Origin of the sequence: Nocardia sp. NPDC005366 (assembly GCF_040606855.1) — a bacterium.
Taxonomy (GTDB): Bacteria; Actinomycetota; Actinomycetes; order Mycobacteriales; family Mycobacteriaceae; genus Nocardia.
Window position 1 is genome coordinate 1 of sequence record NZ_JBEXFQ010000008.1, and the last position, 57,005, is coordinate 57,005.

The following is a 57,005-nucleotide window of genomic DNA, read 5'->3' on the forward strand; positions in this document are numbered from 1 at the left end:
CGAGCGTGCTCGAGCACGCTCGCGACGCTCCGGGCGATCTGTACGGCCTGGTCAATGTCGCGGGCGGCGCCGCACCCGCGACGTGGATGCCCGCCACACGGGTGACCAGGCAGGACTGGCGCGCACTGTTCGCCCAGAACCTGGAGACCATGTTCTTCATGAGCCAGGCGGTGGCCGCGGAGCTGAAAGCTCAGGGCCGCCCCGGTTCCATCGTCTCCATCTCCTCGATCAGCGGTATGAATACCGCACCGTTCCACATCGCCTACGGGACCGCGAAGGCCGCGCTCGTCGCGGCCACCCGGACCCTGGCCGTGGAACTGGCCCAGGACGGCATCCGGGTCAACGCGGTGGCGCCCGGCGTGACCGAGACACCGGCCTCCGGGGCCTACGTCGACGAGGATCCCGAGCGGGACCGCCGCGCCATCGCCATGGGCAGACGCGGCCGTCCCGAGGAGCAGGCCGGACCCATCCTGTTCCTGCTGTCGGATCTGTCCACCTACGTCACCGGCCAGACCCTGCTCGTGGACGGGGGCCTGAACCTGAGGTGGACCCACCTGGGCGAGGACCACACCTCGCTGTTCCTCAAAGACGAAAACTTCCGCGCCGCCATCACCCGCTGACACCACGGTTTCCACCAGGAGGATGTCATGACCGAAACCGCTGAAAACATCACCGAGAACGCCACGACGGAACCACTGTCGACTCCGATGTCGATCGGTGTCGAGGCATACATATCCCCGGAATACGCCAAAGCCGAAGGCGACAAGCTGTGGGCCAAGGTCTGGCAGCAGGTCGGGCGAGTGGAGGAGATCCCCAAGGTCGGCGACTACCTGACCTATGAGATCGTCGACGATTCGATCATCGTCGCGCGCACCGCCGCCGACACCATTCGCGCCTACCACAATGTGTGCGCGCACCGGGGCCGTCGCCTCGTCGACACCCCGCCCGGCGCGCACGACGCCCGCGGCACCGCGCGGCAGTTCGTCTGTGGTTTCCACGGGTGGCGCTACGACCTCGAGGGCAAGAACACCTTCGTCGCCGAACGCGAGGACTGGCCCTGCGGGCTCACCGAACGCAACGATGGGCTCAACCACGTCAAGGTCGACACCTGGGGCGGCTGGATCTGGATCAATATGGATCCCGACTCCGGATCCCTGCGCGACTACCTCGAACCCGCCGCGAGCCTGCTCGAGCATTTCGAACTCGAGAAGATGCGGTACCGGTGGCGCAAGTGGCTGACCTTCGACTGCAATTGGAAGGTCGCCTTCGAGGCATTCATGGAGACCTACCATGTGCCCTACACCCACCCCGAATTCACCAATTTCGGCAGCTTCCTCGGATGGTCGCGGCAGCAGGGTATACACAGCAATATCGGCTACGACGCGCCGAAGGGCATGGAGGAGAACCAGGCCAAGCTGCGCGTCGGCGGCGGCGCTGACGCGCGCATCTCGACGGCGACCCTGCAGAATTTCACCTGGGAGAACGCCAACACCAACACCACGCGCACCCTCGTCGACGTCGCCAACCGGCTGGTCGACGAACTGCCCGAGGGCACTCCGAGCGATCAGGTGCTGCGGTACTGGCTCGACACCGCCCGCGCCGAGGATCAGGCGCGCGGGGTCGACTGGCCGAAGGTCGAACCCGATATCGTCGCCAAGAGCGGCACCGCGTGGCAGATCTTCCCGAACTTCCAGATCGGGCACGCGGTCAACAACATGCTGTGCTACCGGTTCCGGCCCTACGGCGCCGATCCGGACAAATGCATTTTCGAGGCCGCCGTCTTCGAACTCTTCCCCGAGGGGCAGGAGCCGCAGACCGAGTGGGAGTACACACCGGTCGGCGATCCTGGTTGGCGAACCGTCCTTCCCCAGGACTTCGACAATATGGCCGCGGTCCAGCAGGGCATGAAATCCCGGGGTTTCTCCGGCATCAAACCCAATCCCTATCGCGAACGCAGCGTGGTCAACCTGCACCACAACCTCGCCCGGTACATGGGTACCGGCGAACCACGCGATCTCGTCTGATCACCACACCAGCAAGGAAACCCGCATGACTGACTGCGCACCCACGCAGACCCCCGAAGTCGATATCGACGCACTCCGGGAGAAGTACCTCGCCGAACGCGACAAGCGAATCCGCACCGAAGGCCAGGACCAGTACCTGGTGACCGAGGAGGGGTTCAACGAGTTCTACGAGGGCGATCCGTACACCACGGTCGTGCCCCGCGAACCGATCACCGAAGAGATCGGCGTGGCGATTCTCGGCGGCGGGTGGGCGGGCCTGATCGCGGCGGCCCGGCTGGAAGCGGCGGGCGTCACCGATTTCCGGATCATCGAGCTGGCAGGCGATTTCGGCGGCGCGTGGTACTGGAACCGCTACCCCGGCATCCAGTGCGACACCGACAGCTACGCCTATCTGCCGCTGCTCGAGGAAACCGGCTACATGCCGAAGGAGAAGTACGCTCGCGGCGACGAGTGCTTCGAGCACGCGCAGCGCATCGGCAAGCATTACAACCTCTACGAGCGCGCCATCTTCAGCACGCTGACGACCTCCCTCGAATGGGATGAGGCGAGCAAGCACTGGCGTCTCGGCACCAACCGCGGCGACGATATCCGCGCCAAGTACGTCATCATGGCGCAGGGCCCGTTCAACAAGCCCAAACTGCCCGGCATTCCGGGGATCTCGGAATTCCAGGGGCATACCTTCCACAGCGCCCGCTGGGATTACGACTACACCGGCGGCACCTTGAACGGCGGCCTCGACAAACTGGCCGACAAGAAGGTCGCCGTGATCGGCACCGGAGCCAGTGGCATCCAGGTGATTCCGCATATCGCGAAATCCGCCGAGCACCTGTACGTCTTCCAGCGCACGCCGTCCTACATCTACGAGCGCGGCGATGTGCCCACCGATCCGGCGTGGGCCGCCACGCTGCAGCCGGGCTGGACCCGTGAGCGCAAGCGCAACTTCCACACCGCGGCCTTCGAGGCCTTCGCCCCCGGCCAGGAAGATCTGATCTGCGACGGCTGGACCGAGGTCAGCCGCAACCTGGAGGCGCACCTGACCGCCACGGGCGGCTGGGCGACGCTGACTCCGGAAAAGTTCATGGAGCTGCGCGAAATCGAGGACTACAGGGCGATGGAGCGGGTCCGCCAGCGGGTCGACGCCATCGTCAAGGACCCCGTGACCGCGGAGGCGCTCAAGCCGTACTACCGGTTCCTGTGCAAGCGGCCGTGCTTCAACGACGAGTACCTGCCGACCTTCAACCGCGATAACGTCACCCTCGTCGACGTGGCCGCGACCAAGGGCGTGGAACGCATCACCGCCAAGGGCATCATCGCCAACGGCGTCGAGCACGAGGTCGACTGCATCATCTTCGCCAGCGGCTTCGAGATCACCACCGATCTCGACCGTCGCCTCGGCATCGCGCCGTTCACCGGCCGTGACGGACTCTCGCTCTACGAGCATTGGGCGGGCGGGTACAAGACCCTGCACGGGCTCACCACCCGTGGTTTCCCGAACGTGTTCTTCACCGGGTTCATCCAGGGCGGCGTCACCGCGAGCACGACCGATATGTTCGACCAGCAGGCGAATCAGATCTCTTACATCCTCGCCAAGGCTTTCGAATCCGGGGCGAGCACGGTCGAACCCACCGAGGAAGCCGTCGAGCAATGGTGCACAACCATCCGGGAATCCGCGGTCGACAACACCGCCTTCCAGCGCGAGTGCACGCCCGGCTACTACAACAACGAGGGCGAGAAGAACATCCGCTCGCATCTCGGTGACCCCTACTGGCCGGGTTTCTACGCGCTCGAGGATCTGTTCCAGGCCTGGCGCGACGCGGGAGACCTCCAGGGTCTCGTCCTGGACAAGTGACTATCGCAGAAGGAGGAGATCCGTTGCCGGAACTCAGATTCGATGATCGCGTCGCCGTGATCACCGGAGCGGGACGCGGACTCGGGCGTGCGTACGCCCTGCTGCTCGCCTCCCGCGGTGCGAAGGTGATCGTCAACGACCCCGGCAGCAGCGTGCGCGGCGACACCGTCGAGGTGGATGCCGCGGCCGAGGTGGTCGCGGAAATCGAAGCCGCCGGCGGCACCGCGGTCGCGTGCACGGAGTCGGTGGCGACCGCCGAGGGCGGGCAGGCGATCATCGCGTCGGCACTCGACAACTTCGGCCGCGTCGACATCCTCGTGCACAATGCGGGCAATGTCCGCTACGGCTCGCTGCGCGAGCTGAGCTACGAGGATTTCGACGCCGTACTCGACGTGCACCTGCGCGGGGCGTTTCACGTTGTGCGCCCGGCGTTTCCGGTGATGGCCGACGCGGGCTACGGCCGCGTCGTGCTCACCTCGTCGATCGGCGGGCTCTACGGCAACAAGGGCGTCGCGAATTACGCGGTGTCCAAGGCGGGCATGATCGGTCTGTCCAATGTGATCGCGCTGGAGGGCGCCGAATCCGGTGTGCGCAGCAATATCATCGTGCCCGCCGCGGTGACCCGGCTGGCCGATGGACTCGACACCTCGGCCTACCCGCCGATGGGCCCGGAGTTGATCGCGCCCGCCGTCGGCTGGCTCGCCCACGAAACATGTTCGGTCACCGGCGAAATGCTGGTGGCCGTCGGGGGCCGGGTGGCACGCGCGTACATCGCGGAGACCCCGGGGGTCTATCGACCCTCGTGGTCCATCGAACAGGTCGGCGAGCAGATCGACGCGATCCGCGATACGGCGGATTCGTGGATTCTCCCCGCGACCACGGGACACGTAGAACACCTCACGAAGAGTTTCGCGCTAGCCACGGAGGCAGGCCAGCATGTCGGTTAAGGTTTACGAACGCATCCTCGCGCTTTTCGAAGCGGAGGGCATCAACACGATCTTCGGGATCCCCGATCCCAATTTCGTGCACATGTTCCATCTCGCGGAGGAGCGAGGCTGGAACGTGATCGCACCCCACCACGAGGAATCCGCCGGTTTCATGGCCGAGGCCGTGTCCAGGATGACCGGCAAGGCCGCGGTCTGCATCGGCACCCTCGGCCCCGGTGTGGCCAATCTCGCGGGCGCGATGATGTGCGCCAAGGTGGAGAATTCGCCGGTGATCTTCCTCGGCGGCCAGCGCGCCAGGATCACCGAACAGCGCGTACGCCGCGGACGGATCCAATTCGTCAAGCAGGCCGCGTTGTTCGAGCCGTCGGTGAAGTACTCGGCCAGCATCGAGTACGCGGACCAGACCGACGAGATCATCCGCGAGGGCCTGCGCAAGGCCCTGGGCGGAACCCCGGGTCCGGTCTATATCGAATACCCCTCGCACGTCATCCTCGAAGAGCTGGACGTGCCGGAGCCGCTGCCGCCGTCGCGCTACCGCCTGGTCGGCCAGACCGCGGGCACGGACCTGATCGCGGAGGCGGCGGAGCTGATCCGCGCCGCGAAGCAGCCGGTCCTGCTGGTCGGGCACGGCGTGCACACCACCCGTTCGGGCGCGTCGGTGCGCGCGCTCGCCGAGGCGATGGCCTGCCCGGTCATCCAGACCTCCGGCGGCACCTCCTACATCGAGGGACTGGAGGACCGCACCTTCCCGTACGGCTTCTCCCCCTCCGCGGTCGAAGCGGTCGTGGCGTCGGATCTGTGCCTGGCCATCGGCACCGAACTCGGTGAGCCGGTGCACTACGGTCGCGGCAGGCACTGGGTCGCGAACGAGGCGAACCGGAAATGGATTCTGATCGAACAGGATCCGTACGCGATCGGCGTCAACCGCCCGATCGACGTTCCGCTGGTCGGCGATCTGCGCGCGGTGGTTCCGCAGTTGGTCGAGGCGCTGAAGGACACCCCGCGCACCGCGACGCCGGAGCTGGCGGGCTGGATCGAACAGGACGCGGCACGTCTGGCGGAACTGGCCGAGACCGCGCCGTCGGGGCAGACCCCGGTGCATCCGGCGCGACTGATCGTCGAGGCCACCAAGGCATTCCCGGCCGACGGCATCATGGTCCGCGATGGCGGCGCCACCACGATCTTCGGCTGGACCTATTCGCAGGCCAAGCCGCACGACGTGATCTGGAACCAGAACTTCGGTCATCTCGGCACCGGCCTGCCCTACGCCGTCGGCGCCTCGGTCGCCGAGGGCCGTCAGCGTCCGGTGATGCTCGTCACCGGCGACTCGTCGTTCCAGTTCCAGATCGCGGAACTGGAAACCGCTGTCCGGCTGAATCTTCCGCTGGTCGTCGTGGTCGCCGTCGACTACGCGTGGGGCCTGGAGGTCGGCGTCTACAAGCGCACCTTCGGCCAGGGCTCGCTGGAGACCGGCGTGCACTGGAGCACCGGGACGCGACTGGACAAGGTCGCCGAGGGCTTCGGCTGCTACGGCGAATACGTCGAGCGCGACGAGGACATCGCGCCCGCGATCAAGCGGGCCTACGCCAGCGGCAAGCCCGGCGTCATCCACGTCGCGATCGATCCGAAGGCGAATTCCGAGGAAATGCCCAGTTACGACGAGTTCCGCACGTGGTACGCGGAAGGGACACAGTAGTCATGCGCGAATATTCAACGTTCTACATCGGCGGTAAATGGGTCGAGCCCGCCACCTCGGAATTCTTCGACGTGGTGAATCCGGCCACCGAAGAGGTCACCGGCCGGGTCGCGAAGGGCTCGGCCGAGGACGTCGACCGGGCCGTGGCAGCCGCCCGCGCGGCGTTCCCCACCTGGTCGGCGACCTCGGTGGCGGAGCGGCTCGAGGTGCTGCGCGCCATCAGCGCGGAATTCGGCAAACGCATGGGCGACCTCGGCGCGGCGCTGACCGAGGAGATGGGCGCACCGGCCGCGCTGGCCAACGGATTCCAGCTCAATCTCCTTGCCGGACACCTCGATACCGCGATCGGGACCCTGGAGAATTTCGCCTTCGACGAGCAGCGCGGCGCCACCCTGGTGACCAAGGAGCCGATCGGTGTCTGCGGGCTCATCACCCCGTGGAACTGGCCGTTGAGCCTGATCGCGGTGAAGGTCTTCCCCGCGCTCGCGGTCGGCTGCACCGTGGTGCTCAAACCCTCGGAGCAATCGCCGTTCTCCGGGCAGATCTTCGCCGAAATCCTCGATGCCGCAGGCGTTCCCGCCGGAGTGTTCAACCTGGTGCAGGGTGACGGACCGAGCGTCGGTGTGCCGCTGTCGGCACATCCGGATGTCGACATGATCTCGTTCACCGGCTCCACCCGCGCGGGTATCGAGGTCGCCAAGAACGCGGCGCCGAGCGTCAAACGGGTCACCCAGGAACTGGGCGGCAAGAGCGCCAATATCGTGCTCGACGACGCGGACCTGGCGGCCAACGTCAGTGCCGCGATCGGCCCGCTCATGATGAATTCCGGCCAGACCTGCAGTGCGCTCTCACGCATGCTGGTTCCCGCGGCCCGGATGGACGAGGCGATCGCCGCGGCGAAGGAGGCGACCGAGCAGTTGACGGTCGGCGACCCGACCGGTGATGTCGGCCTCGGCCCCGTGGTCTCGGGCGCGCAGTTCGAGAAGGTCCAGTCGCTGATCCAGAAGGGTATCGACGAGGGTGCCACGCTGGTGACCGGCGGCGTCGGCCGTCCGGATGGGCTGAGCACCGGCTTCTACGTGAAGCCGACCGTCTTCGCGAACGTCACCAACGATATGACGATCGCGCGCGAAGAGGTCTTCGGCCCGGTGCTCACCATCCTCGGATACGACAGCATCGATCACGCCGTCGAGATCGCCAACGACTCCGAATACGGTCTCGCGGGCAATGTCGCCGGCGCCGATCTGGAACAGGCGCGCGCGGTCGCACGCCGCATCCGCGCGGGCTACGTCACGATCAACGACGCCTTCGATTTCCAGGCTCCCTTCGGCGGCTACCGCAAGAGCGGAAACGGTCGCGAATGGGGCGAATTCGGATTCGACGACTATCTGGAGATCAAGGGCATTCTCGGGTACGCCGCCCCGGACGAGTCGGCGTCCCAGGCCACCTGAGATGAGTGTCGAACCCGAAGAATTGCGGGCCCTGCTCGATAAAGCGAGTATCCGCGAACAGATCGTGCGCTTGGCCAGAGGGGAAGACCGCAGGGACGCGGCGGCGATCGCCGCGTCCTTCTGGCCGGACGCCTCGACCGATTTCGGTATTTTCGCCGGGTCGTTCGATGACTACCTGAACTGGGTGGTGCCGGGATCGCCCGCGGTGATCCTCACCCAGCATCTGCTCGGACAGACTCTGATCGAGCTGAACGGCGAAATCGGGCTCGCCGAAACGTATGTCGACGCCTATCACCGCGTCGACATGGGCGCCGACGAGCGCGATATCGCCCTGGGCGGGCGCTACCTCGACCGCTTCGAACGACGCGACGGCCGGTGGCGCATCGCCAAGCGCACCATGCTCTACGACTGGGTGCGTGAAGGCGGCGTCGCGGCCGATTGGTCGCAGGGTGTGCTGGGAGCGGAACTGTCCGGCCGCCGCTATATCGGCCGGACGTCGGGCGATCACAGCACCGTGTTCTTCGGGACGAAGAATTCGTCGTGACCGCGTTATCGGGCAAGGTCGCCGTCGTCACCGGAGCCAGCCGAGGGATCGGCAAGGGTATCGCGCTGGCTCTGGCCGAGCAGGGCGCCACGGTCTATGTCAGCGGCCGGACCACGACGGCGGGCGAGCATCCGCTGCCCGGCAGCCTGGCCGAGACGGCGCGGGAATGTGATCGTCGCGGCGGCACCGGGATCGCGGTCCGGGTCGACCACGGCGACGACGACGACGTGGCCGCCCTGTTCGACCGGGTCGAACGCGAACAGGGCACGCTCGACATCCTCGTCAACAACGCGTTCGCGCTCCCCGATGACCTGACAGCCCCGGAACCGTTCTGGGAGAAACCACTGTCGAACTGGGAGATGGTCGACGTCGGGGTTCGCTCGAATTTCGTCGCCGCCCGTCATGCCGCGCGGCTCATGGTGCCGCACGGCAGTGGTCTCATCGTCGCGATCTCCGGTTACACCGGGGTGGCCTACACCTACGGCGTCGTCTTCGGCACCGCGAAATCCGCGGTCGACCGGATGGCGCGGGATATGGCCGTCGAGCTGAAACCCTATGGCGTGACCTCGATCTCGCTGTGGCAGGGCCTGACGCTGACCGAACGCGCGCAACGCAATCTCGCCGCGATCCCCGGGCTGAGCGGGCAGTCCGCCACCCGTCCGCAGGACAGTTGCACGCCCGAATTCCCCGGGCGCGTCATCGCGGCCATGGCGTCGGATCCGGATGTTCTCGCCCGCACCGGCGGCACCTTCATCACCGCCGAGCTCGCGCGGGAGTACGGGGTCACCGACGTCGACGGGGCCGAGGTCCCGTCCCTGCGCGCCACTCGCGGCGCACCGATCTGGTCACCGGTATGACCAGGTCCACACCCCCGCCACAGATTCAGTTTCGGAGAAGATCATGACCAGCTCGACGACAACGGACCGGCTCGCATCGCTGCTCGACCGCCAGGACATTCTCGACTGCCTGACTCGATTCAGTCGCGGTATGGACCGGTTCGACCGCGAGCTGTTCCTGTCCGCTTTCCATTCCGATGCCACCATCGCCGCGGGCGATTTCGTCGGAGGTCCCGCGGACCTGTACGACTGGGCCTCGGCCATGCACGAGGCGGGCCAGGTCGCCACCCATCACAATCTGCTGAACCACACCTGCGATGTGGACGGCGACACCGCGCATACCGAGACCTACTACCTGTTCGTCGGGCGCAATCGCGACGAGAGCAACTGGATAGCGGGCGGACGCTACCTGGACCGGCTGGAACGTCGTGCGGGCGAGTGGCGAATCGCGCTGCGCACCAACGCGATCGAGTGGTCCGGACTGGTGCCGACGATGCCGCTGCCCTTCGCCGACGTCCCCGGCGTCTACGACAACGGCACCCCATCGCGCAGTAGCGACGACCCGTCCTACCGACGTCCCCTGGAAAATACGCGCGCGCCGCATATCCCCGCGTGAGCGAACAACGGCGAGGAGAGCGGGCAGCCATGTCACCCATCACCACCGAGAGATTGAGCGATGACGTCGGCATCGAGATACGCGACGTCGACGTGGACCGTCTGCTGCACGACGACGAGATACCCGCGTGGTGCCTCGACGCGCTCGAGGCACACGGGGTGCTGCTGTTTCGCGAGCTGCACGCCGACGACGACGCCCAAGTCGCGTTCGGTCGACGGCTCGGCGAGCTGGTCAAATTCCCGCACTACGCGAACCCCGAGGTCATGGAGATCAGCTTCGACCCGGGCAACCCGAGCGCGAAATACTTCGCCGCCAACGATCATTGGCATCTCGACGGGTCCCTGGACCCGATCCCGGCCAAGGCATCGATCATGAGCGCGCGGGTCACGGCCTCGGTCGGCGGTGAGACCGAATTCGCCAGCACCTACGCGGCCTACGACGCGCTCACCGAGACGGAGAAGCAGCAGTACGCCGAACTCCGGGTCGTCCACAGCATGTCGGGAGTCCAGCGCCGGGCGAACCCGAATCCGACACCGAAGCAGGAAGCCGACTGGGCACGCTGGCCGGTGCGCGAGCACCCGCTGGTGTGGAAGCACGAAACCGGCAGGCGTTCCCTGGTATTCGGCGCGACGGCGGCGCAGGTGGTGGGGATGGACCCCGACGAGAGCCGGGCGCTGCTGCTCGGTCTGGAGGAGCGCGCGACCGCGCCGGATCGGGTGTACCGGCACAGCTGGACGGTCGGCGACATGGTCATCTGGGACAACCGTGGCCTGGTGCACCGCGCCTGCGCCTTCGACCGTTCGGAGCCGCGCCGCATGCACCGTTCCACCCTCGCCGGTGACGAGGCCATCGGATGAGTTCACGGACCGCGATAGTCACCGGAGGGGCATCCGGTATCGGCGCGGCCGTCGCCTCCCGCCTCGCCGCCGACGGCAATCTCGTCGCGATCTTCGATCTGGACGGCGAGGCTGCCGTTGCCCTGGCCTCCGAACTCGAGCAGGCGGGCGGCAAAGCCATCGGCTTGGCCGTCGACGTCACCGACCGGGCGGCCATCGACGCGGGCATCGACGAGACGCGAGCCAGGCTCGGCAGACCGACCATCCTGGTGACCAGCGCAGGACTGAGTATCGAACGCAACTTCCTCGATGTCACCGCCGAGATGTGGAATCAGTCGCTCGCGGTGAATCTCACCGGGACGTTCGACTGTTGCCAGGCGGTGCTGCCCGACATGATCGCGGAGGGCTGGGGGCGTATCGTCACCATCTCCTCGTCGAGTGTGCACAGCGGCTCGGCGTGGCTGGCCGGGTACGTCGCGGCCAAATCCGGCGTCGTCGGCCTCACCAAATCGCTCGCACTGGAATTCGCCAGGAACGGGATCACCGTCAATACCATCCCGCCCGGTTTCGTGGATACCCCCATGCTGCGTCAAGCGGTAGAGCGCGGTTTCTTCGACGTCGAAGGCCAGACCGAGCGCACCCCGGTCGGTCGTATCGGCAGGCCGGAGGATATCGCCGCGGCCTGCGCCTACCTGGTGAGCGAGGAAGCCAGTTACGTCACCGGGCAGATCATCGGCGTCAACGGAGGCCGCAACACCTGAATCACACGTCCTCCACGGCGGAAGTGGGCGACGACAGTCGAGGCCGGGACGCCGGACTCGACAGCTGGGGCCGGTCCCACCGGGCGGGTGGGACCGGCCCCGAACTCCAGACTTCGGGAATGTTCAGGACACGCCGAGATCGCGGGCGATGATCATCTTCATGACCTCGCTGGTACCCGCGTAGATCCGCGCCACCCTGGCGTCGGTGTAGAGCCGGGCGATCGGATATTCCATCATGTAGCCGTATCCGCCGAATAATTGCAGGCAACGGTCGACCACCTTGGCCTGCACTTCGGTGCAGAACAATTTGGTCCGCGCCGCGTCCGCACCGGAGAGGACTCCGTCGACCAGATCCGCGACCGCCCGATCGATCATCGTCTGGGCCGCCTCGACCTCAGCCGACATGGCGGCCAATTCGAATTTGGTGTTCTGGAACGAGGACACCGTATTGCCGAAAGCCTTGCGCTCCCTCGTGTATTCGATGGTCGCGCCGATCGCCGCGCGGGCCTGGGCCACCGAGCCGACCGCGACCGTCATGCGTTCCTGGGGCAGATTGTGCCCGAGGTAGCCGAAGGCCGCGCCCTCCTCGCCGAGCCGGTTCTCCACCGGCACCCGGACATCGGAGAAAGACAGCTCCATGGTGTCCTGCACCTTGCAGCCCATCTTCTCCAGCATGCGCCCTCGGGTGAAGCCTGGCATACCGTCCTCCACCACGAGCAGGGTGAGTCCGGCGCGGCGGTTGTCCGGATCGGTGGAGGTGCGCGCCACCACGATCACCAGATCGGCGAGCAGTCCGCCGGTGATGAAGGTCTTGGCGCCGTTGAGGATGTAGTGGTCGCCGTCGCGGACCGCGCTGGTGCGCATACCCGCCAGATCCGAGCCGGTACCCGGTTCGGTCATGGCGATCGCGGTGAGCAGTTCTCCGTTCACCATGCCCGGGAACCAGCGTTCCCGCTGCGCGGCGTCGGCGTACTCCAGGAAATACGGCAGGATGACGTCGAGCTGGGTGCGCACGGTGCCGAGGGTGACCAGGGCCCGCGCGGCCTCCTCCTGCAGGATCACGTTGTAGCGGTAGTCACGCAGTCCCGCTCCCCCGTACTCCTCCGGCAGCGCGACGCCGAGGATGCCGAGACCGCCCATCTCGCGGAAGATCTCGCGCGGCATCTGCCCGTCCTTCTCCCACTGGGCGTAATTCGGGGCGATCTGCTTGTCGATGAAGTCCCGGACAAGTTGCCGGAACGCCTCGTGGTCTTCGGTGAAAAGGTCGCGGCGCACGCCGGTACCTCCGTTCGGGAAGCAGGGTCAGGAAATCAGTTCCAAGACGGTGGCATTGGCCGTGCCGCCGCCCTCGCACATGGTTTGCAGTCCGTACCTGATCCCGTTGTCGCGCATGTGGTGGATCATCCTGGTCATCAGCACCGCGCCGGAACCACCGAGCGGGTGGCCGAGGGCGATGGCGCCGCCCAGCGGATTCATCAGCGCGGGGTCTGCGCCGGTTTCGGCCAGCCAGGCCATCGGAACGGGCGCGAACGCCTCGTTCACTTCGAAGACACCGATATCGCCGAGCGCGAGACCGGCCTTCGCCAGCGCCTTCTCGGTCGCGGGGATGGGAGCGGTGAGCATGAGCACCGGATCCGAACCCGCCACCGCGCCCGCGGTGTAGCGCGCCAACGGCGTCATACCGAGTTCGCGCGCCTTCTCCGGGGTGGTGAGCAGCAGGGCGGCCGCACCGTCGGAGATCTGCGAGGAGTTGCCCGCGTGGATCACGCCGTCTTCCTGGAAGGCGGGCTTGAGACCGGCGAGTTTCTCTGTCGTCGTGCCGCGGCGGATGCCCTCGTCGAGATTCACCACACCGGATTCGGTGTCCACCGCGACGATCTGGTCGGCGAACGCGCCCGCGTCCTGCGCGGCGGCGGCCAGCTCGTGCGACCGCGCCGAGTAGTCGTCGACCTGCGTGCGATCGAAACCCCATTTCTTGGCGATCATCTCGGCGCCGAGCCCCTGATTGAAGACGAACCCGTCATAGCGCCCCAACGCTTTCGGGCCGTAGGGCATACCGGTTCCCCGCGCCGCGCCCAGCGGCACGCGGCTCATCACCTCCACACCGCCCGCGACGACCACGTCCTGCTGTCCCGACATCACGGCCTGGGCCGCGAAATCCACGGCCTGCTGGCTCGATCCGCACGCGCGGTTCACGGTGGTGCCGGGAATGCTCTCCGGCCAGCCCGCGGCCAGCACGGAATACCTGCCGATATTGCTGGACTGGTCGCCCACCTGGGAGACGCAGCCCCAGATCACGTCGTCGACCACCACCGGGTCGAGCCCGGTGCGTTCGGCCAGCGCGTTGAGCACGAGGGCGGACAGATCCGCCGGATGCACCCCGGCCAGTCCGCCGTTACGTTTGCCGACAGCGGTGCGAACCGCCCCGGCGATGACTACTTCACGCATCAGTTCTCCCGTTCTCGGATTTCTTGGCGCCGCCCGCGGCCCGGATCGGCGGACGTTCGATCATCCAGCGCCCGGTGTAGCTGGGTTCGCGTCGCTCGGCGAAGGCCGCGAAGGCCTCCGGGGCGTCGGCGGTCGCGAAATTCAGTCCCTGCGCCCTGGCCTCGGCCGCGAGCGCCTCCCTGTGTGTCGACACCGCGCCCTCGTTGAGCAGCGCCTTGATCTGCGCCAGCGCGACGGGGGGTCCTGCCGCCAGCCGCGCGCCGAGATCATCGACGTAGGCGTCGATTTCGGCGGCGGGTACCACCCACGTCACCAGGCCCAGATCGTGGGCCTGTTCGGCGTCGATATTCTCGGCGAGCAGCGCCAGTCGCTTCGCCTGCTGCAGGCCGACCAGTTTCGGCAGCAACCACGATCCGCCGAGATCCATCGACAGTCCACGGCGCGCGAAGATCTGCGAGAACGTCGACTCGGGGGTGGCGACCACCAGATCGCAGCCGAGGGCGAGATTCCAGCCCGCGCCCACCGCGACGCCGGTGACCTTGGCGACGGTCGGCAGCGGCAGTTCGTGCAGGAGCGCGGCCACATCGGTGAGCGCGCGCATCCGGTAGATCGGATGCGCGTTATCCGGCACGGAAATATCCGCGCCGGAACAGAATGCGCCGCCCGCCCCGGTGATGACCAACGCGCGCACCGAGCGATCGGCGGCGACCGCGCGCAGCGCGTCGGCCAGCGCCGCCCAGAGTTCGGCGTCGATGGCGTTCTTGCGGTGCGGGCGGTTCAGGGTGAGGGTACGGACCCCGTCGTGGTCGGCGGTCAGTAGGACGGGTTCGGCGGTCATCGCCGCACCCCGGCGGCACCGATCACGCCAGATTCCCGTAACCGGGCGATATCGCCCGCACCGCAACCGATTTCGGCGAGTATCGCGTCGGTATGCGCGCCGAGGCCGGGTACCGCGCCCATCGGCGGTTCGAAACCGTCGATGACCGCGGGCGGCAGCAGCGAAGGGATCGGCCCGTTCGGGGTCTCGATCGTGCGCCACCGATCGCGTTCGACCAACTGCGGGTGGTCGATGACCTCGCTCGGCTTGTTGTAGCAGGAATTGCCGATCCCCGCGTCGTCGGCGATCTTCTGGATCTGGGCCAGATCGTGGCGCAGGCACCAGGCCGCGATCGCCTCATCGATTTCGGCGCGATGGCGGACCCGGTCGGGATTGGTGCGGAATCGCTCGTCGGCGGCCAGATCGGGCCTGCCGATGATATCTGTCGCCAACCGCCGCCATTCCCGGTCATTGGTGGTCCCGAGGACGACGGTTCGGCCGTCGGCGGTGGCGTACGCGCCGTAGGGGGCGACCGCGGGAGAACTCATCCCCAACGGCAACAGATCGACTCCCGAATGCCGGGCGTAGGTCAGGTGATACCCCATCATCTCGGCCATGGTGTCGAACAGGCTGACCGCGATGCTGTTCCCCGAGGTGACCGCGCCGCGTCCCCGCCCGCACAGCTGCGCCAGAATCGACAGCGCCGCGTACAGTCCGGTGGTGACATCGGCTACCGGCGGCCCCGGCTTGGCCGGTGCGTCGGCGGTGCCGGTCACCGCGCAGACCCCCGATTCGGCTTGGACGAGCAGATCGTAGGCACGTTTGTGCGACAGCGGACCGCCCGCGCCGAAGCCGTCGATCTCCACCGAGATCAGATCCGGATGCCGCTCGGCGAGTTCGGCGGGCGACAGGCCGAGCCTGGCCACCGCTCCCGGTGCGAGATTGGAGACCAGCACATCGGCGCGACTCAGCAGCCGGTGCAGAATTTCCACTCCCGCTGCGGATTTCAGGTCGAGAGTGATCGATTCCTTACCCCGGTTCACCCAGACGAAATGGGCGGCCTGGCCGTTGACGACATCGTCGTAGTACCGCGCGAAATCGCCCCCGTCCGGATTCTCCACCTTGATCACCCGCGCGCCGAAATCGGCGAGGGTCCTGGTGCACATCGGCGCCGACACCGCCTGCTCCAGCGCGACGACGGTGATCCCGGCCAGCGGGCCCGGGTTGCCGGGTCCGCTCGACGCGGTGTCCTGCGGGGAGGCCGCCATCAGATGACCGTGCCACCGTCCACCGGCAGCACCTGGCCGGTGATGAAGGAGGCGGCGTCGGAGGCGAGGAATACGAACGCGCCCGCGACCTCTTCGGGTTCGGCCCAGCGGCGCAACAGGATTCGGTTGAGCATCTGCTCGGAGAACCGCTCGTTGGTCCGGATGGTCTCGGTCATCGGCGTGGCGGCGAGCGGCGCGAGCGCGTTGACGAGGATGTTCTTGCGCGCCAGTTCTTTGGCGAGCGATTTGGTGATGCCGATGATCGCGGCCTTGGCGGCCGAGTAGTTCACCTGTCCCAGGGTGCCGACGATGCCCGCGGCCGAGGTCACGTTGATGACGCGCCCGGTGCCGTCGGTCGGCAGGTAGTCCAGCGCGGCCTGCGTGCAGTTGATGGTGCCCATCACGTGGATGTCCATCATCTTCTTCACCGATTCGGCGGTGGTGTCGCGGAACATGGCGGGGGCGGTGACGCCCGCGTTGTTCACCACGATGTGCAGGGTGCCGCCGCCCAGCTTCGAGGCCGCTTCGGCGGCGGCTCCGGCCGCCTCGCGATCGGAGACGTCGAGGGCGAAACTCGACGCGATGCCGCCGTTGGCGGTGATCTTCTCCGCGACCGCGGCGGCCGCGTCACCGTTGAGATCGGTGACGAGCACCGCGGCGCCCGCGTTGGCCAGCGCCTGGGCGACGGCCGAGCCGATGCCGCCCGCGGCTCCGGTGACCAGGGCGGTACGCCCGGTGAGGTCGAACAACGTCTGCTGCGCCATCAGTAGCTCCTCGGCAATCCCAAAACGTGCGAACCCAGGAAGTTCAAGATCATTTCCTGGCTGACGGGGGCGATCTTCATGACGCGCGCCTCCCGGAAGTAGCGAGATACGTGATACTCCTCGGAGTACCCCATACCGCCGTGTGTCTGAAGTGCCCGGTCGGCGGCGGTGAAGCCGGCGTCGGCGCACAGGTATTTTGCCGTATTCGCCTCGCGCCCACAGGATTTCCCGTTGTCGTAGCGCCAGGTCGCCTTGCGCAGCATCAACTCGGCGGCGTCGAGCCTGGCCAGCGAATCGGCCAGCGGGAACTGGATGCCCTGGTTCATGCCGATCGGGCGGTCGAACACGACGCGCTCGTTGGCGTAGCGCACCGCGCGATCCAGCGCGACCCGGCCGAGCCCGAGCGCCTCGGCGGCGATGAGCATCCGCTCGGGATTGAGTCCGTCGAGCAGGTAGCGGAAACCCTGCCCCTCCTCGCCGACCCTGTCCTCCACCGGAATACGCAGATCATCGATGAACAATTCGTTCGAGCTGACGGCGTTGCGGCCCATCTTGCGGATCGGCCGGATATCGACGTGCGCCCGATCCAGATCGGTCAGGAACAGCGTCATGCCGTCGGTCTTCTTGGTGACGTCGTCGTAGGCGGTGGTGCGTGTCAGCAGCAGAATCTTCTCCGATTCCAGTGCCTTCGAGATCCACACCTTGCGCCCGTTCACGACGTAGTGGTCACCGTCGCGGCGCGCGAATGTCGTGATGCGCGGGGTGTCGAGACCCGCCGTCGGCTCGGTGACGCCGAAACAGACGTGCAGATCACCGGTCGCGATACGCGGCAGCGTGCGCTGTTTCAATTCCTCGGAACCGTGCACGACCACCGGATGCATTCCGAAGATCGACATGTGGATCGAACTCGCGGCATTCATGCCGCCGCCGGAGCGCGAAACTTCTTCGGCCAAAATCGTGGCTTCGGTGATGCCGAGGCCGTGTCCGCCGTATTCTTCTGGAATGGTGATGCCGAGCCAACCGCCACTGGCGATCGTGTTGTAGAACTCCGTGGGGAATTCGTGCGCCAGGTCTTTTTCCATCCAGTACTGGTCGTCGAATTTGCGGCACAACTCCGCCACCGATTTGCGGATCAGCTCCTGATCCTCGGACAGCTCGAAGTTCATGCCCTCGCTATTGGTCTCGCCGGACACATCCGCACCTCCACTTTCCTCTGATCCGGTCCCGCCGGTCGGCTGATCCAGTCACGATCACCACGGCGCACACGGGTGCGTGCGGTCGATGGACCGCACGCACCGTGTCCACCCGGCGTCTGTTCGGTATCCAGCGCGTAGCCCATCCGTCTCCCCAGTCGAGACGGATTTTCCCGAACGTCTGCCGCCACTGGTGCGGCTCCGCACCGGGGGCTTGTACCGTATCCGGCGAAACGTGTTCGCCGGATACGACATCCACGGCCCGCCGCAGGGCGGGCACTGTCGATTACCGGGGAGCGGCGGCGACGCCGTCGTACCGGTTGTTGTCGTTTCCGACGACCCTGTTGCCGAGCGCGTCGAGATCGTAGGACTGACGCGCCAGCCAGAATCGCAGGAAGTTGGTGAGCGAATACCGCAGGAACAGCGCGGATCCCACCACGGTCGCCGCGACCCCGCCGAGGGCGAGGGTGATGGCGTCGCGCTGAGCCAGCGGATCGGTGGTGCCGTGCGACATGAAGTACGCCAGCACCGCCACCACCAGACCCACCACCATGAGGGTCACGCCGGTACGCAGCCACAATCCGGAGCGGCCCGCCGCGGGGTCCGGGATCTTGAGCGCGTTCAGTTCTTGGACGAACCGGTCGGCACGTGTTTCGGTCATGTAGAACTTCCTAAATAGAGGGCTGCCAATTCATTTCGGATTCCGTCTTCGGGATGACCCTGCCGCACGACACGACCGCGCACCAGCACGGCCGCGTGATGGCAGATGTCGAGCACCGAGGCCGCGAACTGTTCGACCACGAGTACCGCGACACCCTGCCTGGCGATTTCGGCGACCTCGTCGTAGAGCCGCCCGACCACCAGTGGCGCGAGGCCCATGGAGAGTTCGTCGAGCAGCAGCACGGCCGGATCGGTGGCCAGACCGCGCGCCAGCGCCAGCATCTGCTGTTCGCCGCCGGACATGGTGCCCGCGATCTGGTCGGCGCGCTTGCCGAGAATCGGGAAGCGACTGAACGCGATCTCCTCGATCTCGGCCTTCGACCGTCCCGTGAAGGTCATCATCAACAGGTTGTCGCGCACGGTGAGGTTCGGGAAGACCCCGCGCCCCTCCGGGATCAGGCAGACCCCGGCGCGAGCCAGATCGCGCGGATCGACGCCGGTGACATCGCGACCGCCGAGCACGAGCCGTCCGGAGACGACGGGATGGTTACCCGCGATCACCTGCAACGTCGTGGTCTTGCCCGCGCCGTTGGGACCGAGCAGGGCCACGACCTGCCCTGGCGCGACGGCCAGATCGACACCGTGCAACACCGAGATCGCCCCGTAGGCGGCACGGATCTCCTGTAGTTCCAGCAGGTTTCCCACGCCGGCCGAGGATCCCGAGGAACCCCCTGCCACCGCCTGTCCCGCGTTCGGGCTCTGAACTGTCATACGTCCCCCAGATAGGCGGCGAGTACGGTTTCGTCGTTGCGGATGACCTCCGGCGGACCCGAGGCGATCATCTTGCCCAGATCCAGTACGAACACCTGGTCACAGACGTTCATCACCAGACCCATGTCGTGTTCGACGAGCAGCACCGCGGCGCCCTCGTCGGCCAGCGAGCGCAGCAGTTCCCCGAAACGTTCGGTCTCGGTGTGGTCTTGGCCCGCCGCGGGTTCGTCGAGCAGGATCAGGCTCGGCCGTGCCGCGATGGCACGGCCCACCTCCACCAGTCGTCCGGTGCCGGTCGGCAGCGCGTCCGCGGAGGCATCGGCGATGTGGTGCAGGTCGAGCCGGTCGATGATCTCGTCGGCGATCCGGCTCGCGTGCCTGCGCTCGGGACCGAGTTCCGCGGCGACCAGCAGGTTGTCGCGGACGCTGAGCCGCCCGAACAGTTCCAGTCGCTGGAATGTCCTGGCCAGCCCGTGCTTGGCGCGCCGCGCGGGCCCGTGCTTGGTGACATCGACGCCGCCGATCGCCACCCGCCCCGTCGTCGGTTTACGCAGACCACCGATCACGTCGAACAATGTGGACTTACCCGCGCCGTTCGGACCGATCAGACCCGTCACGTGACCACGTTCGGCCCGCAGGCCCGCACCGTCGAGCGCCCGGTTGCCGCCGAACACGACGGTCACATCGTCAACTTCCAGCAGTGACGCCACGATCGAGCACCTCCTCGTCTTCCGATGTCCACGGTCGCTTGACCCCAAGCCATTCCACCGGGATCTCCAGCGTCTCCGGGGCGGGCTTGGTCCGCTCCGCGTGCCAGATACGTCCGGCCACCGCCGCCGCGACCACGCCGAAGAAGAAGCCCCAGCCGTCGATCACCTCGATCAGGCGCAGGCCCCACAGGCCGAGGATCACCGCGACCAGCAGCGGCGCGACGAGCTTGTCGCGCAGCATCGGGAACCAGTCCCGACGCATCGGACCGATGGCGCCCTCCTTCAGCACACCGCCGCCCGCGGCGATACCGCCGAGAGCGGGCAGTACCTGCGCGAGGTTCGACAATCCCGGCCACAGCACGGGGATCACCTTCAGCGGACCCGCGAGAGCGAGACCGGTGAACATGCCGGCGCCGATCGCGCCGAGACCCGCGATGGTGACGACCAGGAAGACCGGCAGACCGGAAACCAGACCGAACTGCTCGGGCGCGACGGCCTGGGACTGCATGCCGTAGAGCGCACCGCCCAGTCCCGCGATGCCCGCCGAGAGGGCGAACACCAGCACCCGCGCGATGAGCAGACTGCCGCCGAGAGTGGCGTAGGCCGCTTCGCTGTCACGCAACGCGATGAGCCTGCGACCGTATTTGCTGCGGCGCAGCAACGCGATACCGAATCCGATCACCGCGACGCAGACCGCGGCGAAGACGGTGATCTCCTCGATGCTCTCCAGTTTCCATCCGAACAGATCCGGGCCGACCAGCGAGACCGAGCCCTGATCGAACAACGCGATCTTGATACCGAGGATCTCGAAGGACGGCAGCGTGAAGATCCACCGGTCCAGGATGACCGCGAACGCCGCCGTGGCCAATGCCATGTAGACGCCGGACAAGCGCAACGCCGGGATCGCGATCACCGCACCGACCACCGCGGTGATTCCCATCGCCGCCGGTATCGCCCACCACTGGCCGTCCGGCCCGAGGTGTGAGTACGCGACAGCGCCGATACCGGCCAGACTCAGCTGACACAGTGATATCTGTCCGGCGAATCCGAGAAGCGGCACATAGGACAGCGCGATCATGGCCCAGGCGAACATGGCGCCGTAGGTGATCAGATCCGACTCGGTGAGCATGGTCGCCAGCATCAGGCCGAGCACGACGACCGTCGCCGCGAATGCCACCGAACCGGTCATCGTCGGCAACGGCACCGGATTGAGTTTGCGATCACGCCCGCGCAACCTGCCGTGCGGGAACACCAGCAATGCCACGAACAGCAGCAATGCCGGCGCCGCCAGGCGCAGGCCGGGCAGGTACTCGTTCTGCGGAAGATATCCGGTCAGATAACTTTCCATAAGCCCGACCACCACCGCGCCGAGGAACGTCATCGGCAGACTCTTCAGCCTGCCGAAAATGGCCGCGGTGTACGCGCTGACGATCAGCAGCGAGAGCTGCGCGGCATCCAGCGCCACGGTCGGCGCGATGAGGATGCCGCCGATCGCGGCCAGTTCGATGCCGAGGATCCAGGCGACCCGATTGGCCCGCTTGGGATCGGCGCCGGTCAGACCCACCAGCGCGCGATCATCGACCGTCGCCCGCATCTCGGCGCCGGTCCTGGTGCGGAACAACAGGACTCGCAGCGCGATCGCCACCACGACGGCGACGACCATGGTGAGAGCCTGATGCCAGGTGATCGTCACCACGCCGAGGTCGATCGACTTCTTGTCCGCGAAGAATCGCGACAGCGAACGCGACTCGTTCGGATTCCAAATCCACCGCGCGAGCACGATCAGGCCGGACAGCAGCGCGATCGTCATCACGAGTTTTTCCGCGTCGCCGAGCCCTTGAGTCGGCGCGAGCGCCTTGCCGAATGCCAGGCCGAACAGGGGCGCGAACACCAAGAGCACGACGACGATCGCCGTCGGGGTCGGCCAGCCCCAGCCGATCGTGAGCTGCCAGTACACGAATGCCGAGATCATGCCGGCGGCACCGTGCGCGAAATTGAATACACCGGTTGTGGTGTAGGTCAGCACCAGCCCGCTGCCGATGATGGCGTATATCGCAGCGGTACTGAGGCCGACGATCCCGAAGGCGATGAATTGCTCCATCAGTGCGATCGCTCCGTCACTTCAGATCGTTCATGCTCTTGCCGACGTCGGCGAGCGTCATCGGCTTACCGAAATCCTGGGTGTACTTGTACGGGGTGAAACCGCAACGGAACTGGCCGTTGTTGGGCTTGAAATCGGCGGCCTTCCACCCATTCGGGGTGGCCTGCTGCACATTGAAGCAGCGGGGCTGCTCCGCCATCGGCTTCGAGAGATCCACCGGCGCGAGCAGTCCTCCCGCGGTCCAGGAGGTTTCCTTCGCCGCGGCGTTGAACACGCACGACCGAGTCAGGTTGTCACCACAGCCGGCGGCCGACTTGGCGAACAGCAGCCACGTATGGAACGCCCGCAGTCCCTGGAAGGTGATGGCCGCGCCCGGCGCGTACTTCTGGTACAGATCCTTCAAGTCCTGGATCGCCGGAACCAACGCGGCGGCGTCCAGCGGAGCAGTACCGCTCAGATCGGAGAAGTTGTTCTGGGTTCCGAGCGAACTCTTCGCGCCGTCCAGGAAGGTCTGGTTGTAGGCGTTGGCGTTGGCGTCGATCCAGTCCAGCTTGTAGTTCATGCTGGTGAGGATGTCTTCGAGTTTGGCAAGGTAGCGGAAATCGCCGAGGAAGATCAGGCCCTTCACATTATTGGACTTGATCGCCTGCGCGTACGGGGTCCAGTCCGAGACGCCCGCGACCGGGTACAGATCGCTGTAGACGACCTTCGCTCCGATCGAGTTGAAGAACTCGGCGTGCTTCTCGCCCATGGACTTCGTGATCGGCGAGTCGCCGTTGATCATCCCGATGGCACCCAGCGAATCCGGGTGAGCCTCTTTGGTCAGCCACTCGTACAGACCCGTATACGGTTCGACGTTCTCCGACACCGACGAGCCGCTGGCGAGCTGGAGATCCGAGCCGGTGTTGGCGACCTGCGAGACCTGCGCCGGGAATTCGGGGAGCAGGCAGTTCAGCCGATCCTTCACGCCGAGTCCGTCCAGCGCCGCGCTACCGCCCACGAGGAAGAAATCCTCGCGGCACGCCTCGAGCATCCGCTGGCGCACCTCCATCAGGTTGGTGTCGCGCAGGTTCGCGCTGATCTTGCGGCCGTTGATACCGCCAGCGGCGTTGCACCAGGAGGTGAAGACCTTCGCGGCGTCGACGTAGTCCGGGTTCTTGGTGAACCCGATGTCGGAGAACATGCCGACTTCGATCGCGCTGGCCGTGACGCCCTGCGCCGAAGCGCTTTTCGCATTGCCGGGCTGACAGACGCTGGACAGGTTTCCGAAGTTGCCCGAGGCGGCAGGACCCGACGAACCACCTTCGGCAGCCTCGGTTCCACCCCCCTCGCGACCACAACCCGCTGCTACCAGCGCGATCGCGATCAGGGCAACGACTATTCGCTGCGGTTTCACCGTAGATCCTCCTCTGTGGGCTCGGCGACCGAATGCGAAGCCGATTCGTCGTCGACGTGTTACCCGTGCTCGTCGATGAGCTGCGGGTGCCTGACATGGCACCGTCCGCTCCAGGGAAACTATCTTCTCAGATTTGGATAATCAATATCTGACTTTCGGAGAGTGGCACCTTCAGCCCGGGTCGACCCTCGGTGCGCTCGGCCCATCCGCCGCCCACACGAGCAAGCCTCTCATGTCGTGATTGACAGCAGGGCAGCATCATGAAAATCTGATAGTAGTTTTTGAGAATGCTATTCTCCTAGCGGAGAGCAGCAGTGCGCAGGACTACACGGAGTGCGGGCCGGATTCGGGCTGTTCACCACGTGGCTCCCCAAGGTCTTGACCGGAACCGCCCACCGGTCACGGCAGTCAACCCTTCGGCGTTCCGCCGGACCACGAAAGGTAATCCCTTGGCAAAATTCAGCAAGCCAGCTGCGGGAAGCTGGACGCAGAACTATCCCGAGCTCGGTACCGGGCCGGTGGACTACACCGACTCGGTCGATCCCGCCTTCTACGAGGACGAGCGCAACGCGATCTTCCGCCGGACCTGGCTGAACGTGGGCCGGGTCGAGAAGCTCCCGCGGGTCGGCAGCTACTTCACCAAGGAACTGCCCTGCATCGGCTCCTCGGTCGTCATCAACAAGGACAAGGACGGCGAGATCCACGCCTTCCACAACATCTGCCGCCACCGCGGCAACAAGTTGGTGTGGGACGACTTCCCCGGCGAGGAGACCGAAGGCTCATGCCGCCAGTTCACCTGCAAGTACCACGCGTGGCGCTACGACCTCAAGGGTGATCTGACCTTCGTCCAGCAGGAGAAGGAATTCTTCGACCTGGACAAGAGCAAGTACGGCCTGAAGACGATCCGCTGCGAGGTCTGGGAAGGGTTCATCTTCATCAACCTCGACCCCAACGCCAAGCCGCTGACCGAACACCTCGGTCCGATGATCAAGGGCCTCGAGGGCTACCCGTTCCACGAGATGAGCGAGGTCTTCAGCTACCGCGCCGAGATCGGCAGCAACTGGAAGCTGTTCATCGACGCCTTCGCCGAGTTCTACCACGCGCCGATCCTGCACCAGAAGCAGGCGGTCAAGGACGAGGCCGAGAAGCTCGTCGACGTCGGCTTCGAGGCACTGCACTACCAGATCGAAGCGCCGCACTCGATGGTCTCCTCGTGGGGCGGCATGGCCCCGCCGAAAGACCCGAGCATGGTCAAGCCGATCGAGCGCAAACTGCGCAGCGGCCTGTTCGGTCCGTGGGACCGTCCCGACATCGAGGGCCTCGATCCGCTGCCCGCCGGCATCAACCCGGCCCGCCACCGCGCGTGGGGCGTCGACGAGTTCGAGATCTTCCCGAACATGTCGCTGCTGTTCTGGGCGCCGGGCTGGTTCCTGACCTACCACTACTGGCCGACCGCGGTGAACAAGCACATCTTCGAGGCCAACCTCTACTTCGTGCCGGCCAAGACCGCGCGCCAGCGGCTGGCCCAGGAACTGGCCGCCGTGACCTTCAAGGAGTACGCGCTGCAGGACGCGAACACCCTCGAGGCGACCCAGACCATGCTCGCCACCCGCGAGATCAGCGACTTCCCGCTCAACGACCAGGAAGTGCTGCTGCGCCACCTGCACACCACCGTCCAGCGAATCGTGGAGGAATACCGCAATGACAACGCCAACTGAGGCCGCGACCGTGACCAAGCAGCTGCCCGAAGAGTTCGCCGACCTCGCCCGGTTCTCCGCCTGGATCCTGCCGACCGAGCCCGAGCGCTACGCCAAGCGCCTGAATTCGAGCATGGAGGAGATGCAGGATCTCTACGACGTCGGCATGGAGCGGCTCGACGCCGCGCTCGACTACTGCGACAAGTACGACATCAACGATCTGCCCGAGGAGGTGCGCAACCTGTTCAACCTGCTGCAGTCGGTCGTGATGGTGTCGTTCCCGATCGAGTGCTGGAAGCAGCCGCGGGTGCCGGACTCCGGTGCGGCCTACCTCGGTATGGTCCACGAGCCGCTGGTCTGACCCATGGCGGCGCTGACACTGAAAGCCGCCGGGCTGCTCGACGTCGACACCGGCACGATCACGCGCCCCGGCATCCTGCGAATCGAGGACGATCGGATCGTCGGTGTCGGCGGCGCCGAGGCGGGCGAGGTCATCGACCTGGGTGATGTCGTCCTGCTGCCGGGTCTGATGGATATGGAGGTCAACCTCCTGATGGGCGGGCGCGGGGAAACCGGCCTCGCCTCCAGCGTGAAAGACGATCCGGCACTGCGCATGCTGCGTGCGGTGGGCAATGCCCGCCGCACGCTGCGGGCCGGCTTCACCACCGTCCGCAATCTCGGGCTGTTCGTGAAGACCGGCGGTTATCTGCTGGACGTCGCGCTCGGCAAGGCGATCGACGCGGGCTGGATCGACGGCCCGCGGATCGTGCCCGCCGGACACGCCATCACGCCGACCGGCGGCCATCTCGATCCGACGATGTTCGCCGCCTTCGCACCCGACGTACTGCACCTGACCCTCGAGGAGGGGATCGCCAACGGTGTGGACGAGGTGCGCAAGGCGGTGCGGTACCAGATCAAGCACGGCGCACAGCTGATCAAGATCTGTGTCTCCGGCGGCGTCATGTCGCTGACGGGAGAGCCGGGCGCACAGCACTATTCGGATGAGGAACTGCGCGCGATCGTCGACGAGGCGCATCGGCGCGGACTCAAGGTCGCCGCGCACACGCACGGCGCCGAGGCGGTCAAGCACGCGGTCGCCGCGGGTATCGACTGCATCGAACACGGCTTCCTCATCGACGACGAGGCGATCGACCTGATGGTCGAACACGGCACCTGGCTGGTGCCGACCACCCGTCTCGCCGACGCCATGGACGTCTCCAAGGCCGATCCCGCCCTCCAGGCCAAGGCCGCGTTGATGTTCCCCAAGGCCCGCACGTCGGTACTGGCTGCCTACAAAGCGGGTGTGAAGATCGCGGTCGGCACCGACGCGCCCGCGATCCCGCACGGCCGCAATGCCGACGAACTGGTCGCTCTCGTCGAACGCGGCCTTCCGCCGCTGGACGTGCTGCGGGCGGCGACGGTGAACGCGGCCGAGCTGATCGGGGCGTCGGACCGCGGCAGGCTGGCCGAGGGTCAGCTGGCCGATGTCATCGCCGTCCCCGGCGACCCGATGCACGACATCACCGTCACCAGGGACGTGCGATTCGTGATGAAAGGCGGAAAGATCTATGTCCAGAAATGACGACCTGCTGGATATCCAGCAGTTGCTCGCCCGATACGCCGTGTCCATCACGCAGGGCGATATCGAAGGGGTACTGAAGGTTTTCACCCCGGACGGCACCTACAGCGCCTTCGGCGACACCTACACCCTCGACCTGTTCCCGGATCTCGTCGCCGCCGCGCCGAAGGGCCTGTTCCTCACGGGCACACCGGTTCTCGACATCGACGGCGATACCGCCGAAGGCACCCAGCCGCTGTGCTTCATCGATCACAGCACCCACGACATGCGGATCGGGTACTACACCGACCATATCGTCCGCACCGAGGACGGCTGGCGGCTCGAGACGCGGCGGATGACATTCATCCGCCGCAACGGCGACCACGACTCCGGAATCCCGCACGCCTTCGAGCGTTCCCGGGGATGACGGCAGGTACGGACCCGCTCGCGCAGATCGCCGCATTCCGCGACGGTCTGCGCGAGTGGCTCGATACGAATGATCTGACACCAGGACCGGATCACTCGCTCGACGGACAGGTCGAGCAGTTGTCACGGGTGCGGCGCGCGCTCTACGACGCGAACTGGATGCGTTACGGCTGGCCCGCCGAAGTGACCGGACTCGGCGGTCCCGCCGCGCTGCGCGCGGTACTCGGCGAGGAAGTCGCCACCCGCGATCTGGCCGAACCCGGCATCTATTCGATGATCGAAGTGCTCGCGCCGACGATGATCTCCTACGCGCGACCGGAATTGGCGGCGGAAATGGTGCCGCTGCTGCTGTCCGGCCGCGAACAATGGTGCCAGGGCTTCTCCGAACCCGGCTCGGGCAGCGATCTCGCCTCCTTGAGCACCAAGGCGACCCAGCGCGGCGACGAGTGGGTGGTGAGCGGTCAGAAGGTCTGGACCAGTCTGGCCCAGTACGCCGCCCGCTGTGTGCTGCTCACCCGCACCGGTCCCGGCCACGACGGCATCACCGCCTTCTTCGTCGATATGGACTCCCCCGGCATCACCGTCCGGCCGCTGCGCACCATGCACGGCGTCGACGAATTCGCCGAGGTGTTCTTCGACGACGTCGTGGTGCCCGCCGATCGCATGCTCGGCAGACCCGGCGACGGCTGGCGGGTGGCGATGGATCTGCTGCCCTACGAACGCTCCACGTGTTTCTGGCATCGGATCGCCTACCTGTTCACCCGACTCGACCAGGTGATCGAACAGACCACCGTGGGCGACGACGCCGAACTCGGCGCCGCCTACCTCGCCCTGCACACCGTGCGGTGCCGTTCCCTCGGCACCCAGCGGCGACTGGCCGACGGTGCGCGATTGGGCGCGGAGACCTCCATCGACAAAGTACTGCTCGCCACCGCCGAACAGCGGCTGTTCGACACCGCGCGCGATCTGCTTCCCGGGGCGGTGGAATTGGCCGAATCACCGTGGCGCACCGAATATCTCTACTCACGCGCGGCCACGATCTACGGCGGGACCGCCGAGATCCAGCGCAATATCATCGCCCGGCGACTGCTCGACCTGGGGAAGGAGTGACCATGGCCGAATCCGATACCGATCGGGCGGAACTGGAACTGCTCACCGAGACGCTGCGCAAAACCCTGACGGCGGCCACCGGTCACGAACTCGACGCGGCCCTGGCCGCACTCGGCTGGCCCGACCTGCTCGACGATCTGCCGGATCTCGCTGTGCCACTGGTCTTCCGGTTGCTCGGTGAGACCGGCGCGCACGCCTCGGTGCTCAACGACGTCATCCGCCATGCCGCCGGGTGGACCGGGACGGATCCGGTGCCGCTGCCGTTCGCGGGCGGCGGTTTCGTGATATGGGACAGCGACGGTACAGCCGGTGGCGCGGTCGACGAGGAACTCGCGCTGCGCACAACGCCGGACGGAGCCGAAATTCCCAGCGAGGCCCTCGCGGAAATCCCCAGCGAGGCCCTCGCCGAAATCCCCAGCGAGGCCCTCGCGGCGGGCCGGCGCGCGCTGGGCTGGTGGTTGCTCGGCACCGGCCACACCATGCTGGCCCTGGCCAGGCGACATGCCATCGAACGCACCCAGTTCGGCCGCCCGCTCGCTTCGTTCCAGGCCGTCCGGCACCGGCTCGCCGAAACGCTTGTCGCGCTCGACGGGGCCGAGGCCGCGCTCACCATCGCGGACGGTGAACTCGGCGCGCTCTTGGCGAAGGCCGCGGCGGGGCAGGCCGCCCTCACCGCCGCCAGGCACTGCCAGCAGGTGCTCGGCGGTATCGGCTTCACGGCCGAACACGATCTGCAACGCCATATCCGCCGCACCCTGGTGCTGGACGGATTGCTCGGTAGCGCCAGGGAACTCACCCGCGAGGCGGGTGCGCTCATCCGCGCCGCGGGTTCGGCGCCGCGCCTGGCCCAACTGTAGAACCCCGCACAGGCGAATGGCCCGGTCCCCGAACGAAATTCGGGACCGGGCCATTCGCCTGTCGGAGGTCAGCAGGCGGGCGAGGTGCCACCCTGCAGTGCCATCAGCGCGCAGAAGGTGCTCGCTCCGACCTTCCACTTGCCGTCGAGCTTCACGGCCTGGCCGGTCTGATTCGGCAGCACCGGATTGCCGCCCATCAGCAGCGTGTAGGTGACGTTGGCATTGCTCGCGTCGACCAGCTTGATGGCCGACACGGTGGCCGTTGTGCCACCCTTCGACGGGTCGGCGGCCTGCGCCTGCAGCACCGGCGCGAACACGTCACCCTTCTCCACCGAGGCGACGCGCTGATCGACCGGCGCGGCGGCGTTGAAGAAGACGGTGTAGGCATCGGTGATCGCCTTGGTGGTCTCGGCGTCGGCGGCAGCGGGCGCGGCGGCCGAACTGCTCGCACTGGCGGCGGCCGAGGTCGACGCCGAACCGGTGGACTCGTCGTCGGAGCTGCAGCCGGTCAGGGCGACGGCCGCGACGAGCGCGAGACCACTACACACCGCGGCGGTGCGGGGGAAAGAAATGCGCATGGTAAATCCTCGTCTCAGGAAAGGGAATAACTGAACGGCTGGGATCGGTGCGCCCGATTCGCCGCACATATTTTGTGCACGAACGCGTCGTCGCGATGAGCGAAGCGCGATCTGTGCGTCATCGCCGGTTCCGCCCGCTCGGCGATACCGGCTGCCGACTCGATGTTCTCGATACCGGCGTACCGGTCGCTACGCGGGTTACCAGCGACTCGGAAAGACTGTAAGCGATACCGTAAACATTAGGACGAATTATTCAATATTCGCCTTCATGTCTTCCAGTTGCACCAGAATCGGTAAACCGTTCTCACTGAGGGCATTTCCGTGACCCGTCTGGTGCACATCGAATACGGACTGGATCGCAGCGTAGAAACCCTGCACATCCAGAGTTTGATTGACCGCGCGCTTGGCCTGACGCAACCCGAAACGCGGCATGGCCGCGATCTTGGTGGCCAGCGCCCTGGTGTGCTCATCGAGTTCGGCGCGCGGGACGACGGTATTCACCATGCCGACCTGCGCGGCCTCCTCCGCGGTCACCGGCCGCCCGGTGAACAGAATCTCCTTGGCCTTGCGCGGCCCGAGTTCCCAGGTGTGGCCGTGGTATTCGACGCCGCCGATGCCCATGAGCACGACCGGGTCGGAGAACTGGGCGTCGTCGGCGGCCACGATGAGATCGCACGGCCAGCACAGCAGCAGCCCACCCGCGATGCAACGGCCCTGTACGGCCGCGATGGAGGGTTTGGGAATGTTGCGCCATCGCAGCGAGTACTCGAGGTAGCGACGGGCCTCGTTGGAGTAGATGCGCTCGAGAGTGATCTTGCCCCAGTCCGCCTTCGAGCCTGCCCTCAGGTCGTGCCCCGCCGAGAAGTGCTTACCCTCGGCTCGCAGCACGATGACCGCGACGTCGTCGTCATCGGCGGCGCGCACCCAGGCGGCGTCGAGTTCGTCGAGCAGCTCACTGTTCTGCGCGTTGGCCGCGTCGGCCCGGTCGAGCGAAATGGTGGCGATCCGGTCCGCGACCTCGTAGCGAATGTACAAGACGACTCCTCAACTTCATGGAAGACCGAGCACCCGCTCGGCGACGATCGTGCGCTGAATATCCGGCATGCCGCCAGCGGCATGCTCGCGCCGCGGCTGTTGATCGGAGCCGAACGCCATGTACATCCCGGCTTGCCTCCTTGCCAGCGTCTATGCCCGAACGGTAGCGAGAATAACATTCTCGCTACCGGAAAGGATAGTCTCTGAATAGGAGGGTCGTAATACATGAAGACCGAAAATTTGCTCATTTCCGGTACAGTGCATCCATGTTCTCTTCAGATGACCTAGGGCCGAGGTGCCGGTGACCAGCCTGAGTGAGAAGCCCGCATGGAAACAGCGCGCCGTGGAGCGCTCGCTACGCAGCGCCAAACTACGGGCCGAGGAGCGCGTGCAGCGGTTCCTCGACGCCGCGCAGGCGATCATCACCGAGAAGGGCACGACCGACTTCACGGTGCAGGAGGTCGTCGACCGCTCCCGGCAATCGCTGCGCAGCTTCTACCTGCAATTCGACGGCAAACACGAACTGCTGCTCGCCCTCTTCGAGGACGCGTTGAGCCGCATCGCCGAACAGTTGCGCGCCGCCGCCGACGGGCCGAAGGATCCGCTGGACAAGTTGCAGGTGACCGTCGAGCTGCTGTTCGAGCTGTGCCGCCCCGATCCCGCGGCGCAACGGCCGCTGTTCACCGATTTCGCACCCCAGCTGCTGGTCACCCATCCCAGCCAGGTGAAGATCGCGCACGCGCCGATGCTGTCGCTGTTCACCGAATTGATGGAACTCGCCAAAGAGGCGAAACAGGTTCCCGCCGATATCAACTCGCGCCGGATGGCCGCCATGGTCATGCAGACGGTCATGTTCACCGCGCAGTCCGCGGGCGGCACCGACGACGAGACCCAGAACGCGATCACCGCGTCCGAGGTGTGGAACTTCTGCGCCCACGGCTTCGCCCGCGGCTAGAGTTTCCGCGGGCGAAGGCCGGATCGCGCAGCTACTCCCGCGATATCAGCAGTTGTTCGGCGACGCCGTAGGCGTCGCGGTCGCCCGAGGCGACAGCTTCGGCCAGCCGATCCAGCTCCGGGTGGGCACGCAAACGTGATTGCGCCAGCGACAGGATCTGGGCCCTGGCCCGTGCCGTCCGCCGCGCGGGCGTGTCGGCGCGATGGTGAGCGTCGATCGCCTCGACCAATTCGGTGATCCGCTCCTCGCGCGAGGCTATCAGGGTCAGGATGGGGACGTCGGATTCGGCACGCAGGTCGCGCACGGTCCGCTCGGCGCCCTCCCGGTCCGCCTTGTTCACCACCAGCAGATCGGCCACCTCGAGCAGCCCCGCTTTCGCGGCTTGCACCGCGTCTCCCGCACCGGGATTCAGGATCACCAGGGTGGGATCGGCGACGGCGGCGATCTCGATCTCGGACTGCCCGACCCCCACCGTCTCCAGCATCACCACGTCGTAGCGCAATGCCGCGAGCAGTCGCAGGGCCGCGGGCACGGCGGCGGCGAGACCGCCGAGGTGCCCGCGGGTGGCCACCGAACGGATCAGCACATCGGGATCGTTGATATGCCTGGCCATTCGGATCCGGTCGCCGAGCAGGGCGCCGCCGCTGTAGGGCGAGGACGGGTCGACCGCCAGGACCGCGACCCGTTGTTCGCGGGCCCGGTACGCGGAGACCAGTGCCGCGATCGTCGTCGACTTGCCCGCGCCGGGTGGACCGGTCACCCCGATCACCCGGATCGAGCCAGGCGGCAGCGCCGCCTGTACCTCGTCGCGACGCTCCCCTTCGACCAGGCTGAGCAGTCGGCCCGTCGCCCGCGCCGAGCCGGACCGAGCCTGGTCGAGCAGTTCGGCGACGGTCGCGCTCCGCGCGATCATGCCCGCCTCCGAACCGCGCCGCCCCGCACGTCCCGACCGATCACGGAGCGGGAACCTCGATCACCGTGGCCGAGCCCATGCCGCCGCCGGCGCACAACGCCGCGATACCGAAACCGCCGCCGCGACGACGCAGTTCGTGCACGAGGGTGACGATCATCCGCGCACCGGTCGCGGCGACCGGATGCCCGAGCGAGCAACCGCTGCCGCTGAAGTTCACGCTGTCGGGGTCGAGGTCGAGCGCCCTGATGGCCGCGATCGGGACCGACGCGAACGCCTCGTTGATCTCGATCAGTTTCACCTCCGACAGCGAGATCCCGGCCCGCGCGACGGCCTTGGTGATCGCATCGATCGGCGCGAGACCGGTGATGGCGGGATCGACGCCGACCGAGGCCCACGAACGGATGTAGCCGAGGGCGGGCAGCCCGAGCCCATCGCTGGCGATCGCCAACGCCGCCGCGCCGTCGTTGGCGCCGGAGGAGTTGCCCGCGGTGATGGAGAAACCCTCGATCTCGGGGTGCAGCACCTTCAGCGAGCCCAGCTTCTCCAGACTGGTGTCGCGGCGGGGGTGTTCGTCGGTGTCGAACAGGCCGTGCGGGGTGTCGATGGGCACGATCTCTTCCTTGAAACGGCCCTCGTCGATGGCGGCGATCGCGTTGCGGTGCGAGCGCAGCGCCCACGCGTCGAGCTCTTCGCGACTGATCCCGGCCTTGACCGCGGCATTCCAGCCCACGGTGATGGACATATCCATCGCGGGGGCGTCCGGGCGATCCGGGTGGCTCGGCGAGACCCACGGATCGATCCAGGAGTCCTCGCCGACCTTGAACCGGACTCGCGGCGCGGTGGAATCGGAATTGACACCGCCCGCGATGATCAGTTCGTCCATTCCGGCGCGGATTCCGGCGGCCGCACTCTGCACGGCGGCCATTCCGGCCGCGCAATGGCGGTTCTGAGCGAGTCCGGGCGCGGAGGTGAGACCCGAGGTCACGGCCGCGTGCCGGGCGATCACGCCGCCGCCGTAGCGTCCCTCGCCCAGGATCACATCGTCGATGCGGGCGGCGTCGAGACCTTCGGCGGCGGCACTCACCACGTGCTTGGCCAGATCGAAGGCGTTGGTGTCGCGCAGGGTTCCCTTGCGCGCGGTGCCGATGGGGGTCCGCAGCGCGGACACAATGACGGCTTCAGGCATTGGTTGGCCTCCATTTTCGAACGACGAGATTGCGGTTCGACAGCTTTTCGGCGATCATGCCGAGAGTCGCGAGAATGCTATTTTCTCAGTACGAGAGTCACAGTTGCAAGATAGGATTATGACATGCAGATAAGTGGAAGTTCCGCGCTCGTCGTCGGTGGAACCGGCGGTCTCGGCGAGGCGACCGTGCGTCGCCTGCACGCGGCGGGGGCGAAAGTCGTCGTCGCCGACGTCGCCGACGACAAGGGCAAAGAACTCGCTAGCGAGCTCGGGATCACCTACGTGCACACCGACGCCACCGACGAGGATTCGGTGCTCGCCGCCATCGCCGAGGCAGAATCCCTCGGCCCGCTGCGGATCTCGGTCGACACCCACGGCGGCCCCGCCACCGGCGGCCGGCTGATCGGCAAGGACGGCTCACCGCTGGCGCTCGACGGTTTTCGTACCACCATCGAGTTCTACCTGACCGCGGTGTTCAATATCCTGCGCCTGTCCGCGGCCGCGATCGCCAAGACCGAGCCGCTGGAGGAAGGCGCCCGCGGTGTGATCATCAACACTGCCTCGATCGCCGCGTTCGAAGGTCAGATCGGCCAGCTCCCCTACGCCGCCGCGAAGGGCGGTGTGGTCGGCATGACCCTGGTGGCCGCGCGCGATCTGTCCCCGACCGGCATCCGCGTGGTGAGCATCGCCCCTGGCACCGTCAACACCCCCGCATACGGCAAGGCGGCTGACCAGCTCGAGGGCTACTGGGGTCCGCAGGTGCCGTTCCCCAAGCGGATGGGCCGCTCCGACGAATACGCCAAGCTGGCGCTGTCCATCATCGACAACGACTACCTCAACGGCGAGGTCATCCGCCTCGACGGCGCGCTGCGTTTCCCGCCGAAATGAGTGACTCCAGCCATACAGCACTACCCGCGACAGGTGACCTGACCGGAAAGGTCGCCTTCGTCGCGGGCGCGAGCCGCGGCATCGGCGCGGCCATCGCCGAAGGACTCGCCGCGGCAGGGGCCTCGGTCGCCGTCGCCGCGCGCTCCGAGCAGGAGGGCGCGCTTCCCGGAACGATTCACGCTGTCGCCGAACGTATTACGGCAGCGGGCGGAACCGCGCTTCCGGTGCCGTGCGATGTCACGAGCGAAGAATCCGTGGAATCGGCGATCGCGGCCACCGTCGCGGCATTCGGCGGCATCGACATCCTCGTAGCCAACGCGGGGGTCATGTGGCTCGCCCCGATCGCGACGACACCGCTCAAACGCTGGCAGCTGTGTCTCGACGTGAATCTGACCGGAGTCTTCCTGGTGACCAAGGCGGTGATTCCGCATCTGAGGGCACGCGGCGGCGGGTCGCTCATCGCGATCACCACCACCGGCGTGGATATGGTCGACCGGGGCTCGAACGCCTACTGGATCTCCAAGGCCGCGGTCGAGCGGATGTACCTCGGCCTGGCGTCGGAGCTGCGCGGGGACAATATCGCGGTCAACTGCCTGAGCCCGACCAGAGTGGTGCTCACCGAGGGATGGCAGGCGGGCAGCGGCGGACGCGAGATTCCGCCGGAGATGGTCGAGCCGCCCGAGGCGATGGCCGACGCGGCCGTTCTGCTTGCCGGTCAGCACGCCGACGGGATCACCGGAACGGTGCAACGCTCCGAACACCTGATCTCGGCGGGCTGACGACACCGAATCACGCGAAAATGCCCCGGAAACGGTAGTTTCCGGGGCATTTCCCGCGTCGCGGCTCGCGGGTGGGCGCCGCGACCCGATCAGCGCGCCAGGTGAGACGACGCGCGGACCGGTATCAGCCGCGGCCCTTGGTGAGGCCGGTGATCACGGTGCGGAATTCCTCGCTCTGGAAGGACAGTTCCTCCGCGGTCGTCGCGTAGTCCAGCGTCGCCAGAACCGCCCGCTCCAGATGCAGGTTCATCAGCCGCTTGGTGCTCTCGACCGCTTGGCGGGGCAGTTCGAGTATGCGTTTGGCGCAGGCCAGCGCTTCGTTGTACGGGTCGGCGACCACATGGTTCACCAGACCCATCTCCCGCGCCCGCTCGGCGGAGATCTTCGCGCCGGTGAGCGCGTATTCCTTGGCCAGCAGCAGACTGGTGTGCAACGGCCAGGTCAGCGGTCCGCCATCGGCGGCGACCAAGCCCACCTGCACGTGCGGATCCTTCAGATACGCGGTCTCGGCGATATAGGCCACGTCGCTGAGCGCGACCAGACTGCATCCAAGACCCACCGCCGGCCCGTTCACCGCGGCCACCACCGGCAGCCTGCACCTGGTCATCCCGAGGACGATATCGCGGCCGTGCGCGATGGTCTTGGCGCGCAATTCCGCGTCCTGGCTCAATTCCGCGAGATACGCGAAATCGCCACCGGCCGAGAACGCCTTGCCCGCGCCGGTCAGCACCGCGACCCGCGCCTCGCGATCCTCGCTGAGCCGGGGCCAGAGCCTGGCCAGGCCGGTGTGCAGGTCGTCGTTGACCGCGTTGAGCGCGTCGGGCCGGTTCAGGGTGATGATCCGCAGCGGGCCGTCGGCCTCGACCTTGATCTCGTCGGGCAGGTCGTACATGGTCAAACTCCTAGTCCGAGAATGCGCGAGGCGATGATGTTCTTCTGGATCTGCGAGGTGCCGCCCATGACGCTCTGGGCCCGGCTGTAGAAGTAACTGCCGAGCAGTTCCGGATCGCCGGTGCCGCCGACGGCGAGCGCCGCGTGTCCGACCGCCTGATCGACCCAGGTCATCAGCAGTTTGTCGAGAGAGCCGTCGGGACCGTGGACCACGCCGTCCAACTGTTCGGACAGCCGCCGCCGCACATGCAGACGCAACATCTCGGTCTGCACCGCTGCCCACGCCAGCTCCTCGGGATTCTTGCCCTCGACGCGAGCGGCCAACTGACGCACCAGCTTTCCGTACCGCGCCGCGTAACCGAGGGTGGAGGGCTCACGTTCGTGCCCGACCACGGTCATCGCCATCTTCCAGCCGTCACCGGGCTCGCCGACCATCTGATCGGCGGGCACGATCGCGCCGTCGAAAAGCACCTGGCCGAATTCCCTTGTGACGCCGCTGATCATGGCCAGCGGGCGCTGTTCGACTCCCGGCTGCTTCATGGAGATCACGAATGCCGAGATGCCCTTGTGCCTCGGCACGGTCGAATCGGTCCGCGCCAGCAGCAGGCACCAGTCGGCGACATCGGAGTAGCTGGTCCAGATCTTGTGACCGTGGATCACGTAGTTGTCGCCGTCGCGGGTCGCGGTGGTCTGCAACGACGCCAGATCCGATCCCGCGCCGGGTTCGCTGAAACCCTGGCACCAACGCTGAGTTCCGTTGATCATTCCGGGCAGGAAGCGATGCTGTAGTTCTTTGCTGCCGTGTCTGCCGAGTCCCTGCACCAGATATCCGAGGCTTGGCCGTGGCGGCGCTCCCGCGATGGCGAGTTCCTCGTCGACGATCACATCGAAGACCGGTGGCAGCTCGTGGCCGCCGAACTCCTTCGGCCAGGATGTTCCGAAGAATCCCGCCTCGTACAGCGCGTGGTGCCACTCGCCCTGACGTGCCCAGTACTCGTCGCCCGAGGTCGGGAATTTCCCGGCCGTCTCGGCGAGCCAGTCCCGAAGTCGGGTGCGGAATTCGGCTTCCTGCGGTGAATCACGAAAGTCCAAGGTCGATCTCCTCCAAACGGACGGGGAACAGTTCGGTCGAGGTCAGCGCGCGACGCAGATAGACGTGCGCGAGACATTCCCAGGTATTGCCGATGCCGCCGTGCACCTGGATCGAGGTCTCACAGATGGTGCGCGCGGCGCGGGCGGTGTAGACCTTGGCGATCCGCGCGGCGCGCAACGCCTCGGCGGGAGTCAATTCGTCCACCCCCCAGGCCGCGTGGCGCAGTACGCTGACCGCGCCTTCGATCAGGGCCTGGCTCTCGGCGAGTAGATGCGCCACAGCCTGGTATGACCCGATGGTCTTACCGTATTGTTCACGCATCTTGGCGTATTCGACCGCCAGATCCTGTGCGCCACGGGCGATGCCGAGCAGGTCCGCGGTTGTCACGGTGACGGCGAGCGCCTGCCATTGGATGACCTGATCCGGCGACAGTTCGCCGATATGCTCGCGCTCACCGGTCAGGAACGCGTTGTGCCGGGTGAGATCCGCGCCGGGCGCCGGCTCCCCGACGGATGTGGCGAAGACCCCGTTGTCGGCGACGAACAGCGCACGGCCACGCCCGCGCGCGTCGATCGCGCGATCACCGACCGCGACCGTCCAGGTGTCGCCGTCCTCGGCGGGTTTGCCGTACAGGTCGTCGGCCAGGACCGGGCCGAGAAACGCGACATCGACCAGGCGGCGGCCGAATTCCTCGGCGACGATGGCGACTTCGACGCCGGACGCGCCGTCGGTACGCAGCGCTCGCCAGCCCGCGATATCGACCGCCCGTTCCAGCCGCGCGCGGCGGTTCTCGTCATCGAGTTCGGCGACCGATCCCGGACCGAGGTCATCGGCCAATTTTGCTGCGGCATCGCGCAGTTGCCGCTGTTCACTGGTCAGACGGACGTCCATAGCGCTCCTTCAGGACTCGACGCAACACCTTGCCGGATGGCAGGCGGGGAATTTCGGGGACGAAGACGACCCGACGTGGCCGCTTGTAGGTGGCGAGTCGCTCGCCGACCAGGGCGATCAGTTCGTCCTCGGTGAGGGTGTCCGCGCCCGCGACAGCGGCGACGACGGATTCGCCGTCCTCGGCGGGCACGCCGAACACGGCACAATCGATCACGAGCGGATGTGCGTGCAGGACCGCCTCGATTTCGGCGGGGGCGACCTGGAATCCGCGTACCTTGATCATTTCCTTGGCCCGGTCGGTGAGCCGGATCCAGCCTTCGTCGTCGACGTAGCCGACATCGCCGGTGCGGTACCAGCCGTCGTCGAAGGCGCTCGCGGTCGCCTCGGCGGGCAGGTAGCCCGCCATCACCGATTCCGCGCGGCACTGGATCTCGCCGGTTTCACCGTCCGCAGCGACCTCGCCGGTGTCGAGTGACACCACCCGCACACGCACCCCCGGCGCCGCTTTGCCGACGGTGTCCAGGCGCGCGCCGTCGAGGGGATTGCAGGCGATCACCGGCAATTCGCTCGCGCCGTAGGCAGGCAGCCAGCGCACCCCCGTGCGCGCGGTGACCTGCTCGGCCACGGCCGCCGTGACCGGAGTGGCGCCCCACATGATGTAGCGAAGCGAACTCAAATCGAAATTCTCAAGTTTCGGATGCGAGGCCATGGCGAGGGCGATCGGCGCGACCGCCATCTCGATGGTGATCCGGTCGTCCTGGATGCAGCCGAGCATGGTGTCCAGATCGAAACGCCGGTGCAGCCGCATCCACGCGCCCGCCTCGAGCGCCGTCACGATATTGAGCAGCCCGAGGATATGCGAGGGCGGTGTGGCGATCTGGATGCGGTCGTCGCCGGTCAGCCCGAGCACCGCGACCCACTGCCGCACCCCGAAGGCCAGCGACGCGTGGGTGTGCCGCACCGCCTTCGGCAATCCCGCTGTGCCCGAACTGAACACCAGCACCGCGTCGGAGGACGGATCGGGCGTCGAGGCGACGGCCCGCCCCGGGGTGATCGGCGCGTCGAGATCGCGCGTCGGCAGCAGATCGGCCAGCACCGGATTGTCGCCGACGCCACGGGTCGGCTCGGTCACCGCCAGCGCGTGCGCGACCTCGTCGCGTTTCCATGCCGGACTCAGGAGTACGACGGCCGCGCCCAGCTGCCAGATCGCCAAGACGGCGATCACGAATTCGGGGCGGTTCGACGACATGAGGGCCACCCGATCTCCGGACCGCACGCCGTCATCGGCCAGTTCGGCCGCCAGACCCGCTGCGAGATCGTCGAGGTCGGCCCGCGGGTAGGACCGCCCCTCGAAGTCGAGCACACCCGACTTGCCTCTTGACGACATTTGAGAGATCCCGTCTCGTGAGTGAGAATATAATTCTCTTACGACTAGAACCTTAATACCAGGAGGCCACGGTTCATGGCGAGACCCTCTTTGTTCCAGCGCGCGACCGTGACCAGGATCGTGAAGGAGAGCGTCGACGCACGCACGTTCGTACTCGCGCCGCACGACGGGCCGATCCCTTACATCGCCGGGCAGTTCTGCACGTTCAAGGTCACCGTCGACGGCACCGAACTGTTCCGCTCCTACTCGATGTCGAGTGCGCCGGAGACCGACGCCGAGCTGATGACCACCGTGAAACGGGTGCCGGGCGGCGCGGTGTCGAACTGGATGCACGACAACCTCGCCGAAGGCGACGAAATCGAGTTGACCAGGGCGGCTGGCCGATTCTGCCTGCGCGAGACCGATGTGCCGCTGCTCGGATTCAGCGGCGGCAGCGGTATCACCCCGATCCTGTCGCTGGCGAAATCCGCGCTCGCCACCACGAAACGACCGGTCCGCCTGCTGTGTGCCGACCGCGACGCCGAATCGGTGATATTCGACACGGCGCTGAAGGATCTGGCCCAGCGTTATCCGGGCAGGCTCGAGGTGGTCCGGCACCTGGATGCCACGGCGGGATTCCTCGACGCGGCGGCGATCAACGCCTTCGTCGGCGCGGACGGGCACGGCGACAGTTACATCTGCGGTCCCGAAGCGTTCATGGAGATGGTGGAACTCGCGCTGCCGGGCCCGGGCTTGGTCTACAGCGAGCGGTTCGGCGCCGCCGCACCGATTCCGGGCGAGACAACGGACGCCACGGCGACCCCCGATACCACCGTGACCGCGCCCCTGCGGACTCCGCCCGCCGCCGAGACCCCTGCCGTACAGGGCACCGTCACGGTCACCCTGAAGCGCAAGAAGACGTCGGTGCCGCGCAAGGACGGCGAGACGCTGCTCGAGAGCGCCCGCCGCGCCGGGCTGACCCCGCCGTTCTCCTGCGAATCGGGTAACTGCGCCACCTGCATCGCCAAGGTGACAGACGGCCACGCGACATTGCGCGTGAATAATGCGCTGACCGATGACGAACTCGAGGACGGCTACGTGCTGACCTGCCAGGCCGTGCCCGACACGGAGTCGATCGCCGTCGATTACGACCAGTGAATCGCGGGAGCGGCCGGGGGTCGCTCCTCGGTTCCGTTCTCGCCGAGCCGTAACGGTGAGCTTCTCAGCCGACCCAGGTCACACTGACCACGACCACCCGGCGGTCGTGGTCCAACACCACATGGACGATCAGACCCTCGCCGTGGCGGTCGGCCACGGCGTCAGCACCGACTCCCGAGCCCTCAGTCGTGCTCGCCGAGCCGGGGCGGTGGTCCGTACTCCGGTTCGTAACCGCCTATCCGGATCGGACTGCCGACCAACCGGAACTCCCCCGCCGTGACCACCGCGCCGGGGCTGTTGTCCAGCGCCGTCGGCAGATCACGAACGGCGGCAACGGGAACCCCCAGCCGACGCAGTCTCGCCTCCCAGCCGATGGCGGTGTCGGCGGCCAATGCGACGGTCACCGCGTCGAGTACTTCGGTGCGGCGCGCGGCGCGGTCTGCCATCAGCTCGAATCCGTCGATACCCGCCTCTCCCGCGAACGCCTTCCAGAACCCGTCGTGCGTGACGAACAGCGCGAGATAGCCCTCCGCCGTCGGAAAGATCTGGGCCGGAACGTAATACGAATGCGCGCCGTGCGGGCGGCGTTGCGGACGTTTCCCCTCGTTGAGGTAGGCGGCCGCGTGATAGTTCAGCTGCGACAGCATGACCTCGTACAGCGAGACGTCCACCTGCCCGCCGCGACCCGACAGGATCTGGGCAAGCAGGCCGAGCGCCGCGGTCAGACCGGTCGAATTATCGGCCGAGGAATAGCCAGGCAGGGTGGGCGGACCCGCCGGATCCCCGGTGAGCGCGGCGATGCCCGCCGCCGCCTGGATGATGTAGTCGAACGCCGGATCGTCGCCGCCGTACAGCCCGTATCCGGTGATCGCGACGCAGACGATCTTCTCGTTGTACTGCCGCAATCCCTCGTAGGTGAGTCCGAGCCGCCGGATCGCCGACGGCTTCAGATTCACCAGCAGGGCGTGCGACTGCCCGACCAGTTCGCCGAGTCGGGCCCGGCCCGCCTCGCTGCCGAGTTCGATACGGACACTGCGTTTCCCACGGTTGAGGCTCGCGAAATAGCTGTCGCTGACCTGCCGTGAGATATCGCCGCCCGCGGGCTCCACCTTGGTGACCTCGGCCCCGAGATCGGCGAGCATCATCGTCGCGTAGGGCCCGGCCAGCATGGTGCCGACCTCGAGAATCCGAATTCCGGCCAGCGGGCCGGAATTCGGAGCGCTCACCGCAACTCCTGGGCGATGGCCGCGATCATCTCCCTGGTGCGCTGTTTGGACGCCACCAATTCGTCGCGGTTGTCGCCGATCGGCAACAGTCGCACCGAGATATCGGTCGCGCCCGCGTCGGCATAGCGCCGCAGCCCGGCCGCGATCTGTTCCTCGCTACCCGCGATGCACAGGTCGCCGATATCGCGCGCGGAGCCCTGTTCCAGCAGACGCTGGTAGTTCGGGGACACCTCGGCCTCGCCGAGAATGCGATTCGCCCGCGCCTTCGCCTCGTCCACCCGGCTGGGTTCGCACAGGCAGACCGGCAGCCCGGCGACAATGCGCGGGGCGGGGCGGCCCGCGTCCGCGGCGGCCTTGCTGATCTTCGGTACCACGTGATCGGCGATAGCGCGCTCGTCGGCCATCCACAGCACGGTGCCGTCGGCCTGTTCGCCCGCGATGCGCAGCATCACCGGTCCGAGCGCGGCGATCAGCACGGGAAGAGGAGCGACCGGTCCGAGATCGAGCGGATTGTGCACGGTGAACGTCTCGTTCTCCACGTCCACCGAACCCGATCCGGCCAGCCCCGCGTTCAGCACCTCGAGGTAGTCGCGGGTGTAGGCGGCGGGTTTTTCGTAGGGCAGGCCGAGCATGTCGCGCACGATCCAGTGGTGCGACGGCCCGACGCCGAGGGCGAGCCTGCCCCCGGCCGCGGCGTGCGCCGACAGCGCCTGGCGCGCCAGGGCGATGGGATGCTGCGCCTGCAACGGCACGACAGCGGTGCCCAATTCGATACGCGAAGTTTTCAAACCCATCGCGGCGATCGTGATCAGAGCGTCGAAATCGGTGGGGATCTGCGGGATCCACGCCGTGTCCATCCCCGCCGATTCGGCCCACTCGATATCGCGCAGCATGCGCTCGAGCTTGCGCCCGGAGTCACCCTTCTCCGGCCCGATCATTACTCCGATGCGCACTGTTCCTCCAAGCTGTGTGTCGTCGGCGTCCGAGTCACGGGGCCGATGTTCCGGTCAATGCGCGGATCTCGGTGACGAGAGTTTCCAGTGGGGTGCTGGTCGGGAAGACCGCCGCCGCACCGGCTTCCAGCAGTTTGGGCACGTCGGCCTGCGGAATCGTGCCGCCGACGACTACCGCGATATCGCCCGCGTCCGCCTCGCGCAGCGCGTTCACCACGCGGGCGGTGAGCGCGACATGCGCGCCGGACAGGATGCTGAGGCCGACGACGGCGACGTCTTCCTGCAGGGCGATGGAGACGATGTCCTCCACGCGCTGGCGGATTCCGGTGTAGACCACCTCGAATCCGGCGTCGCGCAGGGTGCGCGCGACGATCTTCGCGCCGCGATCGTGTCCGTCGAGGCCGGGTTTGGCGACCAGTACGCGAGCGGGCATCAGAACACCACCGGCTGCTGGAATTCGCCCCATACCGCCTTCAGCGCGGCGGTCATCTCTCCGACCGTGCAGTAGGCGTTGGCGCAATCGATCAGGCGATGCATGAGGTTGTCGTCTCCTTCCGCGCCGCGCGAGAGCGCGGCAAGAGTGTCGCGGACGGCGGCGGGATCGCGTTCGGCTTTCACCCGGGCCAGTCGCTCGAGCTGTCGTTCGCGCCCCTCGGCGTCGAGTTCGTAGGTACCGATATCGGGCGCCGGCTCCTCGGAGACGAATTTGTTCACCCCGACCACCGGACGTTCGCCCTTCTCCACCTCGTGGTGGAGTTTGAACGCCTCGTCGGCGATGAGACCCTGCAGATAGCCGTCCTCGATGCAGCGCACCATGCCGCCGTGATCATCGAGATCACGCATGATCTCGATGATCTTCTCCTCGGTGGCGTCGGTGAGCGCCTCGACGAAGTACGAGCCGCCGAGCGGATCGGCCACGCGAGTCACGCCGGTCTCATAGGCGAGCACCTGCTGGGTGCGCAGTGCCAAGGTGGCCGATTCCTCGCTCGGCAGCGCGAACGGCTCGTCCCACGCGGCGGTGAACATGGACTGCACGCCGCCGAGTACCGAGGCCAGCGCCTCGTAGGCGACGCGCACCAGGTTGTTCTGGGCCTGCGGCGCGTACAGCGAGGCGCCGCCGGCCACACAGCCGAAGCGGAACATCGACGCCTTGTCGGTCGTGGCGCCGTACCGCTCGCGCACCAGGGTCGCCCAGCGCCGCCTGCCCGCCCGGTATTTCGCGATCTCCTCGAAGAAATCGCCGTGGGTATAGAAGAAGAAGGAGATCTGCGGGGCGAACTGGTCGATCGTCATCCGGCCGCGTTCCACCACCGTGTCGCAGTAGGTGACGCCGTCGGCCAGGGTGAACGCCATCTCCTGCACCGCGGTCGCGCCCGCGTCGCGGAAATGCGCGCCCGCCACCGAGATCGCGTTGAACCGCGGCACCTCGGCCGCGCAGAACTCGATGGTGTCGGCGATCAGACGCAGCGAGGGCTCCGGCGGCCAGATCCAGGTGCCGCGCGAGGCGTATTCCTTGAGGATGTCGTTCTGGATCGTGCCGGTCAGCTTCTCCCGCGGCACGCCCTTCTTCTCCGCGGCGGCCACATAGAAGGCCAGCAGGATCGCGGCGGTGCCGTTGATGGTGAAGCTCGTGCTGATCTTGTCCAACGGGATGCCGTCGAAGAGCACCTCGGCGTCGGCGAGGGTGTCGACCGCGACACCGACGCGCCCGACCTCCTCGCTCACCTCGGGATCGTCGGAGTCGTATCCGCATTGGGTGGGCAGGTCGAGCGCGACCGACAGACCGGTGCCGCCCTGCCCGAGCAGGTAGCGGTACCGCTTATTGGACTCCTCGGCAGTTCCGAAACCGGAGTACTGCCGGAAAGTCCACAAACGCCCCCGGTAGCCGGTGGCGAAGTTTCCGCGCGTGAAGGGATAAGCGCCCGGATCGGGCGGGTCACCGCGCCGGTCATCCGGTCCGTAGATCGGCTCCAGCGGGATTCCGGACGAGGTCTGCACTTGGTTGTTCATCAGTGAATACGATACTTTCGAAAAAGGAGAATGCCAATACCGTTTGGTGTGAACGAGACCGCAGAATGTTCTCACGACACTCTCGGGACAGGGGAGAACGATGTCCGATCTGGAACGACAACTGACCGACCGCACGCTGGTCGTCTCCGGGGCGAGCCGCGGAATCGGGTTGGCGATCGCCCTCGGCGCCGCCGCGCAGGGCGCGAACGTGGTACTGCTGGCCAAAACCGCCGAACCGCATCCGCGCCTGCCCGGCACCGTGCACACCGCCGCCGCCGAAGTGGAGGCCGCGGGCGGCAGAGCCGCCGCGGTGGTCGGCGACGTGCGCAACGAAGAGGATGTGCAGCGGGCCGTCGACCTCGCCGTCGAGCGCTTCGGCGGCGTCGACCTGTGCGTGAACAACGCCAGCGCGATCGCCACCGAGCCGACCGATCAACTGTCGGCGAAGAAGTTCGACCTGATGCAGGACATCAATATTCGCGGCACCTTCCTGCTCACCAAGGCGTGCCTGCCGCATCTGCGCAAGTCGGCCAACGCGCATGTGCTGACCATCGCGCCCCCGGTGAACATGAATCCGCGCTGGCTCGGCGCGCATCCGGCCTACACGCTGTCCAAATACGGTATGAGCCTGCTCTCTCTCGGCTGGGCCACCGAATACGCCGACGCCGGAATCGGTTTCAACTGCCTGTGGCCGCAGACCTATATCGCCACCTCGGCGGTCGCCAACCTCGACAACGGTGAACAGCGGCTCTCCTCGGCGCGCAGCCCGCAGATCATGGCCGACGCCGCCGTCGCGATCATGACCCAGCCCGCGAGCAAGGTCACCGGCAACTGCTTCATCGATGAGGACGCGGTTTCGCTCTACGCCGGTATCGATGACATGTCCCGCTACGGCGGCGGCGACAACCCCACGCTCGACCTTTTCCTGGACTGACCCGCCGATCCGGTTCCCGGCCGACTCCGCCGGGAACCGCCGACGCGGCCCGCGCCCGCTCACCCGGTGGCGAGCCGCTGGGCCTGCGCCCCATCGGATATCAGGCCGCCAGGATGAATGGGCCGGTCGGTCACCGACAGCGGACGTGCCGAGCCCCCGCGCCGCACGGACACGATCTCCGCGCCGATCGCGACGGCGGTCTCCTCCGGCGTCTGCCCGCCGAGTTCCAGGCCGATCGGTGAATGCAGGCGGCGCAGCTGCTCGTCGGTGAGTCCCGCCGCACGCAATCGCACTCTCCGTTCCCGATCGGCCCGGCGTGAACCCATCGCGCCGACATAGGCCACCGGCAGTCGCAGTGCCTCGACGAGTACGGGAATATCGAATTTCGGGTCGTGGGTCAGGACGCAGATCACGGTCCGCGCGTCGACCTGCGTTCTCGCGAGATAGGTATGCGGCCATTCCCGGACGACCTCGTTCGCGTCGGGCATCCTGGCGGGATCGGCGAAGGCCGGACGCGCCTCGCAGACGGTGACGCGATAGCCGAGCAACCGGCCGACCCGGCACAGGGCGGTGGTGAAGTCGGTGGCGCCGAAGACGAGCATGCGCGGCGGCGGTACGAACGATTCTATGAAAACCGTTCTTTCCCGATCGGCGCAGCCGATCACTCGAACGGCGGTACTTACGGTGTCGAGCATGGCCCGCCCCTGCCGGACCACCGCGGCGTCGGCACCGGGCCCGACGACGCTGTCAGGGCGCAGCGCGAGGATCGCTCCCGATTCCAGATCGCGCACAAGGGCGACGGGTCCGCCCGCATCGAGCACCGCCTCCACCGCCGGATACTGCGCGGGGGTAATGCGGTGGACGAGGATCTCGAGTTCGCCGCCACAGGTCAGACCGACCGCGAAGGCATCGGCATCGCTGTATCCGAAAACCTCGCGTACCGGTTCGCCGGTTTCGAGCACCCGCGCGCACAATTCGAACACCGCGCCCTCGACGCAGCCGCCCGACAGGCTGCCCCTGATATTTCCTTCCGCGTCCACCGCCATCGTCGCACCGGGCGGTCGCGGCGCACTTCCGGTCACCGCGACCACCGTGGCCAGCACATACGAGGCGCCGGCGGCATGCCATCGCAGAAGATAGGCACCGAGTTCGCGCATGGGAATCCTCCGGAAGTCGTCGGTCACGGCCCGCGACGGCGACCCGCCGCGGATCCGATCCGACCGCCGATCACCTCGGACTATCAGCGAGAATACAATTCTCGTACGATTCTAGCGACATATCCGTTTTCGACATAGGCGGTATTGACATCGTGCGAATCTCAATGCTAAACACATGTTCAGCATCCACGAACGGCACAGGTCGTCCGGGAGCCGGTCGAAGCCAGGACCGGCCAGCCCGATCCCCCGCTCCGATCACGATGCCCCTCACGATGTCCGAACTCGCCGACGGCGCCGATGCCCGCGCGGGGCGGCGCAGGTCGGCATCCGAGGTGAACGGAGGATCAGCCGGATGACTTCCATCAGGCCACCCCACGAGGTGGACAGCGGGCACGGCCGGAGGGCCGCCCGATGACCCGGACGCACACCCCCGCCGCCACCGGGGTCGTCGGCACCAGCGTGCCGCGCATCGAGGACGCCCGGCTGGTGACGGGCGCGGGCACTTTCGTCGACGACGTGACGCGGCCGGGGATGGCGCACGCGTGTTTCGTTCGCAGCCCGTTGCCGCGCGCGCGGATCGGCGAGATCGATATCTCCGCTGCCCTGGAGCTGGACGGCGTACTCGCCGTCTACACCGCCGCCGACCTCAATCCCGGCGCGCACCAGATCTCCTACGGACTCGACATGATCGGTATGCCGCCGGTTCCGCGTCCACCGCTGGCCGAGGAGGAAGTCCGCTTCGTCGGCGATCCGGTGGTCCTCGTGATCGCCGTCGACCGCTACGTGGCCGAGGACGCCGTCGAGTTGGTGGTCATCGACTACGAGCCGCTCGACCCGGTGGTCGACTACACCACGGCCGCTGAATCGCCGAACCTCGTGCACGCCGGGTTCGCGGGTAATTCCGCGGGCGAGATCCCCGGTCGCCCGGCCTCCGACCTGGCGCCGATCTTCGATTCGGCGGCCCATGTGGTGCGCCAGCGGATATTCCAGCAGGCCTACGCGCCGGTGCCGATGGAGACAAGGGGCATCATCGCGGAATGGTCGGTCCCCACCTCGGAGATGACGATCTGGATCTCCACCCAATCCCCCTTCGAGGTACGCGGCTTCTGCGCGCGATTGCTCGGTATCGATGAGCACCAGGTGCGCGTCATCGCCCGCGATACCGGCGGCGGCTTCGGATTGAAAGTGGCTCCGCTGCGCGAAGAGATCTGCGTGCAACTGGCCGCCCGCACACTCGGCTGCGCGGTGAAGTGGATCGAGGACCGGCAGGAAAACCTCATGTCCTCGGGCATGGCGCGACACGAGCACGCTTCTGTCGCAATGGCTTTCGACGAGGACGGCAAGATCCTCGCCGCGTCCATCGAGCACGCGCAGAATGTCGGCGCCTACCCGACGCCGTCACCGATCACCGGCGGCATACCGGTCGGCATGCTGTTCCCCGGCCCCTACCGGATCACCGATGCCTCCTTCCACATCAAATACCACTACTCCAATACCGTCGGCCGCGTCGCCTACCGCGGGCCGTGGCAGTTCGAGTCGGTGAGCCGCGAACTGCTGCTCGACCACGCGGCCAGGCAGATCGGCATCGACCCGATCGAATTGCGCAGGCGGAACATGTTGCGCCGCGACGAATTCCCCTTCGCCAACCCGAATGGCATGGTCTACGACAACGCCTCCCCCATGGAGACGCTGGAGCAGGCGGTCGAGATGCTCGACTACGACGCCTTCCGCGCACAGCAGCGCGCCGCCCGCGCGGAGGGTCGTTACCTCGGCGTCGGCACCTGCACCTATATCGAGCCGACCGCGGGCGCGAGCCCGTTCCTGAGCACCGAGGGCGCCACCATCCGGATCGCGCCGACCGGCAAGGTCAACGTCTTCGTCGCGGGCGGCTCGGCCGGTAACAGCATCGAGACCACCGTCGTCCAGTTGACCGCCGACGCGCTCGGCGTCGATATGGCCGATGTGCGCACCGTGCAGGGCGATACCGCGGTCACCCCGTTCGGCGGCGGCACCCAGGGCAGTCGCTCCGGTTCGATGACCGCGGGCGCCATCGCCGCGACCGCGTCGACCCTGCGCGAGCGCATCCACGCGATCGCCGCGCATCGGCTCGGCGTCAGCCCGGACGAGATCGAGTTCAGCGGGAGCAGGGCCACCGTCCGTGACGTTCCCGACAAGGTCCTCACCCTCGCCGAGATCGCCGAAATCGCCTATTTCCAGAGCGATTCGCTACCACCGGGAGTGCCCCCCGGCCTCGAGGCCGTCGGGCGGCACAAGACCACGCAGATGGCGATCTGGGCCAATGCGACGCACCTGTGCACCTGCGAGGTCGATATCGAGACGGGCGCGGTGAAACTGCTGCGCTACATCGTCAGCGAGGACTGCGGCCCCATGATCAACCCCGCCGTGGTCGAGGGCCAGATCTACGGCGGCACCGTGCAGGGCGTCGGCGGCGCGCTCTACGAGAATCTCGCCTACGACGAGAGCGGCAACCCGGTCGCCACCACCTTCCTCGACTATCTGATGCCGACTGCGTCGGAGGCGCCGGTCATCGAAGTCGGTCACGTCGAGACCCCGAGCCCGGGGCCGGGCAGCTTCAAGGGCGTCGGCGAGGGCGGTGCGATCGGGTCGACCCCGGCCATTCTCAACGCGGTCGCCGACGCGCTGTCACCGTTCGGCGTGGAGATCTCGAAACTGCCGCTCTCCCCCGCCACGATCGTGTCGATGCTGGACCAGGCGCGCGCCGCCGGAAAGGGTGCCGAATGAAGCCGGCGGCTTTCGAATATCACGCCCCGGCCACCGCCGAGGAGGCGGTGACGCTGCTCGCCGATCTGGGTGAGGAAGCCAAGGTCATCGCGGGCGGCCAGAGCCTGATGCCGATGCTGGCGCTGCGCTTGGCCGTTTTCGATCACCTCGTCGACCTGCGTCGGGTGACGGAATTGCGCGGCATCGAGATCAGTGGCGACACGGTCCGAATCGGCGCGGGGACAACCCATGCCGAGGTCGGCCGCTCCGAAGAGGTGCGCCGCGCGGTGCCGCTGCTGTCGCGCGCCACCCCGCACATCGGGCATTTCCAGATCCGCAACCGGGGCACCATCGGCGGCGCGATCGCCCATGCCGACGCCGCGGCGGAATATCCCGTGGTGGCCCTGACCCTGGACGCCGAGATCGAGGCGCTCTCACCACGCGGACCCCGCACGATCCCCGCCGCGGATTTCTTCACCGGCATGTGGACGACGGCGCTGGAAGCCGACGAGATCGTCACCGCGATCGTCTTCCCGGCCCGGCACGGCCGCTGCGGCTACGCCATCGAGGAATTCACCCGCCGCAGTGGCGATTTCGCGATGGCGGGGGCCGTGGTCGCGGTACGCCTGGACGCGGATTCCCGGATCGACCACTGCGCGGTCGGCCTGTTCGGACTCGCGCCGACCCCGCTGCGGGCCACGACCACCGAGGCCGGGCTGATCGGCCGTTCCATTCACGAGGTCGACATCGAGGAGATCGGCCGGTCCGCCACGACCGGACTGAACTCGGTGACGACCGATGTCCACGGCTCCGCCGACTACCGGCGCAGGGTCGGCGCGGCAATGGTGGCGCGCGCGTGGCGGCGCGCCGTAGAGGAGGCCAGCAATGACTGATATCGAGATCGAGGTCCGCGTCAACGGTGCGCTGCGCCGCGACCTGGTACCACCGCGACTGACCCTGGCCGACTATCTGCGGGAGCGGTGCGGGCTGACCGGCACCCACCTGGGGTGCGAACACGGGGTTTGCGGCGCGTGCACGATCATGCTCGACGGCGCGGCCGTGCGCGCCTGCCTGATCTTCGCCGTGCAGGCCGACGGCTCCGAGTTGACCACCGTCGAGGGTATCGCCGAACCCGACGGCACCCTGTCACCCGTGCAGGCGGCGTTCCGCGACGAACACGGACTCCAGTGCGGCTTCTGCACCCCCGGTTTCATCGTGTCCGCCACCGCGTTCCTGCGCGAGAATCCCGACCCCACCGAACCCGAGATCCGCGAAGCGATTTCGGGCAACCTCTGCCGGTGCACCGGATATCAGGGCATCATCCGGGCCGTTCGCGCCGCGGCCGACACGATCACCGCCGATTCGATCACCGCCGATTCGATCACCGCCGATTCGATCACCGCCGATTCGATCACCGCCGAGACGCCCGCCGCGCAACAGGCGTGAGCGTCCGCGTGACCTGTGAAGGACTCCTATGAAACTCGACAACACCTTCAGCATTCCCGTTCCCGCGGCGCAGGCCTTCCCCGTCCTGCTCGATCTGGAACGCATCGCCCCCTGTGTGCCCGGTGCGACCATCACCTCCAAGGAGGGCGATGACTACCACGGCAAGATCAAGGTCAAACTCGGTCCGGTCGGGCTGAGCTACAGCGGCGTCATCAAGGTCGTCTTCCAGGACGAGGACGACGGGATCGCCGTACTGGAGGGACGCGGTCGCGAAACACGCGGCAACGGAACGGCGAAGGCGACCATCACCTGCCGTCTCGTCGAAACCAACGGCGTCACCGAGGTTTTCGTCGATACCGACCTGGCCATCACCGGCAAGCCCGCCCAGTTCGGGCGCGGCGCGCTCGCTGATGTCGCGGGCACGCTCATCGGCCAGTTCGCCGCCAACCTGGCCGAGGAGATCACCGCCCAGACGCAGGCCGCTCCCGAGTCCGAGCTCGCGGCGGTCCCGAGTGCGGACGAGGCCGCGCCGTCGAGCGCGACGGCGTCCGCCACGACGGCTGCCGCCACGACGGCTGCGGCGTCGTCGCGCAAACCCGCCGAACCGATCGACTTGCTTGCCGCCGCGGGAGCGGGCAATGCCACCAGGCTCGGCGGCCTCGCGCTCGCCGGGGTCGCGGCCCTGCTGTTCGCGGTCCTGCTGCGTCGGCGTTGCGGCAAGCACGCGGCCTGAGATGTCGTGACCGGGCGCGGCCGTGACGCGCCCGGCACCATCGTCTACCACGGCTGAGAATCTGATTCTTGATTTTGGATAGTCTCAATCTTTCTGATAAGAATTGAGATAGGCGAATCAGTAGAATGTTCCTTCCGTTCCGGTATTATTCAATGATGTTCATCCCTCGGAGGGTTCCCGCCCGTCGACACACCGGCTCGGGGCACCTATGAACCGAACCGGTGAAGGCAACGTGCCCGCATGGAAACAACGCGCGGTGGAACGCTCGCTCCGGACCGCCAAACTGCGTGCCAGCCAGCGGGTTCAGCGTTTTCTCGACGCCGCGCAGGCGATCATCACCGAAAAGGGCAGCACCGATTTCACGGTGCAAGAGGTGGTCGACCGGTCGAGGCAGTCGCTGCGCAGCTTCTACCTGCAATTCGACGGGAAGCACGAGTTGCTGCTCGCACTGTACGAGGACGCGCTCGGCCGGACGGTGGAGCAGATCCGCGCGGCGACCAGCAACAGCGTGGACCCGCTGGAGAAGTTGCGCACGGCGGTCGAATTACTCTTCCAGCTCTGCCGCCCCGATCCCGATGCCAGGCGGCCGCTGTTCACCGAATTCGCTCCACAACTGCTGAGTTCCCATCCCGCCGAGGTGCGCATGGCGCACGCGTCGCTGTTCGCGCTGTTCACCGAACTGATGATCGAGGCGGAGAAGTCGACACGGCTGCAACGCGACGCGAATCCGCGCCGGTTGGCCGCGATGACCATGCACACCGTCATGTTCATCTCCCAGCCCGCGAGTATCGACGCCGACGCCAGGCCGCTCAGCGCGGCCGAGGTATGGAACTTCTGCGCCAACGGCATCACCGCCCATCCCGACGACGCGGCCGACCGACTGCTCACCTGATCGCAGCCGACGGTTCGAGCCGACGGTTTGACTGGGGCACCCCGCTTTGAAACTGTGTTAGTCAAGAATGCAAATCGCATTCTCTTTTGGGAAACAGGAGGACGCGATGAGGTTGACCCCCCTTCCGGAGGACGAGTGGGACGAGAATGTGATCAGCGCGCTGTCCCGCATGCTGCCCGAGGAACGCAGGAACCCCGAAGCGGCGGGCAACGTTCTCACCACCCTGGTGCGCCATCCCGCGCTGACCAAGGCCTTCCTGACCTTCAACATCCACCTGCTGTTCAAATCCACCCTGACGCCACGGCTGCGTGAACTCGCGATTCTGCGAGTCGCCCACCGCCGCAACTGCGCCTACGAATGGGACCACCACGCCAGGATGGCCATCGACGCCGGGCTGACCGAGAACGAGGTCGAGGCGGCGCGCGGCAATGCCCAACTCACCGACGACTTCGATCTCGCCGTCCTGCGCGCCGTCGACGAACTCGATGAGAAGTCGAACCTCTCCGACGAGACGTGGGCCGCGCTGAGCGAACACTTGGACGAACGCCAGCGCATGGATTTCGTCTTCACGGTCGGCGCGTACTCCATGCTGGCGGTGGCCATCAATACCTTCGGCATCGAGGTCGATCCGGGGCACTGACCCCCTACCGACGACTCGGGCGGCAGTACGCGATTCGCGTACCGCCGCCCGAACTGTCTACCGACCCGGCGTCAGCCCCGCGGGAGGCCGAGCACCCGCTCGGCGATGATGGTGCGCTGGATTTCGGAGGTGCCGCCCGCGATGGTGCCCGCGAAACTACGGATGTACCGTTCGAACCACCCCGCCGAGAAGTGGTCCAGATTCAGATGACTCGGCGGCGAGCTGGCGGTGGGATGGGCGAGCCCATCCAGCCCGACCGAGTACAGGGCTTGTTCCGACGCCGATTGAATGGCCTCCGAACCGAGCACCTTCAGAATCGACAGCGAAGGGACATCCTGTTCCGCTCGCGCCTCTCTGGCCAGCGCCGCCGAGCCGAGCAGCCGCAGCGCCTGGGAGTCCATGACGAGCTTCGCGAAAGCGTCGTGGTCTTGCACAGTGTGCGGCCGGAAATCCCCGAGCAGATCCTCGAGACGATCGGCGTAGCTCAGCCACAGCATGGTGCGCTCGTGTCCCAGCGAACCGGTGGCGACCGACCAGCCCCGGTCGAGTTCGCCGACGAGATTCTCGGCGGGCACGCGGACGCCCTCGAAGTAGACCTCGTTGAAATCCAGGTCGTCCGGCGAGCACACCGATGGGAACGGCCGCCTGGTCACACCGGGCAGATCCGTGGGGATCAGCAGTACGCTGATGCCCTTGTGCTTCGGCGCGGTCGGATTCGTCCGCACGAAGGTCAGGAGCACATCGGCGTCGTGCGCACCGGAGGTCCACACCTTCTGTCCGTCGACCACGAATTCGTCGCCGTCACGCACCGCACGCGTGCGCAGCCCCGCCAGATCCGAACCGGCCCCCGGCTCGCTCATCCCGAGGGCGGCGGTGATCTCCGCCCGCAGGATCGGCACGGCCCAGCGCCGTTTCTGTTCCTCGGTGCCGAAAGACAGCAGCGAGGCGGCGATGATGCCGAGGCCCTGCGGATTGAAGCTGTGGTAGATCCGCCGCTTGGACAGTTCCTCCAGGTGCACGTACTGCTGGAGCAACGAGGCGTTGCGTCCGCCGAATTCTGGAGGATTCGCGGGCAGCAGCCAGCCGTTGTCGAACAGCAGTCGCTGCCACTGCCGCGCCCACTCGGGCACGTGCGCGCTGGACTTGGACCGCTCTGTCGCGACGTCCTCACCCGGCAGATGTTCGGTGAGGAAGGCGACGAATTCGGCGCGGAATCCCTCGACATCGGGATCAAACGTGAGCTGCACGGTACTCCTCGGAGATCAGCGCCCGATGCTCGGCCGCGCCGCCGAGCAGCAACTCGCCGGCCTTGGCGCGCTTGAGCGCGAACTGTAAGTCATTTTCCCAGGTGAAACCCATGGCGCCGAACAGTTGCAGCCCGTGCCGGAAGACCAGGGACTGGCATTCGCCCGCGGACGCCTTCGCCATGGACGCGGCCAGACGCCTGCGCGGGTCGTCGGCGGCAAGGCACAGCGCGGCGAAATAGCCGAGCGCGCGGGCACGTTCGATCGCGATATGCATATCGGCGGCCTTGTGCTGCACCGCCTGGAACGATCCGATCAGCGTGTCGAACTGCTTGCGCGTGCGGACATGGTCGAGGACCAGATCCAGAATGCGCTGACAGGCGCCGACGGTGGTGATGGCGAGTCCGGTGAGCGCGTGCTGGCGGGCGCGTTCCGGGTCGGCCGAGGTGCGGTCGGCATTGGTGACCCGCACATCGGCGAAGCAGACCTCGGCGATATGAAGGACGGGATCGAAGACCGAGGTGCGGGTCGCGGTCACCGCGTCGGCGGGCACGACGAACACTCCGGCCGGGGTCACCACGGCGAACTGTTCGGCGCGATCGCCGTCGAGCACGTGGCGGGCCGTGCCGTTCAACCGCCAGCCCTGCCCGTCGCGGCTCGGCACCACACCGGAATACACCGCGGTGCCAGGGCGATCGATCGCTCCGGCATCAGGGACGAGGGGCGCGAACTGCGACACCGACGCGAGGAAGGGCGTGGGGTCGGTGGCCCGGCCGAGCCCTTCGAGGACGATCGCCAACTCGACGGCGAGGTCCGGATCCGTGAGTTCGGTCCAGCCGAGGCCGACATAGGTCTGCCAGAGCTGACCGGCTTCGATGTCCTTGTCGACGATGTCTCGAATGAGCGCGGGCGGGCACTCTCTTGCCGTGACTTCACGCACTGTATCGCGCAATAGTCGCTGGTCGGCGTCGAACTCGAACAGCATCTCTGCCTCCCTCCTTTCGCGGAATGAAGATGTACTTCCATGAGAATAACATTCTCAATTCGGAAAGGGCCGATCTGATTCGCCCTCTGACCACGCCGATTCCCCGCCTCCGAAGGCTTGACAACCGCCGCCGAAACGCCTAAGCGCGACCGATTCCGTTCGATCCGACAAGCGAAACGATCGAATTTCGTATGCGTGTTTCTGACACGTTTTCGCAGCGCATACGCTTCGATTTCGGTGTCTCACAGCCATGTCGGGCTACCAGGTCCTCCCGGTGGCCGATACACAGCGGCCGATGGAGTTCACGTCGGCCAGCGATTCTTCACGGTGATATCAGGCGTACGGCCCACGCTGGCTCCGGCCGCGGCCGCGATACGGGCAAAGGTCACCGCGTCATAGACTGCGGCGCCGCACGGATCGTTGTTGAAGTAGACGAAGACATCCTCATTGTCGGACCAGGTGTCCCGTAATCGCGCCGACCAGGACCGCAGCGCCGAACGACCGTAGCGAGGCCACGGCCGCGCGCGACCGGAGTGTAATCGCAGATAACCCCAACCCGCGGTCCGCCACAAGGGCGTCACCGGCCTGGAACCGGAATCAGCCCAGCACAGGGCGGCGCCGTGGGTGTCGAGAACGGCTCGGACCTCCGGCGTCCACCACGAATCGTGTCGGGGCTCGACCGCGACACGCACATCCGGTGGAAAACAACGAAGGCACTGGTCGAGCAGTGGCGGGTCGGCACGCAAGGTCGGCGGGAGCTGCAACAGCACCGGCCCCAACCGATGCCCGAGCCCCGCCGCGTGATCGACGAGGCGCCGCACCGGTTCCTCGGGTTCTCGCAATCGCTTGATATGAGTGAGGAAACGACTCGCCTTGACCGCTATACGAAAGTCGTCCGGAGTCCGCGCCCGCCACGCGGCGAAGGTTTCGCGACTGGGCAGCCGGTAGAAGGCATTGTTGATTTCGACCGTGGA

55 protein-coding genes (1 of these 55 running past the window's edge) are annotated in these 57,005 nt (G+C 66.8%); 28 read left to right on the forward strand and 27 right to left on the reverse strand.

Annotated elements, in window-relative coordinates; all coding sequences use genetic code 11:
* The 11 genes from ABZS43_RS11430 to fabG form a co-directional block, all read left to right on the forward strand.
* Positions 1–620, forward strand: a 620-nt coding sequence (locus tag ABZS43_RS11430) for an SDR family oxidoreductase (RefSeq protein ID WP_355035755.1), incomplete at its 5' end; no start/stop codon positions are given.
* Positions 621–647: 27 nt separating this feature from the next.
* The gene (locus ABZS43_RS11435; RefSeq protein WP_355035756.1) at positions 648–2,024 is read left to right on the forward strand and encodes an aromatic ring-hydroxylating dioxygenase subunit alpha; all 1,377 of its coding nucleotides are present in this window, start codon (positions 648–650) and stop codon (positions 2,022–2,024) included.
* A 25-nt stretch (positions 2,025–2,049) separates the two neighbouring features.
* Complete coding sequence (locus ABZS43_RS11440) at positions 2,050–3,873, forward strand: NAD(P)/FAD-dependent oxidoreductase (RefSeq protein WP_355035757.1); 1,824 nt, start codon at positions 2,050–2,052, stop codon at positions 3,871–3,873.
* A gap of 23 nt (positions 3,874–3,896) precedes the next feature.
* Complete coding sequence (locus ABZS43_RS11445; RefSeq protein WP_355035758.1) at positions 3,897–4,820, forward strand: SDR family NAD(P)-dependent oxidoreductase; 924 nt, start codon at positions 3,897–3,899, stop codon at positions 4,818–4,820.
* Positions 4,810–6,516, forward strand: coding sequence for a thiamine pyrophosphate-binding protein (locus ABZS43_RS11450; RefSeq protein WP_355035759.1), 1,707 nt, complete (start codon positions 4,810–4,812; stop codon positions 6,514–6,516). Before ABZS43_RS11445 ends, ABZS43_RS11450 begins: the two co-directional genes overlap by 11 nt.
* Positions 6,517–6,518: 2 nt before the next feature.
* Positions 6,519–7,967 carry an aldehyde dehydrogenase family protein gene (locus ABZS43_RS11455; RefSeq protein ID WP_355035760.1) on the forward strand — a complete coding sequence of 483 codons (1,449 nt, stop codon included), beginning with the start codon at positions 6,519–6,521 and terminating at the stop codon, positions 7,965–7,967.
* A gap of 1 nt (position 7,968) precedes the next feature.
* Positions 7,969–8,511, forward strand: a complete 543-nt coding sequence (locus tag ABZS43_RS11460) for a nuclear transport factor 2 family protein (protein ID WP_355035761.1) — start codon at positions 7,969–7,971, stop codon at positions 8,509–8,511.
* Positions 8,508–9,368 carry an SDR family NAD(P)-dependent oxidoreductase gene (locus ABZS43_RS11465; protein ID WP_355035762.1) on the forward strand — a complete coding sequence of 287 codons (861 nt, stop codon included), beginning with the start codon at positions 8,508–8,510 and terminating at the stop codon, positions 9,366–9,368. The genes ABZS43_RS11460 and ABZS43_RS11465 overlap by 4 nt, the downstream gene beginning before the upstream one ends.
* Before the next feature lie 43 nt (positions 9,369–9,411).
* Positions 9,412–9,963, forward strand: a complete 552-nt coding sequence (locus ABZS43_RS11470) for a nuclear transport factor 2 family protein (RefSeq protein ID WP_355035763.1) — start codon at positions 9,412–9,414, stop codon at positions 9,961–9,963.
* A 29-nt stretch (positions 9,964–9,992) separates the two neighbouring features.
* Positions 9,993–10,820 (forward strand): TauD/TfdA family dioxygenase, encoded by an 828-nt coding sequence (locus ABZS43_RS11475; RefSeq protein ID WP_355035764.1) that lies wholly within the window; start codon positions 9,993–9,995, stop codon positions 10,818–10,820.
* Entirely contained in the window at positions 10,817–11,560 is a 744-nt protein-coding gene (fabG, locus tag ABZS43_RS11480) for a 3-oxoacyl-ACP reductase FabG (RefSeq protein ID WP_355035765.1), read from the forward strand. The genes ABZS43_RS11475 and fabG overlap by 4 nt, the downstream gene beginning before the upstream one ends.
* Before the next feature lie 123 nt (positions 11,561–11,683).
* Here the strand turns inward: fabG and ABZS43_RS11485 are convergent, their stop codons facing one another.
* From ABZS43_RS11485 to ABZS43_RS11535, 11 genes are all read right to left on the reverse strand, one after another.
* The gene (locus ABZS43_RS11485; protein ID WP_355035766.1) at positions 11,684–12,835 is read right to left on the reverse strand and encodes an acyl-CoA dehydrogenase family protein; all 1,152 of its coding nucleotides are present in this window, start codon (positions 12,833–12,835) and stop codon (positions 11,684–11,686) included.
* A 27-nt stretch (positions 12,836–12,862) separates the two neighbouring features.
* Positions 12,863–14,008, reverse strand: a complete 1,146-nt coding sequence (locus ABZS43_RS11490) for an acetyl-CoA C-acyltransferase (protein WP_355035767.1) — start codon at positions 14,006–14,008, stop codon at positions 12,863–12,865.
* Positions 14,001–14,846, reverse strand: a complete 846-nt coding sequence (locus ABZS43_RS11495) for an enoyl-CoA hydratase-related protein (RefSeq protein ID WP_355035768.1) — start codon at positions 14,844–14,846, stop codon at positions 14,001–14,003. Before ABZS43_RS11495 ends, ABZS43_RS11490 begins: the two co-directional genes overlap by 8 nt.
* On the reverse strand, positions 14,843–16,093 hold the full coding sequence (locus ABZS43_RS11500) for a CaiB/BaiF CoA-transferase family protein (RefSeq protein WP_355035769.1): 1,251 nt from the start codon (positions 16,091–16,093) through the stop codon (positions 14,843–14,845). Before ABZS43_RS11500 ends, ABZS43_RS11495 begins: the two co-directional genes overlap by 4 nt.
* A complete protein-coding gene (locus tag ABZS43_RS11505; protein ID WP_355035770.1) occupies positions 16,093–16,857 on the reverse strand; it encodes an SDR family NAD(P)-dependent oxidoreductase in 765 nt (254 codons plus the stop codon). The genes ABZS43_RS11500 and ABZS43_RS11505 overlap by 1 nt, the downstream gene beginning before the upstream one ends.
* Positions 16,857–18,023 carry an acyl-CoA dehydrogenase family protein gene (locus ABZS43_RS11510; RefSeq protein ID WP_355035972.1) on the reverse strand — a complete coding sequence of 389 codons (1,167 nt, stop codon included), beginning with the start codon at positions 18,021–18,023 and terminating at the stop codon, positions 16,857–16,859. Before ABZS43_RS11510 ends, ABZS43_RS11505 begins: the two co-directional genes overlap by 1 nt.
* Positions 18,024–18,336: 313 nt before the next feature.
* The gene (locus ABZS43_RS11515; protein WP_355035771.1) at positions 18,337–18,711 is read right to left on the reverse strand and encodes a hypothetical protein; all 375 of its coding nucleotides are present in this window, start codon (positions 18,709–18,711) and stop codon (positions 18,337–18,339) included.
* The gene (locus ABZS43_RS11520; protein ID WP_355035973.1) at positions 18,708–19,415 is read right to left on the reverse strand and encodes an ABC transporter ATP-binding protein; all 708 of its coding nucleotides are present in this window, start codon (positions 19,413–19,415) and stop codon (positions 18,708–18,710) included. The genes ABZS43_RS11515 and ABZS43_RS11520 overlap by 4 nt, the downstream gene beginning before the upstream one ends.
* 62 nt (positions 19,416–19,477) lie before the next feature.
* Entirely contained in the window at positions 19,478–20,191 is a 714-nt protein-coding gene (locus tag ABZS43_RS11525) for an ABC transporter ATP-binding protein (protein WP_355035772.1), read from the reverse strand.
* Entirely contained in the window at positions 20,169–22,292 is a 2,124-nt protein-coding gene (locus ABZS43_RS11530) for an ABC transporter permease (protein WP_355035773.1), read from the reverse strand. Before ABZS43_RS11530 ends, ABZS43_RS11525 begins: the two co-directional genes overlap by 23 nt.
* 16 nt (positions 22,293–22,308) lie before the next feature.
* Entirely contained in the window at positions 22,309–23,688 is a 1,380-nt protein-coding gene (locus tag ABZS43_RS11535; protein ID WP_355035774.1) for an ABC transporter substrate-binding protein, read from the reverse strand.
* Between the two features lie 449 nt (positions 23,689–24,137).
* On the opposite strand from ABZS43_RS11535, the gene ABZS43_RS11540 reads away from it, so the two are divergent.
* Genes ABZS43_RS11540 through ABZS43_RS11565 form a run of 6 tightly spaced genes read left to right on the forward strand, consistent with a single transcriptional unit; the run spans position 24,138 to position 29,336 of the window.
* On the forward strand, positions 24,138–25,406 hold the full coding sequence (locus tag ABZS43_RS11540; protein ID WP_355035775.1) for an aromatic ring-hydroxylating dioxygenase subunit alpha: 1,269 nt from the start codon (positions 24,138–24,140) through the stop codon (positions 25,404–25,406).
* Complete coding sequence (locus tag ABZS43_RS11545; protein WP_355035776.1) at positions 25,390–25,746, forward strand: hypothetical protein; 357 nt, start codon at positions 25,390–25,392, stop codon at positions 25,744–25,746. The genes ABZS43_RS11540 and ABZS43_RS11545 overlap by 17 nt, the downstream gene beginning before the upstream one ends.
* Before the next feature lie 3 nt (positions 25,747–25,749).
* The gene (locus ABZS43_RS11550) at positions 25,750–26,967 is read left to right on the forward strand and encodes an amidohydrolase family protein (RefSeq protein ID WP_355035777.1); all 1,218 of its coding nucleotides are present in this window, start codon (positions 25,750–25,752) and stop codon (positions 26,965–26,967) included.
* Entirely contained in the window at positions 26,954–27,370 is a 417-nt protein-coding gene (locus tag ABZS43_RS11555) for a nuclear transport factor 2 family protein (protein ID WP_355035778.1), read from the forward strand. Before ABZS43_RS11550 ends, ABZS43_RS11555 begins: the two co-directional genes overlap by 14 nt.
* Positions 27,367–28,479 carry an acyl-CoA dehydrogenase family protein gene (locus ABZS43_RS11560; RefSeq protein WP_355035779.1) on the forward strand — a complete coding sequence of 371 codons (1,113 nt, stop codon included), beginning with the start codon at positions 27,367–27,369 and terminating at the stop codon, positions 28,477–28,479. The genes ABZS43_RS11555 and ABZS43_RS11560 overlap by 4 nt, the downstream gene beginning before the upstream one ends.
* A 2-nt stretch (positions 28,480–28,481) precedes the next feature.
* On the forward strand, positions 28,482–29,336 hold the full coding sequence (locus ABZS43_RS11565) for an acyl-CoA dehydrogenase family protein (RefSeq protein WP_355035780.1): 855 nt from the start codon (positions 28,482–28,484) through the stop codon (positions 29,334–29,336).
* Between the two features lie 68 nt (positions 29,337–29,404).
* Here the strand turns inward: ABZS43_RS11565 and ABZS43_RS11570 are convergent, their stop codons facing one another.
* Together ABZS43_RS11570 and ABZS43_RS11575 are read right to left on the reverse strand one after the other, a co-directional pair.
* Positions 29,405–29,914: a hypothetical protein gene (locus ABZS43_RS11570; protein ID WP_355035781.1), complete on the reverse strand. Its 510-nt coding sequence runs from the start codon at positions 29,912–29,914 to the stop codon at positions 29,405–29,407.
* 249 nt (positions 29,915–30,163) lie between these two features.
* Positions 30,164–30,949 carry an enoyl-CoA hydratase gene (locus ABZS43_RS11575; RefSeq protein ID WP_355035782.1) on the reverse strand — a complete coding sequence of 262 codons (786 nt, stop codon included), beginning with the start codon at positions 30,947–30,949 and terminating at the stop codon, positions 30,164–30,166.
* Between the two features lie 301 nt (positions 30,950–31,250).
* Between ABZS43_RS11575 and ABZS43_RS11580 the strand changes: the two genes are divergently transcribed.
* The gene (locus ABZS43_RS11580; RefSeq protein ID WP_355035783.1) at positions 31,251–31,904 is read left to right on the forward strand and encodes a TetR/AcrR family transcriptional regulator; all 654 of its coding nucleotides are present in this window, start codon (positions 31,251–31,253) and stop codon (positions 31,902–31,904) included.
* Positions 31,905–31,935: 31 nt separating this feature from the next.
* On the opposite strand, the gene ABZS43_RS11585 is transcribed toward ABZS43_RS11580, so the two are convergent.
* Together ABZS43_RS11585 and ABZS43_RS11590 are read right to left on the reverse strand one after the other, a co-directional pair.
* On the reverse strand, positions 31,936–32,817 hold the full coding sequence (locus ABZS43_RS11585) for a GTP-binding protein (RefSeq protein ID WP_355035784.1): 882 nt from the start codon (positions 32,815–32,817) through the stop codon (positions 31,936–31,938).
* Between the two features lie 40 nt (positions 32,818–32,857).
* Positions 32,858–34,003, reverse strand: coding sequence for a thiolase family protein (locus tag ABZS43_RS11590; RefSeq protein ID WP_355035785.1), 1,146 nt, complete (start codon positions 34,001–34,003; stop codon positions 32,858–32,860).
* Between the two features lie 123 nt (positions 34,004–34,126).
* Between ABZS43_RS11590 and ABZS43_RS11595 the strand changes: the two genes are divergently transcribed.
* Together ABZS43_RS11595 and ABZS43_RS11600 are read left to right on the forward strand one after the other, a co-directional pair.
* Complete coding sequence (locus ABZS43_RS11595; protein ID WP_355035786.1) at positions 34,127–34,891, forward strand: SDR family NAD(P)-dependent oxidoreductase; 765 nt, start codon at positions 34,127–34,129, stop codon at positions 34,889–34,891.
* Complete coding sequence (locus ABZS43_RS11600; protein WP_355035787.1) at positions 34,888–35,670, forward strand: SDR family NAD(P)-dependent oxidoreductase; 783 nt, start codon at positions 34,888–34,890, stop codon at positions 35,668–35,670. The genes ABZS43_RS11595 and ABZS43_RS11600 overlap by 4 nt, the downstream gene beginning before the upstream one ends.
* A gap of 124 nt (positions 35,671–35,794) precedes the next feature.
* On the opposite strand, the gene ABZS43_RS11605 is transcribed toward ABZS43_RS11600, so the two are convergent.
* Genes ABZS43_RS11605 through ABZS43_RS11620 form a run of 4 tightly spaced genes read right to left on the reverse strand, consistent with a single transcriptional unit; the run spans position 35,795 to position 39,932 of the window.
* Positions 35,795–36,562, reverse strand: coding sequence for an enoyl-CoA hydratase/isomerase family protein (locus ABZS43_RS11605; protein ID WP_355035788.1), 768 nt, complete (start codon positions 36,560–36,562; stop codon positions 35,795–35,797).
* A gap of 2 nt (positions 36,563–36,564) precedes the next feature.
* Positions 36,565–37,653 (reverse strand): acyl-CoA dehydrogenase family protein, encoded by a 1,089-nt coding sequence (locus ABZS43_RS11610; RefSeq protein ID WP_355035789.1) that lies wholly within the window; start codon positions 37,651–37,653, stop codon positions 36,565–36,567.
* Positions 37,640–38,545, reverse strand: a complete 906-nt coding sequence (locus ABZS43_RS11615) for an acyl-CoA dehydrogenase family protein (protein WP_355035790.1) — start codon at positions 38,543–38,545, stop codon at positions 37,640–37,642. Before ABZS43_RS11615 ends, ABZS43_RS11610 begins: the two co-directional genes overlap by 14 nt.
* On the reverse strand, positions 38,523–39,932 hold the full coding sequence (locus tag ABZS43_RS11620; RefSeq protein WP_355035791.1) for an AMP-binding protein: 1,410 nt from the start codon (positions 39,930–39,932) through the stop codon (positions 38,523–38,525). Before ABZS43_RS11620 ends, ABZS43_RS11615 begins: the two co-directional genes overlap by 23 nt.
* A gap of 75 nt (positions 39,933–40,007) precedes the next feature.
* Between ABZS43_RS11620 and ABZS43_RS11625 the strand changes: the two genes are divergently transcribed.
* On the forward strand, positions 40,008–41,069 hold the full coding sequence (locus ABZS43_RS11625; RefSeq protein WP_355035792.1) for a ferredoxin--NADP reductase: 1,062 nt from the start codon (positions 40,008–40,010) through the stop codon (positions 41,067–41,069).
* Between the two features lie 182 nt (positions 41,070–41,251).
* Here ABZS43_RS11625 and ABZS43_RS11630 read toward each other — a convergent pair whose 3' ends face one another.
* Genes ABZS43_RS11630 through ABZS43_RS11645 form a run of 4 tightly spaced genes read right to left on the reverse strand, consistent with a single transcriptional unit; the run spans position 41,252 to position 45,258 of the window.
* Positions 41,252–42,295, reverse strand: coding sequence for a CoA transferase (locus ABZS43_RS11630; protein ID WP_355035793.1), 1,044 nt, complete (start codon positions 42,293–42,295; stop codon positions 41,252–41,254).
* Entirely contained in the window at positions 42,292–43,248 is a 957-nt protein-coding gene (locus ABZS43_RS11635) for an LLM class F420-dependent oxidoreductase (protein WP_355035794.1), read from the reverse strand. The genes ABZS43_RS11630 and ABZS43_RS11635 overlap by 4 nt, the downstream gene beginning before the upstream one ends.
* Positions 43,249–43,282: 34 nt before the next feature.
* Positions 43,283–43,681, reverse strand: coding sequence for a cobalamin B12-binding domain-containing protein (locus tag ABZS43_RS11640; RefSeq protein ID WP_355035795.1), 399 nt, complete (start codon positions 43,679–43,681; stop codon positions 43,283–43,285).
* A complete protein-coding gene (locus ABZS43_RS11645; protein WP_355035796.1) occupies positions 43,681–45,258 on the reverse strand; it encodes a methylmalonyl-CoA mutase family protein in 1,578 nt (525 codons plus the stop codon). Before ABZS43_RS11645 ends, ABZS43_RS11640 begins: the two co-directional genes overlap by 1 nt.
* A gap of 100 nt (positions 45,259–45,358) precedes the next feature.
* On the opposite strand from ABZS43_RS11645, the gene ABZS43_RS11650 reads away from it, so the two are divergent.
* Positions 45,359–46,192, forward strand: a complete 834-nt coding sequence (locus ABZS43_RS11650) for an SDR family oxidoreductase (protein WP_355035797.1) — start codon at positions 45,359–45,361, stop codon at positions 46,190–46,192.
* A 59-nt stretch (positions 46,193–46,251) separates the two neighbouring features.
* On the opposite strand, the gene ABZS43_RS11655 is transcribed toward ABZS43_RS11650, so the two are convergent.
* Positions 46,252–47,349, reverse strand: a complete 1,098-nt coding sequence (locus ABZS43_RS11655; RefSeq protein WP_355035798.1) for an XdhC family protein — start codon at positions 47,347–47,349, stop codon at positions 46,252–46,254.
* 411 nt (positions 47,350–47,760) lie between these two features.
* Between ABZS43_RS11655 and ABZS43_RS11660 the strand changes: the two genes are divergently transcribed.
* The 6 genes from ABZS43_RS11660 to ABZS43_RS11685 all read left to right on the forward strand — a co-directional run bounded on the left by ABZS43_RS11660 (position 47,761) and on the right by ABZS43_RS11685 (position 53,802).
* Complete coding sequence (locus ABZS43_RS11660; RefSeq protein WP_355035799.1) at positions 47,761–50,112, forward strand: xanthine dehydrogenase family protein molybdopterin-binding subunit; 2,352 nt, start codon at positions 47,761–47,763, stop codon at positions 50,110–50,112.
* Entirely contained in the window at positions 50,109–50,984 is an 876-nt protein-coding gene (locus tag ABZS43_RS11665; protein WP_355035800.1) for a xanthine dehydrogenase family protein subunit M, read from the forward strand. The genes ABZS43_RS11660 and ABZS43_RS11665 overlap by 4 nt, the downstream gene beginning before the upstream one ends.
* A complete protein-coding gene (locus ABZS43_RS11670; RefSeq protein WP_355035801.1) occupies positions 50,977–51,537 on the forward strand; it encodes a (2Fe-2S)-binding protein in 561 nt (186 codons plus the stop codon). The genes ABZS43_RS11665 and ABZS43_RS11670 overlap by 8 nt, the downstream gene beginning before the upstream one ends.
* Before the next feature lie 28 nt (positions 51,538–51,565).
* A complete protein-coding gene (locus tag ABZS43_RS11675; protein WP_355035802.1) occupies positions 51,566–52,270 on the forward strand; it encodes an SRPBCC family protein in 705 nt (234 codons plus the stop codon).
* A 208-nt stretch (positions 52,271–52,478) separates the two neighbouring features.
* Complete coding sequence (locus tag ABZS43_RS11680; RefSeq protein WP_355035803.1) at positions 52,479–53,162, forward strand: TetR/AcrR family transcriptional regulator; 684 nt, start codon at positions 52,479–52,481, stop codon at positions 53,160–53,162.
* 106 nt (positions 53,163–53,268) lie between these two features.
* Positions 53,269–53,802, forward strand: a complete 534-nt coding sequence (locus tag ABZS43_RS11685; protein WP_355035804.1) for a carboxymuconolactone decarboxylase family protein — start codon at positions 53,269–53,271, stop codon at positions 53,800–53,802.
* Between the two features lie 71 nt (positions 53,803–53,873).
* On the opposite strand, the gene ABZS43_RS11690 is transcribed toward ABZS43_RS11685, so the two are convergent.
* From ABZS43_RS11690 to ABZS43_RS11700, 3 genes are all read right to left on the reverse strand, one after another.
* The gene (locus tag ABZS43_RS11690; protein WP_355035805.1) at positions 53,874–55,049 is read right to left on the reverse strand and encodes an acyl-CoA dehydrogenase family protein; all 1,176 of its coding nucleotides are present in this window, start codon (positions 55,047–55,049) and stop codon (positions 53,874–53,876) included.
* Positions 55,033–56,031 carry an acyl-CoA dehydrogenase gene (locus tag ABZS43_RS11695; protein WP_355035806.1) on the reverse strand — a complete coding sequence of 333 codons (999 nt, stop codon included), beginning with the start codon at positions 56,029–56,031 and terminating at the stop codon, positions 55,033–55,035. The genes ABZS43_RS11690 and ABZS43_RS11695 overlap by 17 nt, the downstream gene beginning before the upstream one ends.
* Positions 56,032–56,333: 302 nt before the next feature.
* A protein-coding gene (locus tag ABZS43_RS11700) for a DUF72 domain-containing protein (protein ID WP_355035974.1) crosses the window boundary here: on the reverse strand, positions 56,334–57,005 show its 3' portion. 111 nt of this gene lie beyond the right edge of the window; 672 of the gene's 783 nt are visible here — the last part of the coding sequence; the start codon falls outside the window, past its right edge; the stop codon is at positions 56,334–56,336.

Coding starts and splice junctions, on each gene's coding strand:
- ABZS43_RS11435 (WP_355035756.1), top strand. CDS start 648: ATGACCGAAACCGCTGAAAACATCACCGAGAACGCCACGACGGAACCA.
- ABZS43_RS11440 (WP_355035757.1), top strand. CDS start 2,050: ATGACTGACTGCGCACCCACGCAGACCCCCGAAGTCGATATCGACGCA.
- ABZS43_RS11450 (WP_355035759.1), top strand. CDS start 4,810: ATGTCGGTTAAGGTTTACGAACGCATCCTCGCGCTTTTCGAAGCGGAG.
- ABZS43_RS11455 (WP_355035760.1), top strand. CDS start 6,519: ATGCGCGAATATTCAACGTTCTACATCGGCGGTAAATGGGTCGAGCCC.
- ABZS43_RS11460 (WP_355035761.1), top strand. CDS start 7,969: ATGAGTGTCGAACCCGAAGAATTGCGGGCCCTGCTCGATAAAGCGAGT.
- ABZS43_RS11470 (WP_355035763.1), top strand. CDS start 9,412: ATGACCAGCTCGACGACAACGGACCGGCTCGCATCGCTGCTCGACCGC.
- ABZS43_RS11475 (WP_355035764.1), top strand. CDS start 9,993: ATGTCACCCATCACCACCGAGAGATTGAGCGATGACGTCGGCATCGAG.
- fabG (WP_355035765.1), top strand. CDS start 10,817: ATGAGTTCACGGACCGCGATAGTCACCGGAGGGGCATCCGGTATCGGC.
- ABZS43_RS11490 (WP_355035767.1), bottom strand. CDS start 14,008: ATGCGTGAAGTAGTCATCGCCGGGGCGGTTCGCACCGCTGTCGGCAAA.
- ABZS43_RS11495 (WP_355035768.1), bottom strand. CDS start 14,846: ATGACCGCCGAACCCGTCCTACTGACCGCCGACCACGACGGGGTCCGT.
- ABZS43_RS11500 (WP_355035769.1), bottom strand. CDS start 16,093: ATGGCGGCCTCCCCGCAGGACACCGCGTCGAGCGGACCCGGCAACCCG.
- ABZS43_RS11505 (WP_355035770.1), bottom strand. CDS start 16,857: ATGGCGCAGCAGACGTTGTTCGACCTCACCGGGCGTACCGCCCTGGTC.
- ABZS43_RS11510 (WP_355035972.1), bottom strand. CDS start 18,023: ATGAACTTCGAGCTGTCCGAGGATCAGGAGCTGATCCGCAAATCGGTG.
- ABZS43_RS11515 (WP_355035771.1), bottom strand. CDS start 18,711: ATGACCGAAACACGTGCCGACCGGTTCGTCCAAGAACTGAACGCGCTC.
- ABZS43_RS11530 (WP_355035773.1), bottom strand. CDS start 22,292: ATGGAGCAATTCATCGCCTTCGGGATCGTCGGCCTCAGTACCGCTGCG.
- ABZS43_RS11545 (WP_355035776.1), top strand. CDS start 25,390: ATGACAACGCCAACTGAGGCCGCGACCGTGACCAAGCAGCTGCCCGAA.
- ABZS43_RS11550 (WP_355035777.1), top strand. CDS start 25,750: ATGGCGGCGCTGACACTGAAAGCCGCCGGGCTGCTCGACGTCGACACC.
- ABZS43_RS11555 (WP_355035778.1), top strand. CDS start 26,954: ATGTCCAGAAATGACGACCTGCTGGATATCCAGCAGTTGCTCGCCCGA.
- ABZS43_RS11560 (WP_355035779.1), top strand. CDS start 27,367: ATGACGGCAGGTACGGACCCGCTCGCGCAGATCGCCGCATTCCGCGAC.
- ABZS43_RS11565 (WP_355035780.1), top strand. CDS start 28,482: ATGGCCGAATCCGATACCGATCGGGCGGAACTGGAACTGCTCACCGAG.
- ABZS43_RS11570 (WP_355035781.1), bottom strand. CDS start 29,914: ATGCGCATTTCTTTCCCCCGCACCGCCGCGGTGTGTAGTGGTCTCGCG.
- ABZS43_RS11585 (WP_355035784.1), bottom strand. CDS start 32,817: ATGATCGCGCGGAGCGCGACCGTCGCCGAACTGCTCGACCAGGCTCGG.
- ABZS43_RS11590 (WP_355035785.1), bottom strand. CDS start 34,003: ATGCCTGAAGCCGTCATTGTGTCCGCGCTGCGGACCCCCATCGGCACC.
- ABZS43_RS11595 (WP_355035786.1), top strand. CDS start 34,127: ATGCAGATAAGTGGAAGTTCCGCGCTCGTCGTCGGTGGAACCGGCGGT.
- ABZS43_RS11600 (WP_355035787.1), top strand. CDS start 34,888: ATGAGTGACTCCAGCCATACAGCACTACCCGCGACAGGTGACCTGACC.
- ABZS43_RS11605 (WP_355035788.1), bottom strand. CDS start 36,562: ATGTACGACCTGCCCGACGAGATCAAGGTCGAGGCCGACGGCCCGCTG.
- ABZS43_RS11615 (WP_355035790.1), bottom strand. CDS start 38,545: ATGGACGTCCGTCTGACCAGTGAACAGCGGCAACTGCGCGATGCCGCA.
- ABZS43_RS11620 (WP_355035791.1), bottom strand. CDS start 39,932: ATGTCGTCAAGAGGCAAGTCGGGTGTGCTCGACTTCGAGGGGCGGTCC.
- ABZS43_RS11625 (WP_355035792.1), top strand. CDS start 40,008: ATGGCGAGACCCTCTTTGTTCCAGCGCGCGACCGTGACCAGGATCGTG.
- ABZS43_RS11640 (WP_355035795.1), bottom strand. CDS start 43,681: ATGCCCGCTCGCGTACTGGTCGCCAAACCCGGCCTCGACGGACACGAT.
- ABZS43_RS11645 (WP_355035796.1), bottom strand. CDS start 45,258: ATGAACAACCAAGTGCAGACCTCGTCCGGAATCCCGCTGGAGCCGATC.
- ABZS43_RS11650 (WP_355035797.1), top strand. CDS start 45,359: ATGTCCGATCTGGAACGACAACTGACCGACCGCACGCTGGTCGTCTCC.
- ABZS43_RS11655 (WP_355035798.1), bottom strand. CDS start 47,349: ATGCGCGAACTCGGTGCCTATCTTCTGCGATGGCATGCCGCCGGCGCC.
- ABZS43_RS11660 (WP_355035799.1), top strand. CDS start 47,761: ATGACCCGGACGCACACCCCCGCCGCCACCGGGGTCGTCGGCACCAGC.
- ABZS43_RS11665 (WP_355035800.1), top strand. CDS start 50,109: ATGAAGCCGGCGGCTTTCGAATATCACGCCCCGGCCACCGCCGAGGAG.
- ABZS43_RS11670 (WP_355035801.1), top strand. CDS start 50,977: ATGACTGATATCGAGATCGAGGTCCGCGTCAACGGTGCGCTGCGCCGC.
- ABZS43_RS11675 (WP_355035802.1), top strand. CDS start 51,566: ATGAAACTCGACAACACCTTCAGCATTCCCGTTCCCGCGGCGCAGGCC.
- ABZS43_RS11680 (WP_355035803.1), top strand. CDS start 52,479: ATGAACCGAACCGGTGAAGGCAACGTGCCCGCATGGAAACAACGCGCG.
- ABZS43_RS11685 (WP_355035804.1), top strand. CDS start 53,269: ATGAGGTTGACCCCCCTTCCGGAGGACGAGTGGGACGAGAATGTGATC.
- ABZS43_RS11695 (WP_355035806.1), bottom strand. CDS start 56,031: ATGCTGTTCGAGTTCGACGCCGACCAGCGACTATTGCGCGATACAGTG.